Annotated in this window: 48 protein-coding genes and 1 pseudogene (1 of these 49 only partly in view); 21 read left to right on the top strand and 28 right to left on the bottom strand. The window is 74.9% G+C overall.

The window, feature by feature from the left end:
* The 3 genes in view from ngcE to ACVMYR_RS31115 are tightly spaced (at most 25 nt apart) and all read right to left on the bottom strand, a layout consistent with a single transcriptional unit that may run on beyond the window.
* A protein-coding gene (gene ngcE, locus ACVMYR_RS31125; protein WP_457123497.1) for an N-acetylglucosamine/diacetylchitobiose ABC transporter substrate-binding protein crosses the window boundary here: on the bottom strand, nt 1-169 show its 5' end (the start). 1,244 nt of this gene lie to the left of the window's left edge; the window shows 169 of its 1,413 coding nt (coding positions 1-169); it begins with the start codon at nt 167-169; its stop codon lies off the left edge, out of view.
* A gap of 25 nt (nt 170-194) precedes the next feature.
* On the bottom strand, nt 195-944 hold the full coding sequence (locus tag ACVMYR_RS31120) for a sugar isomerase domain-containing protein (RefSeq protein WP_077939249.1): 750 nt from the start codon (nt 942-944) through the stop codon (nt 195-197).
* Complete coding sequence (locus ACVMYR_RS31115; protein ID WP_077939248.1) at nt 941-1,897, bottom strand: MurR/RpiR family transcriptional regulator; 957 nt, start codon at nt 1,895-1,897, stop codon at nt 941-943. Before ACVMYR_RS31115 ends, ACVMYR_RS31120 begins: the two co-directional genes overlap by 4 nt.
* 198 nt (nt 1,898-2,095) lie before the next feature.
* Here ACVMYR_RS31115 and ACVMYR_RS31110 point away from each other — a divergent pair, with 198 nt between their 5' ends.
* Nucleotides 2,096-3,085, top strand: coding sequence for an N-acetylglucosamine kinase (locus ACVMYR_RS31110; protein ID WP_457123496.1), 990 nt, complete (start codon nt 2,096-2,098; stop codon nt 3,083-3,085).
* Between the two features lie 31 nt (nt 3,086-3,116).
* On the opposite strand, the gene ACVMYR_RS31105 is transcribed toward ACVMYR_RS31110, so the two are convergent.
* From ACVMYR_RS31105 to ACVMYR_RS31095, 3 genes are all read right to left on the bottom strand, one after another.
* Nucleotides 3,117-4,109, bottom strand: coding sequence for a hypothetical protein (locus ACVMYR_RS31105; protein ID WP_457123495.1), 993 nt, complete (start codon nt 4,107-4,109; stop codon nt 3,117-3,119).
* A gap of 192 nt (nt 4,110-4,301) precedes the next feature.
* Entirely contained in the window at nt 4,302-4,670 is a 369-nt protein-coding gene (locus tag ACVMYR_RS31100) for a hypothetical protein (RefSeq protein WP_457123494.1), read from the bottom strand.
* A 40-nt stretch (nt 4,671-4,710) separates the two neighbouring features.
* Nucleotides 4,711-5,127, bottom strand: a complete 417-nt coding sequence (locus tag ACVMYR_RS31095) for a hypothetical protein (protein ID WP_457123493.1) — start codon at nt 5,125-5,127, stop codon at nt 4,711-4,713.
* 198 nt (nt 5,128-5,325) lie between these two features.
* On the opposite strand from ACVMYR_RS31095, the gene ACVMYR_RS31090 reads away from it, so the two are divergent.
* Nucleotides 5,326-7,746 (top strand): tetratricopeptide repeat protein, encoded by a 2,421-nt coding sequence (locus ACVMYR_RS31090; RefSeq protein ID WP_457123492.1) that lies wholly within the window; start codon nt 5,326-5,328, stop codon nt 7,744-7,746.
* Nucleotides 7,747-7,789: 43 nt separating this feature from the next.
* Entirely contained in the window at nt 7,790-9,172 is a 1,383-nt protein-coding gene (locus ACVMYR_RS31085; protein WP_457123491.1) for an acyltransferase family protein, read from the top strand.
* On the opposite strand, the gene ACVMYR_RS31080 is transcribed toward ACVMYR_RS31085, so the two are convergent.
* Together ACVMYR_RS31080 and ACVMYR_RS31075 are read right to left on the bottom strand one after the other, a co-directional pair.
* Complete coding sequence (locus ACVMYR_RS31080) at nt 9,144-10,634, bottom strand: CoA-acylating methylmalonate-semialdehyde dehydrogenase (protein ID WP_457123513.1); 1,491 nt, start codon at nt 10,632-10,634, stop codon at nt 9,144-9,146. The genes ACVMYR_RS31085 and ACVMYR_RS31080 overlap by 29 nt on opposite strands.
* 17 nt (nt 10,635-10,651) lie before the next feature.
* Nucleotides 10,652-11,956, bottom strand: a complete 1,305-nt coding sequence (locus ACVMYR_RS31075; protein WP_077939241.1) for an aspartate aminotransferase family protein — start codon at nt 11,954-11,956, stop codon at nt 10,652-10,654.
* Between the two features lie 220 nt (nt 11,957-12,176).
* On the opposite strand from ACVMYR_RS31075, the gene ACVMYR_RS31070 reads away from it, so the two are divergent.
* A complete protein-coding gene (locus tag ACVMYR_RS31070; protein WP_457123512.1) occupies nt 12,177-13,208 on the top strand; it encodes a hypothetical protein in 1,032 nt (343 codons plus the stop codon).
* A 79-nt stretch (nt 13,209-13,287) separates the two neighbouring features.
* Here ACVMYR_RS31070 and ACVMYR_RS31065 read toward each other — a convergent pair whose 3' ends face one another.
* The gene (locus ACVMYR_RS31065) at nt 13,288-13,959 is read right to left on the bottom strand and encodes a Tat pathway signal sequence domain protein (RefSeq protein ID WP_457123490.1); all 672 of its coding nucleotides are present in this window, start codon (nt 13,957-13,959) and stop codon (nt 13,288-13,290) included.
* A gap of 476 nt (nt 13,960-14,435) precedes the next feature.
* On the opposite strand from ACVMYR_RS31065, the gene ACVMYR_RS31060 reads away from it, so the two are divergent.
* From ACVMYR_RS31060 to ACVMYR_RS31050, 3 genes are all read left to right on the top strand, one after another.
* Nucleotides 14,436-15,248 carry a TetR/AcrR family transcriptional regulator gene (locus tag ACVMYR_RS31060; protein WP_457123489.1) on the top strand — a complete coding sequence of 271 codons (813 nt, stop codon included), beginning with the start codon at nt 14,436-14,438 and terminating at the stop codon, nt 15,246-15,248.
* A 234-nt stretch (nt 15,249-15,482) separates the two neighbouring features.
* Nucleotides 15,483-16,112, top strand: a complete 630-nt coding sequence (locus ACVMYR_RS31055) for a DUF6230 family protein (RefSeq protein WP_043967660.1) — start codon at nt 15,483-15,485, stop codon at nt 16,110-16,112.
* Between the two features lies 1 nt (nt 16,113).
* Nucleotides 16,114-16,566: a DUF6114 domain-containing protein gene (locus ACVMYR_RS31050; RefSeq protein ID WP_457123488.1), complete on the top strand. Its 453-nt coding sequence runs from the start codon at nt 16,114-16,116 to the stop codon at nt 16,564-16,566.
* Here ACVMYR_RS31050 and murD read toward each other — a convergent pair.
* Nucleotides 16,563-17,921, bottom strand: a complete 1,359-nt coding sequence (gene murD / locus ACVMYR_RS31045) for a UDP-N-acetylmuramoyl-L-alanine--D-glutamate ligase (protein WP_396787961.1) — start codon at nt 17,919-17,921, stop codon at nt 16,563-16,565. The genes ACVMYR_RS31050 and murD overlap by 4 nt on opposite strands.
* A gap of 87 nt (nt 17,922-18,008) precedes the next feature.
* Between murD and ACVMYR_RS31040 the strand changes: the two genes are divergently transcribed.
* Entirely contained in the window at nt 18,009-19,355 is a 1,347-nt protein-coding gene (locus ACVMYR_RS31040; protein ID WP_077939239.1) for a hypothetical protein, read from the top strand.
* Here ACVMYR_RS31040 and ACVMYR_RS31035 read toward each other — a convergent pair whose 3' ends face one another.
* The 3 genes from ACVMYR_RS31035 to ACVMYR_RS31025 form a co-directional block, all read right to left on the bottom strand.
* Complete coding sequence (locus tag ACVMYR_RS31035; RefSeq protein ID WP_457123487.1) at nt 19,356-21,152, bottom strand: PucR family transcriptional regulator; 1,797 nt, start codon at nt 21,150-21,152, stop codon at nt 19,356-19,358.
* A gap of 99 nt (nt 21,153-21,251) precedes the next feature.
* Nucleotides 21,252-22,703 (bottom strand): argininosuccinate synthase, encoded by a 1,452-nt coding sequence (gene argG, locus ACVMYR_RS31030; RefSeq protein WP_077939237.1) that lies wholly within the window; start codon nt 22,701-22,703, stop codon nt 21,252-21,254.
* A gap of 78 nt (nt 22,704-22,781) precedes the next feature.
* On the bottom strand, nt 22,782-23,600 hold the full coding sequence (locus tag ACVMYR_RS31025) for a TrmH family RNA methyltransferase (protein ID WP_457123486.1): 819 nt from the start codon (nt 23,598-23,600) through the stop codon (nt 22,782-22,784).
* A 120-nt stretch (nt 23,601-23,720) separates the two neighbouring features.
* Between ACVMYR_RS31025 and ACVMYR_RS31020 the strand changes: the two genes are divergently transcribed.
* Nucleotides 23,721-25,568 (top strand): thiamine pyrophosphate-requiring protein, encoded by a 1,848-nt coding sequence (locus tag ACVMYR_RS31020; RefSeq protein WP_457123485.1) that lies wholly within the window; start codon nt 23,721-23,723, stop codon nt 25,566-25,568.
* 156 nt (nt 25,569-25,724) lie between these two features.
* Nucleotides 25,725-26,375 (top strand): dTMP kinase, encoded by a 651-nt coding sequence (locus tag ACVMYR_RS31015; RefSeq protein ID WP_457123484.1) that lies wholly within the window; start codon nt 25,725-25,727, stop codon nt 26,373-26,375.
* 52 nt (nt 26,376-26,427) lie between these two features.
* Here the strand turns inward: ACVMYR_RS31015 and ACVMYR_RS31010 are convergent, their stop codons facing one another.
* Nucleotides 26,428-28,617 carry a transglycosylase domain-containing protein gene (locus tag ACVMYR_RS31010; RefSeq protein WP_457123483.1) on the bottom strand — a complete coding sequence of 730 codons (2,190 nt, stop codon included), beginning with the start codon at nt 28,615-28,617 and terminating at the stop codon, nt 26,428-26,430.
* A 232-nt stretch (nt 28,618-28,849) separates the two neighbouring features.
* Between ACVMYR_RS31010 and ACVMYR_RS31005 the strand changes: the two genes are divergently transcribed.
* Nucleotides 28,850-30,634: a glycoside hydrolase family 27 protein gene (locus ACVMYR_RS31005; protein ID WP_457123482.1), complete on the top strand. Its 1,785-nt coding sequence runs from the start codon at nt 28,850-28,852 to the stop codon at nt 30,632-30,634.
* A gap of 23 nt (nt 30,635-30,657) precedes the next feature.
* Here the strand turns inward: ACVMYR_RS31005 and ACVMYR_RS31000 are convergent, their stop codons facing one another.
* The 3 genes from ACVMYR_RS31000 to ACVMYR_RS30990 form a co-directional block, all read right to left on the bottom strand.
* Nucleotides 30,658-31,494: a hypothetical protein gene (locus tag ACVMYR_RS31000; protein WP_077939232.1), complete on the bottom strand. Its 837-nt coding sequence runs from the start codon at nt 31,492-31,494 to the stop codon at nt 30,658-30,660.
* 163 nt (nt 31,495-31,657) lie between these two features.
* Nucleotides 31,658-32,764 carry an SPFH domain-containing protein gene (locus ACVMYR_RS30995; protein WP_396787954.1) on the bottom strand — a complete coding sequence of 369 codons (1,107 nt, stop codon included), beginning with the start codon at nt 32,762-32,764 and terminating at the stop codon, nt 31,658-31,660.
* A 5-nt stretch (nt 32,765-32,769) separates the two neighbouring features.
* Complete coding sequence (locus tag ACVMYR_RS30990) at nt 32,770-33,240, bottom strand: NfeD family protein (RefSeq protein WP_077939230.1); 471 nt, start codon at nt 33,238-33,240, stop codon at nt 32,770-32,772.
* Between the two features lie 111 nt (nt 33,241-33,351).
* On the opposite strand from ACVMYR_RS30990, the gene ACVMYR_RS30985 reads away from it, so the two are divergent.
* Nucleotides 33,352-34,671 (top strand): serine hydrolase domain-containing protein, encoded by a 1,320-nt coding sequence (locus tag ACVMYR_RS30985; protein ID WP_457123481.1) that lies wholly within the window; start codon nt 33,352-33,354, stop codon nt 34,669-34,671.
* Nucleotides 34,672-34,770: 99 nt separating this feature from the next.
* On the opposite strand, the gene ACVMYR_RS30980 is transcribed toward ACVMYR_RS30985, so the two are convergent.
* Nucleotides 34,771-35,586 carry a DUF3097 domain-containing protein gene (locus ACVMYR_RS30980; protein ID WP_077939228.1) on the bottom strand — a complete coding sequence of 272 codons (816 nt, stop codon included), beginning with the start codon at nt 35,584-35,586 and terminating at the stop codon, nt 34,771-34,773.
* Nucleotides 35,587-35,796: 210 nt separating this feature from the next.
* Here ACVMYR_RS30980 and ACVMYR_RS30975 point away from each other — a divergent pair, with 210 nt between their 5' ends.
* Complete coding sequence (locus ACVMYR_RS30975) at nt 35,797-36,591, top strand: hypothetical protein (protein WP_077939227.1); 795 nt, start codon at nt 35,797-35,799, stop codon at nt 36,589-36,591.
* 30 nt (nt 36,592-36,621) lie between these two features.
* Here the strand turns inward: ACVMYR_RS30975 and ACVMYR_RS30970 are convergent, their stop codons facing one another.
* The 7 genes from ACVMYR_RS30970 to ACVMYR_RS30940 all read right to left on the bottom strand — a co-directional run bounded on the left by ACVMYR_RS30970 (nt 36,622) and on the right by ACVMYR_RS30940 (nt 44,067).
* Nucleotides 36,622-37,401, bottom strand: coding sequence for an HAD-IIA family hydrolase (locus ACVMYR_RS30970; RefSeq protein ID WP_043967624.1), 780 nt, complete (start codon nt 37,399-37,401; stop codon nt 36,622-36,624).
* A gap of 52 nt (nt 37,402-37,453) precedes the next feature.
* Nucleotides 37,454-38,482, bottom strand: a complete 1,029-nt coding sequence (locus ACVMYR_RS30965) for a ferrochelatase (RefSeq protein WP_077939226.1) — start codon at nt 38,480-38,482, stop codon at nt 37,454-37,456.
* A gap of 134 nt (nt 38,483-38,616) precedes the next feature.
* Nucleotides 38,617-39,387 carry an enoyl-ACP reductase FabI gene (gene fabI / locus ACVMYR_RS30960; protein WP_457123480.1) on the bottom strand — a complete coding sequence of 257 codons (771 nt, stop codon included), beginning with the start codon at nt 39,385-39,387 and terminating at the stop codon, nt 38,617-38,619.
* 69 nt (nt 39,388-39,456) lie between these two features.
* Complete coding sequence (gene fabG / locus ACVMYR_RS30955; protein ID WP_043967618.1) at nt 39,457-40,161, bottom strand: beta-ketoacyl-ACP reductase; 705 nt, start codon at nt 40,159-40,161, stop codon at nt 39,457-39,459.
* A gap of 836 nt (nt 40,162-40,997) precedes the next feature.
* Nucleotides 40,998-41,948: a VWA domain-containing protein gene (locus ACVMYR_RS30950; RefSeq protein WP_043967613.1), complete on the bottom strand. Its 951-nt coding sequence runs from the start codon at nt 41,946-41,948 to the stop codon at nt 40,998-41,000.
* Nucleotides 41,945-42,970 (bottom strand): DUF58 domain-containing protein, encoded by a 1,026-nt coding sequence (locus ACVMYR_RS30945; protein WP_457123479.1) that lies wholly within the window; start codon nt 42,968-42,970, stop codon nt 41,945-41,947. Before ACVMYR_RS30945 ends, ACVMYR_RS30950 begins: the two co-directional genes overlap by 4 nt.
* Nucleotides 42,949-44,067: an AAA family ATPase gene (locus tag ACVMYR_RS30940; protein WP_077939223.1), complete on the bottom strand. Its 1,119-nt coding sequence runs from the start codon at nt 44,065-44,067 to the stop codon at nt 42,949-42,951. Before ACVMYR_RS30940 ends, ACVMYR_RS30945 begins: the two co-directional genes overlap by 22 nt.
* 247 nt (nt 44,068-44,314) lie before the next feature.
* Between ACVMYR_RS30940 and ACVMYR_RS30935 the strand changes: the two genes are divergently transcribed.
* From ACVMYR_RS30935 to ACVMYR_RS30925, 3 genes are all read left to right on the top strand, one after another.
* A complete protein-coding gene (locus ACVMYR_RS30935) occupies nt 44,315-44,545 on the top strand; it encodes a hypothetical protein (protein ID WP_091278608.1) in 231 nt (76 codons plus the stop codon).
* Between the two features lie 118 nt (nt 44,546-44,663).
* Entirely contained in the window at nt 44,664-45,194 is a 531-nt protein-coding gene (locus ACVMYR_RS30930) for a PH domain-containing protein (RefSeq protein WP_077939221.1), read from the top strand.
* Nucleotides 45,191-46,645: a PH domain-containing protein gene (locus tag ACVMYR_RS30925; RefSeq protein ID WP_457123478.1), complete on the top strand. Its 1,455-nt coding sequence runs from the start codon at nt 45,191-45,193 to the stop codon at nt 46,643-46,645. Before ACVMYR_RS30930 ends, ACVMYR_RS30925 begins: the two co-directional genes overlap by 4 nt.
* A gap of 36 nt (nt 46,646-46,681) precedes the next feature.
* On the opposite strand, the gene ACVMYR_RS30920 is transcribed toward ACVMYR_RS30925, so the two are convergent.
* Nucleotides 46,682-47,728, bottom strand: coding sequence for a phosphatase PAP2 family protein (locus ACVMYR_RS30920; RefSeq protein ID WP_091278605.1), 1,047 nt, complete (start codon nt 47,726-47,728; stop codon nt 46,682-46,684).
* 165 nt (nt 47,729-47,893) lie between these two features.
* On the opposite strand from ACVMYR_RS30920, the gene ACVMYR_RS30915 reads away from it, so the two are divergent.
* Both ACVMYR_RS30915 and ACVMYR_RS30910 read left to right on the top strand, forming a co-directional pair.
* The gene (locus ACVMYR_RS30915; protein WP_077939217.1) at nt 47,894-48,319 is read left to right on the top strand and encodes a thioesterase family protein; all 426 of its coding nucleotides are present in this window, start codon (nt 47,894-47,896) and stop codon (nt 48,317-48,319) included.
* Entirely contained in the window at nt 48,316-49,146 is an 831-nt protein-coding gene (locus ACVMYR_RS30910) for an MBL fold metallo-hydrolase (protein WP_396787949.1), read from the top strand. Before ACVMYR_RS30915 ends, ACVMYR_RS30910 begins: the two co-directional genes overlap by 4 nt.
* A gap of 36 nt (nt 49,147-49,182) precedes the next feature.
* On the opposite strand, the gene ACVMYR_RS30905 is transcribed toward ACVMYR_RS30910, so the two are convergent.
* Entirely contained in the window at nt 49,183-50,118 is a 936-nt protein-coding gene (locus tag ACVMYR_RS30905; protein ID WP_457123477.1) for a carbohydrate kinase family protein, read from the bottom strand.
* A gap of 361 nt (nt 50,119-50,479) precedes the next feature.
* Here ACVMYR_RS30905 and ACVMYR_RS30900 point away from each other — a divergent pair, with 361 nt between their 5' ends.
* Nucleotides 50,480-51,595 (top strand): lytic polysaccharide monooxygenase, encoded by a 1,116-nt coding sequence (locus tag ACVMYR_RS30900; protein WP_077939214.1) that lies wholly within the window; start codon nt 50,480-50,482, stop codon nt 51,593-51,595.
* 89 nt (nt 51,596-51,684) lie between these two features.
* Here ACVMYR_RS30900 and asnB read toward each other — a convergent pair whose 3' ends face one another.
* The gene (asnB, locus tag ACVMYR_RS30895; protein ID WP_077939220.1) at nt 51,685-53,646 is read right to left on the bottom strand and encodes an asparagine synthase (glutamine-hydrolyzing); all 1,962 of its coding nucleotides are present in this window, start codon (nt 53,644-53,646) and stop codon (nt 51,685-51,687) included.
* Nucleotides 53,647-53,758: 112 nt separating this feature from the next.
* Between asnB and ACVMYR_RS30890 the strand changes: the two genes are divergently transcribed.
* Together ACVMYR_RS30890 and ACVMYR_RS30885 are read left to right on the top strand one after the other, a co-directional pair.
* Nucleotides 53,759-55,240, top strand: coding sequence for an aminopeptidase P family protein (locus ACVMYR_RS30890; RefSeq protein ID WP_077939213.1), 1,482 nt, complete (start codon nt 53,759-53,761; stop codon nt 55,238-55,240).
* A 272-nt stretch (nt 55,241-55,512) separates the two neighbouring features.
* Nucleotides 55,513-55,920, top strand: a pseudogene (locus tag ACVMYR_RS30885) (hypothetical protein); the annotation flags it as partial.

Genomic DNA, 55,920 nt, shown 5'->3' with positions numbered 1-55,920 from the left:
GGTTGTCCTTGCTCTTGGCGGCGCCGGTGTCGTCGGACTTGCTCGGCTCGCTGCCGGCGCAGGCGCTGAGCAGGCCCGCGGCGGGGGTGACGAGCAGGCCCGCCGCGGCGGCACGGCGCAGCAGGGTCCGGCGGCCCAGATCGGCCGGGTTCTCGGGGGTAACCGACATCGTTGTCTCTCCTTGAGGTGTCGAATCAGGCGGTGCGCCGGAGACGCCCGGCGTACCGCGACTCGAGGGCGAGGTTGTGCTCGTCCCCACCGGGGACGTTGGCGGAGAGGTAGATAGGGGGTACCTCCCCGGCCTGGTGGAACCGTCGTACGACCTCCGCGGTCACCAACTGCGCCAGCAGCGCGGCGGTGACCGAGGAGACCGCACAGACCGCGCCGCCGCCGGAGAGCGGCAGCAGTGCGTCACCGTACGGCGCGCCGTTGTCCAGCACGACGTCGGCGAGGTCGACGAGCCGGTGCCCCGACGGGTGCCGGGGGGCGACCCGCGAGGTGTGCTCGACCGAGGTGACCGCGATCAGCGGGTGGCCGTGCCCGGTGACCAGCGTCGCCAGCTCGACCACCGAGCCGTTGATGCCGGACTGGGACGCGATCAGGAAGACGTCGCCCGGCTGCGGGGCGGCGAGGGCGTAGAGCTGGTGGGCGACGGCCGGGTCGCGTTCCAGCTTGGGGTCGGCGAGCACGTCGCGGGGCGCGTCGCCGTGCAGCACGAGGTCGTGCAGGGAGATCCGGTTGGTGGGGACCAGCCCGCCGGCCCGGGCGACCAGTTCGGCGGCGAACGCCTCGGAGTGGCCGGCGCCGAACGCCTGGAGCACCCCGCCGGCGCGCAGGCCGGCGGCGATCAGGTCGGCGGCCCGGCCGACCGCCCCGGCCTGCGAGTCGACGACCCGGTCGAGGACGGGCCGGACGGCCTCGGCGTATCCCTGTGCGCTGATCATGCGGTGGCCCCCTTCGCGGCCTTGTGCCCGTCGACGGCCTGGGCGGTGCGCCGGAAGGCCGCGTGGGCGCGGTCGTGGGTGCGCTGGGCGACGGCGATGTAGAGCAGGTCGAGCACGACGAGCTGCGGGTGCCGGGCCGACAGCGCGTCGGGGCGGAACGTGGTGGCCTGGCTGGCGGTGAGCAGCACCAGGTCGGCCAGCTCGGCCAGCGGCGAGCGGGGGAAGCCGGTGAGCGCGACGGTGGTCGCGCCCCGGCTGCCGGCCTCGGCGAGCAGCTCGATGGTCTCCCGGGTCTGCCCGGTGTGCGAGATGCCGAGCGCCACGTCGCCGGGGCCGAGCAGCGCGGCGCTGGCCAGCCCCTCGTGCACGTCGCTCCAGGCCCAGGCGGCCACTCCGATGCGGTGCAGGCTGAACTGCATCTCCTCGCCGACCAGGGCGCTGCCGGACGCGCCGAAGATGTTGACCCGGCTGGCCCCGGCGATGGCCACGGCCGCCCGTTCCACCTGGGCGAGGTCGAGCAGCGCGGCGGTGTCGTGCATGGCCCGGGTGTCGGCGGCCATGATCTGGCCGAGCACCCGCTCCAGGGGGTCGCCGGGCTGGATCTCCCGGCCGATGTCGACGGTCCAGCCGGCGGAGCGGGCCCGCCCGGTCTCGGCGGCGATGCCGAGGCGCAGGTCGGCGTACCCCTCGAAGCCCATCGCGCGGCAGAACCGGGTGATGGTGGCCGGGGAGGTGCCGCTGCGCTCGGCCAGCTCGACGATGGTGGCCCGCGCGGCGGCCTCCGGGTCGCTGAGCACGTGCTCGGCGACGCGGCGCAGCGCGCCGGTGAGCTCCGCCGCGCCGGCCCGGACGCGGGCGAGCACGCCGTCGGTGGGCAGCGCGGCCCGCCGGTCGGCCTGGTCGGCGTCGACCACGGCGGCGCCCCGGGGGGTGTCGACCTCGTGATCCACCATGCGACGCCTTTCGGAAAAGAGTGTTAACTGTTAGTGGTAAAAGTTCTTACTGAAGGGCCCTCCGTGTCAAGACCGTGGTCGAAGTTTTCAAACTGTTACCTGACGCGCGGCCCCCCGCCCGGCCGGGGATCTTGCCCCGCACGGCCGGGTCGACCAGCATGAATCCGCCCGCACCGCCGACCCGGGGAGGCCCACCGGATGTCCGACACCGTCGTGGTCGGCCTCGACGTCGGGGGTACGTCCACCCGGGCGCTCGCCGTGACGCTGGCCGGGGAGCGCCTCGGCACCGGCCGGGCCGGCGGCGGCAACCCGACCAGCCATGGCGCCGAGCGGGCCGCCGCAGAGCTCCGGGCGGCCCTGCGCGCCGCGCTGTCCGGCGTGGACCCGGCCCGGGTGCGGGCCGGCACGATCGGGCTGGCCGGGGCGGGACGGCTGCTCGCCGACCCCGCCGGGCGGGCCGCGTTCGACGGGGCGTGGCGCGACGCGGGCCTGCGCTGCCCGTACGCGGTGCACGGCGACGCCCTCGTGGCGTACGCCTCCGGCACGCCCAGCGCGCACGGCACGGTGCTGATCGCCGGCACCGGCGCGATCGCCGCGCAGGTCCGCGACCTGCGGCTGGACCGGGTCGCCGACGGCCACGGCTGGCTGCTCGGCGACGCCGGCTCCGGGTTCTGGCTGGGCCGGGAGGCGGTCCGTCGGCTCCTGGCCGACCTGGACGCGGGGCACGCCCCGGGGCCGCTGGGCCGCCGGGTGCTCGCCGAACTGCTCGGCGTCGACCGGGTCGCCGACCGGCCCCGCGACACCGTGGACGCCGTGGTGCAGGCCGTCACCCGCCGGCCGCCGGTCGAGCTGTCCCGGCTCGCGCCGCTGGTGGTCGCCGCCGCCGTCGAGGCCGAACCGGTCGCGGCGGGGCTGATCGGGGCGGCCGCCGGCCACCTCGCCGACAGCGCCGCGCGGATCCGCCCGGCCGGCGCGGTGGACCCGGTGGTCCTCGGCGGCGGGCTGCTCACCGGCGACACCCCGCTGGCCGCCGCCGTCCGGGCGGAGCTGGCCCGGCGGTGGCCGGCCGCGCCGCTGACCACGGCCGGCGACGGGGCGGCCGGGGCGGCGTGGCTCGCCGCCCGCGACCTGCCCGGGGTCGCCGACCCGGCCGCCCTGCACCCGCTGCTGGTGCCGGCGACGCCCTGACCCGCGCACCCTCGCCGAACGCGGCGGCTCGCTACCGCTCCGCGCCGGGCTCACCCAGAATCGCCGCCGCCGACGCCAACTGGAGGTCGAGCAGCCGTCGCACCTGCTTCAGGCGCGCATCGTCGTGGCGGATCAGCTCGCCCTGGTAGTCAGCGAGCAGGGCGAACGCAAGCGCCTTCAGGCCGACCTCGGTCCGGCACCGGTCGTCGGCCACAGCCGTCGCGATCTCCTGCGCCGACACGGATCGCTCCGGCTCCTCGTCGGTGACCGACACCGACGTGGCCCATCGACCGTCCCCCTCGGCGGCCGTGGTGTCGGCGTACCGGTGGCCCGCCCGTCGCATGCACCGGCTCCAGTCGGCCTGGGCCCGCCGGAACCGGTCGTCGGACTCGACCCTCGCCGTGGCGGCCTGTTCCAGCTCGGCGAAGGCCGTCCACGGCACCACACGCTCGTCCCGGATCGACGCCCGCAACGCGACGCCGGCTGGGGTGTCGAGCAGCCCTCGGACCTCACCCTCGCAGCCGCCGGACGGCACGGGCACACCGCGGAACGTGTCGACGGAGCCGTCGAACGCCCCGATGAAGGGTTCGGGCACCACCAACGCCTTCGTCAATCCGCGGACCATTGCGGTGAAGACATCGTCCTGGTAGCCCTCCGGACCCCGGTACCCGAAGCGTGCCGGGTCCCGGTCGCCGAGCGCGTGCACCGCCCCCGTCGCACCCGGATGACGCACCGGCCGGACGGGTGGCATCGGAAGATCGATCCCCAGCCTCGCCATGCATCGGCGGGTCGCCAGCAGGCGCGCGCGCTGGATCCGCTGGTACTGGTCGAGGGTGGGCTCCCAGTCGGCGATCGGCAACGTTGCTCCCGGCAGCGGGCCGACGGACACCGAAGCGGCCGGCGGGCGTCCCTTCCGCGCCTCGGCGACCAGCCGCCCAGGCAGGCCGGTGGCCACCCCGACCGAGCCGAGCAGCACCGCCCCCAGCAGCACCGTCAGGAGCAGGCTCCGCGCTGGACGTCCCATGGTTCGTTCCCTTTCGCTGGCGGCAGGGCCGGCGGCCCGGGCACTGCTGACGGCATCGGCGGACGCCCTCCCCCGGATGGACGTCCGCCGATACCTGCTCACCCGGCCGGTTCGCCGAGGATCAGAGGGACACCTTCACGGTGTCGAACTTGAAGCCGGTGACCGCCAGCTTGCCGCGGGCGAAGGCCCAGTTCACCTGGCTGAAGGGCACCGCCGCCGTGAAGGCGGAGTTCTTGCCGTCCGGAACGGTGGACCACAACGGCCACGAGCCGCCGTACCCCCGCACCAGTAGGACACGTCGTTGCCCGAGTAGTTCCAGCCCATGCTCACGGCGTCACCGGACGCGCCGCCGTAGATCACCGCGAAGACGTGGCTGTTGTAGGTGCGAAGGGCCAGCGTGCGGCCCTCCGCCTTCGCGCTGGTCTTGGTGGTGCCGGTCACCTTGTAGTCCCGCGCGGTCCCGCACCAGGTGTCGGCGGCGTAGGCCGGCGAGGCGGGAGCCAGCAACGCCGCGGACGCCATCAGACCCGCGGTGGCCAGCGTCAGGAACTTTCGTTTCATCGGTTTCCTCTCCCGATTCTTCCGGAACGTGAGTCGATGCTCAGTACTTCGGGCAGAGCGTCATCGCGCCCTTGGGGTTGAGGTACTCGTCGTACACCCAGCCGATGCTGGCGCCGCGGGGGTCGCGCACCCACGTCCACGTGTTGCCGTAGTCGTTGATCGTGTAGCAGTCGAAGGTGACCTGCGTGCCGGTCGGCAGGTACGCCGTGATCGCGCAGTCGCCGTACGGGCCGGTGTGGACGGCCGCCTGCCTGGTCGTCTTGCCCGAGCCGGTGTCCCAGTTCTCGTGCGGCCAGGCCGCGTTTCCACAGGTCACAGCCGTCGCACCGAGCCCGGGGGCGGCGGCGCTCCCCACCTGCCGCTCCGCCGCCCCCGCCGGGCCGGACAGCCCGGTGAACACCAGCGCGGCAGCCCCCGTGACGGCCGCGATCCTGCCGAACATGCCGGGATTCGTCATCCGAGCACTCCCCTCCTTCTCGGCCACCACCGGGTCGGCGGAGGCGCTTGCGGTGCTGAATCTGCCAGCCGACGAGGGACGAATCCGCGAACCTGGACGTCCATGGACGATGTCGGACGCCGATGGAAGGATGCGACCGTGACCAATGGCTCCGCTGATCCGTCCGCACACGATCCACCCGGGACGGAGGGCGAGCTGTTGGCGGAGCTCAATCGGCTGCGGGTCCGCGCCGCCCGTTCCCGGGGCAAGGCCCGGCTCTCCCTCCAGGACCTGGCGACGGCCACCGGCGTGCCCCGGAGCAGCCTGGCCAACTACCTCAACGGGCGCAGCGCGATGCCGATGGACGCGCTCGACCGGCTCCTGCTCGCCCTCGGCGTGACGCCGGCCGAGGCGGGTGTGTGGGCCACCCGGTGGGAACGGGCCGTCGGCGAGCGCCTCGCGCCGGGCGGCGCCCCACGCGCGGCCACCAGCCCCGCCGCGCCGGGGCCGGAGCCTCCGGCGGCCGACCCGACGCCCGGCGACGGGCCGCAGGCGCAGTCGGCCGCCGACCGCCCGGGGCCGGCGCTGCCGGTGCCCGCGCAGCTGCCGCCCACCCTTGGCGCCTTCTCCGGGCGGCAGGACGTGCTGGTGCAACTCGACGGGCTGCTCGTCGATGCGGACGCCGACCCCGCCGCCCCGGTCATCGCCGTCGTCACCGGCGCCGCCGGAGTCGGCAAGACCACGCTGGCGACGTACTGGGCGCAGCGGGTCCGCGACCGTTTCCCCGACGGGCAGCTGCACGTCGACCTGCGCGGCTTCGACCCCCGCAAGCCGCCGGTCCCGCCCGCCGAGGCGGTCCGGGGTTTCCTGGACGCCTTCGAGGTGCCCCGGCACCGCGTGCCGACCGGCCCGGACGCGCAGGCCGCCCTCCTGCGCAGCCTGCTGACGGGCCGGCGCGTGCTCATGGTGCTGGACAACGCCCGGGACGCCGACCAGATCCGCCCGTTGCTGCCCGGTGCGTCCGGCTGCCTGGTGCTGGTGACCAGCCGCGGCCAGCTGCCCGGCCTGGTCGCGGTGGAGGGTGCCCGGCCGGTGCCGGTGGAACTGCTCGACCCGGCCGAGTCCCGGGCGCTGCTCGCCGCCCGGCTGGGCTCCGGGCGGGTGGACGCCGAGCCGGGCGCGGTCGACGAGATCGTCGGGCGGTGCGCGGGCCTGCCGCTGGCGCTCGCCGTCGTCGCCGCCCGCGCCGCCGCCCACCCATGCTTCCCGCTGGCCACGATCGCCGCCGAGCTGCGGGAGGCCCCACGCCGCCTCGACCCGCTCGCCGGCACCGACCCGGGCATCGACGTGCGGGCCGTGCTGTCCTGGTCGTACGCGCTCCTCGGCACGCCGGCCGCCCGGCTGTTCCGGCTGCTCGGGCTGTCCCCCGGGCCGGACGTCGGCACGGCCGCCGTGGCCAGCCTCGCCGGGACGTCCGTCGCCGAGGTCCGGCCGCCGCTGGCCGAGCTGGTCGGGGCGCACCTGGTCACCGAGCACCGGCCCGGCCGGTTCACCTGCCACGACCTGCTGCGCGCGTACGCCCGGGAACTGGCCGACGCGGACCCGGCGGCCGGCCGGGCGGCCGCGACCCGCCGGCTGCTCGACCACTACCTGCACACCGCGCACGCCGCCGAGCAGGTCCTGGTCCCGCCCCGGGGCCCGATCACCCTGGCCGACCCCGCGCCCGGGGTGGCCCCGGAGCGCGTCGACGGCCGGGCCGCCGCGCTGGCCTGGTTCGCGGCGGAGCACCGCTGCCTCGTCGCCGCCGTCGAGCACGCCGCCGGCACCGGCCACGACACGCACGCCTGGCAGCTCGCCGCCGCCTGCGTCAGCTTCTTCGACCTGCGCGGGCACTGGGCCGACTGGACGGCGACGCAGCAGATCGCGCTGCGCGCCGCCCGCCGGCTGGGCGACCGGAGCGCCGAGGCCCACGCGCACCGCTTCCTCGGCGGCGCGGCCACCCGGCTCGGCCGGATCCTCGACGCCCGCGCCCACCAGTCGCGGGCACTGGTGCTGTTCGAGTCGCTGGACGACCGGATCAACCAGGCGTTCACGCACCGGAGCCTGGGCTGGATCGCCGAGCGCTCGGGCGACCACCGCACCGCGCTGGGTCACGACCTGCGGGCCCTGGAGCTGTTCCGGCACGCCGGCCACCGGGGCGGCGAGGCGGCGTCGCTCAATTCGGTCGGCTGGTGCCACGCCCAGCTCGGCGACCACCGGCGGGCGATCGCGGACTGCGAGCAGGCCCTGGCCCTGCTCGACGAGCTGGGCGACCTGGACGGGGTCGCCATGACGCTCGACAGCCTCGGCTACGTCCACCGGCTGCTCGGCGAGCACGCGCGCGCCGCCGAGCTGTACCAACGGGCCCGGGGGCTCTTTGCGGCGCTCGGTGACCGGCACGGTGAGGCCGAGGCCGGGGCGAACCTGGGTGACACCCTGTGCGAGGCCGGCGACCCCGAGGGGGCCGCCGCCGCGTGGCGGCAGGCGCTGGCCATCCTCGACGACCTCGGCGACCCGAAGGCCGACCGCGTCCGGGCCAGCCTCGACGCGGTGATCTGCGCCGAGCTGGACCCGGACGGCCCGGGAACGCCCCGGCGCTGACGATCCGGCCACCGGGCGGCCCGGCCTGGCCTAGCCTGGGCTGATGCGCCGCCTGCGGCAGCTCGCCGAGCGCACCCCGGCCGGGCGGGAACGCTACGTCGACCTGCTGCGGGCCGTCGCCATCTGCATGGTCGTCGCCGGGCACTGGGGCGTCACCGTCATCGGCCGCGACGCCGCCGGCCGGCCCACCGGCCACTCCGCGCTCGGCGACCTGCCGTGGGCGTACCCGCTGACCTGGGTGGGGCAGGTGCTGCCGGTGTTCTTCCTCGTCGGCGGGTTCGCCAACGCCGCGTCGCTGACCGCGAACCGGGCCCGGGGCGGCGACGCCACCGGCTGGTTGCTGGCGCGCAGCGCCCGGCTGGTGCCGCCGACCACGGTCCTGCTGCTGGTGCTGGCGGCCGGCGCGGGCGGGTCGTCCCTGTGGGGCGCCGGGGAGGCGCGGATCCGCACGGTGGTCTGGTTCGCCACCATCCCGCTGTGGTTCCTCGTGCCCTACCTGGCCGCCGTCGCGCTCACCCCGCCGATGCACGCGCTGCACCGCCGCTTCGGGCTCGCCGTGCCGGTGGCCCTGGTCGGCGTGGTCGCCCTCGGCGACGTGGGGCGGCTGGCCGGGCCCGCGCCGCTGGCGTACGGCAGCTACCTGGCCGGCTGGCTCGCCGTGCACCAGGCCGGCTTCGCCTGGTACCACGCCCACGCCGCAGCCGGCGGTCCCCGGGGCGGCGGCGCGGCCGACGGCGCCCGGCACCCGCTGCCGACGTCCCGCCCGGCGGCGGTGGCGCTGCTCGCCGGCGGCCTCGGCGCGCTGCTGCTGCTCACCGCAGTCGGGCCGTACCCGGTGGCGATGCTGCACGTGCCCGGCGAGCGGCTGGACAACGCGAGCCCGCCGAGCCTGGCGCTGCTCGCCCTGGCCACCGCCCAGCTCGGGCTGGTCCTGCTGCTGCGCGACCCCGCCGAGCGGTGGCTGCGCCGGCCCGGCCCGTGGCAGGCGGTCATCGCGGTCAACTCGGTGGTGCTGACCGTCTTCCTCTGGCACCTCACGGCGGCCCTGCTGCTGGTCGGCGCGCTGGACGCGCTCGGCCTGCTGCCCACCCCCGCGGCGGGGACCGCCGCGTGGCTGGCCTGGCGGGTGCCCTGGCTGTTGCTGCTCGCCGTGGTGCTGGCCGGGCTCGTGGCCGTCTTCGGGCCGGTCGAGGCGCGGGCCGGCCGGCGGCGGCGCGCCGGGGAGGGTGCGCGTCGCCGCCGGCCGGCCCACACCGGCCTGGTGGTCGCCGGGTACGCCGCCGTGATCGCGGGGCTGCTGGTCAACACCGTCACCCCGAAGGCCGCGCCCGAGCCGCTGGGGCTGCCCGCCCCGGCGCTGGTGGCGTACCTGGCCGGGGCGGGGCTGCTGCGATGGCTCAGGTCTGGGTGGGGAAGCCGAGGTTGACCCCGCCGTGGCGCGGGTCCAGCCACCGGCTGGTCACCACCTTGCCCCGGGTGAAGAACGCCACCCCGTCGGCGCCGTGGGCGTGCAGGTCGCCGAAGAGGGACGCCTTCCAGCCACCGAACGAGTAGTACGCCATCGGCACGGGGATCGGCACGTTGATGCCGACCATGCCCGCCTCCACCTCGTGCTGGTAGCGCCGGGCCGCGCCGCCGTCGTTGGTGAAGATCGCCGTGCCGTTGCCGTACGGGTTGGCGTTCACGAGGTCCACCGCCTCGTCGTACGAGCCGACCCGCAGCACGCCGAGCACCGGCCCGAAGATCTCGTCCGTGTAGATCGACATGTCCGGGGTGACCCGGTCGAACAGGGTCGGGCCCAGCCAGAAGCCGGCCGGGTCCCCGTCCGGGGCGACGTCGCGCCCGTCGACGACGGGCACGGCCCCGGCGGCCACCCCGGCGTCGACGTACGCGCGGACCTTCGCGGCGTGCGCGGCGGTGACCAGGGGGCCCATGTCGCAGCCGCGCCGGCCGTCGCCGGTGCGCAGCCGGCCCATCCGCTCGGCGATCCGGGCGACCAGGGCGTCGGCGACCGGCTCCACCGCGACCAGCGCGGAGATCGCCATGCACCGCTCCCCCGCCGAGCCGAAGCCGGCGTTGACCGCCGCGTCGGCGGCCAGGTCCAGGTCGGCGTCGGGGAGCACCACCATGTGGTTCTTCGCCCCGCCGAGGGCCTGCACCCGCTTGCCGGCGGCGGTGCCGCGCTGGTGCACGTGCCGGGCGACGGGGGTGGAGCCGACGAACGACACCGCCTTCACCCCCGGGTGGTCGAGCAGCGCGTCGACCGCCTCGGCGTCGCCGTTGACCACGTTGAGCACCCCGTCGGGCAGGCCGGCCTCGGCGAACCACTCGGCCAGCAGCAGCGCCGCGCTCGGGTCCTTCTCGCTGGGCTTGAGCACCACCGCGTTGCCGCAGGCCACGGCGACCGGGACGAACCACAGGGGCACCATCACCGGGAAGTTGAACGGGGAGATCACCGCGACCACCCCGAGCGGCTGGCGCAGGCTGTACGAGTCGACCTCGGTGGAGACGTTCTCGCTGAACCCGCCGCGCAGGGCCGAGGGGATGCCGCAGGCGTACTCGATGACCTCCAGGCCGCGCTGCACCTCCCCGGCGGCGTCGGCGAGCACCTTGCCGTGCTCGGCGGTGATCACCTCGGCGAGCCGGTCGCGGCGGGCGTGCACCAGCTCGCGGAACGCGAACAGCACGGCCGTGCGCTTCGCCAGGGAGGCGTCGCGCCAGGTCCGGGCGGCGCGGCCGGCGGCGGCGACCGCGTCCGCCACGTCCGCGGCGGAGGCCAGCGCCACCTGGCCGGTACGCCGTCCCGTGGCCGGGTCGAACACGTCACCGCGCCGGCCGGAGGTGCCGTCGATCCGCCTGCCGTCGACGAAGTGCCCGATGAGGTGCACGGCGTTCGCTTCGGACGTCACGCCGCCACCTCGCCGTCGGCGCAGGAGCGGACGGCGTCGACCAGGATGGCCAGCCCCTCGCGGGCCTCGTCCTCGGTGAGGGTCAGCGGCGGGCCCATGCGCAGCACGTTGCCGTAGAGGCCGCCCTTGCCGACGAGCAGGCCGCCGGCCCGGCACGCCTCGAAGACCCGGGCGGTCAGGGCCGGGTCGGGCTCGACGGTGCCCGGGTGGACGAACTCGACGCCGAGCATCAGCCCCCTGCCGCGTACCTCGGCGACGCAGTCGAGGCCGCCCACGGCGGCCCGCAGCCCGTCGGCGAGGATCGCGCCGACGCGGGCCGCGTTGGCCTGGAGGTCGTGGTCGAGCAGGTAGTCCAGCACGGCGTTGCCGGCGGCCGTGGCGAGCGGGTTGCCGCCGAAGGTGGAGAAGCTGATCGCCGGCACCGACTCCATGATCTCGGCCCGGCCGACGACCCCGGCGAGGGCGAAGCCGTTGCCGATGCCCTTGGCGAAGGTGAGCAGGTCCGGGGTGACGCCGTGCGCCTGGTAGCCCCAGAAGTGCTCGCCGGTGCGCCCCCAGCCGGTCTGCACCTCGTCGGAGATCAGCAGGATGCCGTGCTCGTCGAGCACCTTCCGCCACGCCGCGAGCAGGCCGTCGGGGCCGTGCACGAAGCCGCCGACGCCCTGGATCGGCTCGGCGATCAGGCAGGCGACGTCGCCGGCGGTCTGGGTGGCGAGGACCTCGCGCAGGTCCTCGACCGCCGCGTCGAGGCGGTCGGCGGGGTCGAGGCGGGACAGCAGGCCGCGCAGCCGCTCGCCGGAGTGCAGCCAGGCCACCTGGAGCGGGTTGAGGGCGCTGGCCGACCAGCCCCGGTTGCCGGTGACGCCCATCGTCGCGTACGTGCGGCCGTGGTAGCTGTTGCGCACGGCGAGGATCTGGTGGGAGCGGCGGTGGTTGGTGGCGGCCAGCAGGGCGGCCTCGTTGGCCTCGGTGCCGGAGTTGGTGAAGAAGACCCGGGCGTCGGGGATGCCGGAGTGCCGGGCGATCTTCTCGGCCAGCTCGACCTGCTGGCGGATCAGGTAGAGCGTCGAGGTGTGCACGAGGCCCGTGGCGAGTTGCCGCTGCACGGCCTCGCGGATCTCGGGGATGTCGTAGCCGATCATGTTGGTCAGCACGCCGCCGAAGAAGTCCAGGTAGGTGCGGCCCTGCGCGTCGGTGACCCGGCGACCGGAGCCGGAGACCAGCTCGATCGGCTCGGCGTAGTAGAGCGGCATCCAGGACGGCAGCACGGCCCGGTGCCGGGCCAGCAGGTCGTCGGTCATTCGTCGCACCCTCCAGCGCGTTGGCGGTCACCGCACGCTCCCACCCACCGGCGGCGGGGACAACTGCCACTGTGTAGCGGACCGGCGGCCTTCGGCTGACAGCACGTCAACCGATCGGCTGCGGTTTCCGGGGCGTCCGGCGCGGCCGACGCGCGTTTCCCGTCGTCCCGGGCTCCGGAGGCGACGCGATCCGCACGGTACGATCCGGGGCGTGCGGATCATGCGGGACGTGCCGCTGCCCGACGGGGCGGCGGGCGCTCCCCCGGCACGGATCGTCGACGGGGTGCGCGCGTGGGTGACCTCGCCGCCGCTGCGGGACCTCGTCGCGCGGTTCGGCGGCGACGGCCCCCCGGGCGATCCGCCCTCCGGCGACCCGCTCCCCCGCGACCCGCTCTCCGGCGACCCGTTCTCCGGCGACCTGGCGGCGGCGCTGGCCTGGCTGGACGACTTCTCCGCCCGGCACTGGGACTTCCGGGGCGGCCGGGAACGCCCCGAGGCCGCCGAGCCGGCGTTCGATCCCCGCACGGCGGGACTGGTGCTCGCCGCGGCGTCCGCGCTGGGCCTGGCCCGCCCGGTCCCGCCGGCCCGCCGGGCGTACGCGCACCTGGTCGTCCTCGGCGGGCTCGCGCACGCCTGCCTGCGCCGGGTGGCGTACGCGGCGCACCTGGTGCGCTCGGGCACGGCGGTGGCCGGCGAGGTGGCCGTGCTGGGCAGTTTCCGGCCGCTGTCGGTGGTGGAGCGGCAGACACTGGCCGACGCGGGCGTCGTGGCCGGCGACACCGAGGTGGACGCCCTCGACGCGGCGGTCCGGCTCGCCTTCGGGGTGGCCGGGCCGGCCGAGGCGGACGGCGTGGATGGCGGCCACCCGCACCGCTCCTGGTCCTCGCGTACGTGGCGGCCGGCGGGATCGCCCCCGGTGCGGGTGCTCGCCGCCCCGTCGAGCGAGCCCGGGCGGCGGCGCGCGCACACCGCCGACACGCAGCGGTTCTGGGCGGAGCACGTCCGGCTCGCGCCGGGCGACCCGGTGCTGATGGTCACCGCGCCGGTCTACGTGCCGTTCCAGCACTGCGACGCGCTGCGCACGCTGGCCGTGCCGTACGGGTGCGGGATCGAGACCGTCGGCGTCGACCCGGCCCTGCCCGGCCTGGTGCGGCTGTCCGAGCCGGCCCTGACGCCGGGGCGCTACCTCCAGGAGATCCGCTCGGCGATCCGGTCGATGCGCGCCCTGCACGCCGCCGTCGCGGACGGCTGAGCGGCCGGGACCGGGAGACCCGGGGCGGCCCGGCCGGCGTCCGACGGGGAGATCGGACGCAGGCCGGGCCGGCGCGGGGTCAGTTCACGTAGACCGTCGCGCCGCCCTGGGTGGTGTCCCGGACCGGGGCGTACGTCGCGCTGAAGTACGCCGAGGAGAAGCAGGTGCCCGGCCCGGCGGACTTGGTGAACGGCTGCTTGACGAAGGCGATGGAGGTGGTGGCGTTGGACGCCGTCCCCCGCACGACGCCGCCGTTGGCCTTGTAGACGCAGGTGACGTTGCCCAGCAGGGTGCGCAGCGAGACGGTGCTCTGGATCGACCCGGTGAGGGTGACCGCGCCGGCGCTGGTGACGGAGACGGCGTAGGGCAGGTTGTCGACCGTCACGCTGTTGACCCCGAGGGTGCCGACCACGTTGCTGGTGCAGCTGGTGAAGGTCTGCCCGGTGAGGCTCTCGGTGGCGGTGCCCGGGGCGACCGGGTTGGTGACCGCCTTGGCGGTGAAGGTGGACGCGGCGCACTTGACGCCGGTCGTGCCGGTGGCCGACGAGTAGAAGTTGGCGGTGGTCCCGGTCTGGAGGCTGGCCTGGAGGGTGTCGCCGACGGCGACGGCGGTCCCGCCGGCGCTGCCGGTGGTGAGCACCGTGTTGGCGAGGGCGGCCGGGCCGGCGGCGGAGGCGGGGGCCGCCGCGACGAGGGAGCCGAGCAGCGCGACGGCGGCGAGGCCGACGGCGGCGCGTCCGTACCTGGGCATGGTGGGTCCTTTCGACGGGTGGTGGTGCGACGGCGGCGGCCGGACCGGCGGGTCACCGCGCCCGGCGGGCCGGGCGCGGCCGGGCGGCCGCGGGGGTGGCCACGGAGGGACGCCGTGGCCGTGGGCCCGCCACCGGTGGACGGTCGGCGGCGGGGACGGACGCCGCCGGGCGGCGGCGGGGCGGGGTGTGCGGGTCGGTCACCGGTGACCCGGCGGAGCGGCCCTCGGGGTCCGGCCGGTCAGCGGCCGGTGCCGGGTGGGGCACTGCGGCGCAGCCGCGTCACCCGCACCTTTCCGGCCTTGGGGGCACCCGCGTGGTCGGCGATAATGGCGACCATCGAGCCCCCCTTCGGCGCTGCTCGGTGCGGCCATCCGGCGCAGATGACCATCAGTGATCCGACCGGAACCCAACGTGGTGAAGTTATAAACCCCGGAGGGTCGCAAAGTCAATCGTCGATTCAGGGAGGTCGATGTCGATGTCGCTGGCACCCCACCCGGAGACCGGATCCGCACCCCCGCCGCCGGAGCCCCGGCCCGACTCCACTCCCCTGCCGGGGGCCCGACCGGGGCGCGACCCCGAGCGAGCGATCAAGCGGGGCCCACGCCGTCAGTCGGCCGAGGCGGTCGCGGCGACCCAACGCGACCGGCTCTTCGACGGGCTCGTGCACGAGGTGGCGGCCAGGGGCTACGACAACGCCCGGGTCACCGACATCTGCGGCGCGGCCGGCGTGACCCGCCCCGCCTTCTACGCCCTCTTCGCCGGCAAGGAGGACGCCTTCCTGGCCACCTACCGGCACGGCACGGCCGTCCTGCTGCGCCTGATGGACGACGCCTACGCCGCGGCGGGGCCGGACTGGACCACCGCCGCCCGGGCCGCCCTGCGGACCCTGCTGGAGGTGCTGGCGAGCGTGCCCGCGTTCGCCCGGATGGCGCTCGTGGAGATCGACGCGGCCGGCCCGGCGGCCCGCGACGAGCGCGACCTGCTGCTGTCGCGGTTCCACCGGTTCTTCCACCCCGACCGGCCCCGGTCACCCCTGTCGCCCGACGAGGACGACCTGCTGGTGACGACGGTGGTCGCCGGCATCTACGGCACCCTGCGCCTGCGGGTGAGCCAGGGCCGCACGGCCGAACTGCCCCGGCTGCTGCCGGTCCTGACGTACGCGATGACCGCGCCGTTCCTCGGCCCCGGGGCCGGCGACCGGGCGGCGCGGGCGGCCGACGCGGGCGGCCCGGGTGTCACCGCCCCCTGCGCGGTCGACCCGGCGCGCCCGGCCCGGGGGGACGGCTGAGCGGGCCGCCGGGCCGCAGCGCGATCAGAAACCGTCGCGGTTTCTCACTATCGGCAATTTTTCGCAGATCGACCGGCTCCACTGGGCATCAATCTTGACCCACCCTTTACTCAGCGGTAACTTCGCCCTGCGACGGGCTCGACACGCCGTACGCGAACCAATTCAGATCATCGCCCCGCTCCGCGCAGCGCCCCCGCATTGTCGCGGACGAATCGATCTCGAAGAGGAGCCGTCATGTCGGACGACACCGTATCCACCGAGCCGGTCCCGCCCTCCGGCGGCGTGCGCTGGCGGCGGTTCGCGGTCAGCCTGGCCGCCGCCGGGGTGGGCGCCGCCGGAATGGTGCTGCTCACCGCGCAGGGGGTGCTCGGCGCGCAGTTCGCGATCTCCGGAATGCCCTTCGTCGTCACCGCCGACAAGCTCGACGGGACCGGGTTCGAGCAGTTCGCCACGCTCGACCAGATGATCGAGGACAGCCCCAACCAGGGCGACACCGGCGGCCAGGTCGTCGTGCTCGTCTCGGCGATCGACAAGGCCGAGCTGACCAACCTGTGCCAGAGCATCAACCTCGGCGGCATGTACATGAAGCTCACCGCCGGCACCGGCGGGAAGCCGGTGACCGCCCGCACGATGGTCGTCGACTCCGACGAGATCTCCGGCAACGCGTCGTTCCAGTCGATCGACATCGGCCAGGACGCCAGCACGCTGGACAAGGTGCCCGGGGTGCGCGGCAACCCGGGCGTCTTCGGCCAGCAGGCCGACAAGGTGACCATCACCGGGCTGCGGCAGAACAACTACGCCACCACCGCCGCGGTGTTCACCCTGCCGAACCTGCGGATGAGCTTCTCCTCCGAAGGCTGCTGAGATGGCCGGCGGTGACGCGACGCCCATGGCCGGCGGTGACGCGACGCCACGGGCCGCCGGGGGGTCGGCCGCCGGCTGGGCCGGCCGGTGGCGGGCCTGGCGGCGCAGCCGTCCCTTCTGGGGCGGCCTGCTCGTCGCCCTCGGCGGCGCCGAGATCCTCGTGACGCTGCGCGCGCCGCTGCCGGTGATCCTGCACGTCGGGCCGCAGGGGCTGGCCGGCTACCTGGTGCCGGTCATCCTGCTGCTGTGCGGCGTGCTGCTGCTGGCCCACCCGCCGCAGCGGCTGTTCTACGCGCTGGTCTCCCTGGTGCTCGCCCTGGTCTCCTGGCTGACGTCCAACCTGGGCGGCTTCTTCGTCGGGATGCTGCTCGCGCTGGTCGGCGGCTGCCTCGCGTTCGCCTGGACGCCGGTCAAGGCGCACCGCCGCCCCGCCGGGGCCGCCCGCAGCGGTTAGCGGGCGGGGTGGGTCGCGGTGTCCCGGACCGCCTCGGCGAACACCTCGGACCGGTGCTCGAAGTTGCGGAACCGGCCGTAGCTGGGCGCGGCCGGCGAGAGCAGCACCACCCCGCCGGCCGGGGTCACCTCCCGGGCCCGACCCACGGCGGCCACCAGGTCGTCCACCACCTCGGCCCGCACCTTCGGCAGCCCGGCGAGGGCGGCCACGATCCGTTCCCCGCTGTCGGGGATGCCGAGCACGGTGATCTCCCGCTCGGCCAGGTGCTCGCGCAGCGGGGCGTAGTCCAGCCCCCGGTCGGTGCCGCCGACGATCACCGTCAACGGCCGCCCCTCGTACGCGTCGATGGCGTGCATCGCCGCGTACGGGCTCGTGGCCAGGGTGTCGTCGACGAAGGTGAGCCCGGACGGGTCGGCGATCTCGGTGAGCCGGTGGGCCAGGCCCTGGAACCCGGCCACCGCGACCGCGAGGGTGTCGGCGCGGGCCGCCACGTCCACGCCCAGCGCGTCGAGCACGGCGAGGGCGACGCAGAGGTTGCCCTCGTTGTGCCGGCCCACCAGGGGCAGCACCGCGCGCGCGAACAGCGGCCGGTCGCCGAGGTGGAACCAGGGCGTGCCGTCCGGGCCCGGAGCCACGTGCGTGGTGTCCGGGGAGCCGACGCGCACGGCCGGCCGGTCGCCCAGCTCGGCGGCGAGCCTCGGGTCGGCCCCGTTGACCACGATCGTCTGCGGCCCGTGCGCCAGCAGGTTGAGCTTGTCCCGGTAATACTCCCGCTCGCCGCCGTGCGCGTCCAGGTGCTCGGGGAAGAGCGCGGTGACCACCGCCACGCGCGGCGAGTCGGTCAGGTCGGCGCACTGGTAGCTGGACAGCTCCAGCACGTACAGGTCGGCGTCGGGCAGGTCGAGCAGCGGCACCCCGATGTTGCCGCCGAAGACGTTCGGCCGGTCGACCGCCGTGAGCAGGTGACTGATCAGGCTGGACGTGGTGGACTTGCCCTTGCTGCCGGTCACCCCGACGGTCCGCCGGGCGTGGTCGGCCATCCACAGCGCGCTGCCCTGGGTGACGGTGACCCCCCGGCGGCGCAGCTCCACCAGCCACGGGTGGGTGTTCGGCACCCCGGGCGAGCGGACCACCACCTCGGCGGCGGCCAGCCGGGCGAAGCCCTCCTCGCCGGTGACGAGCGGGGCCGCCTCGGCCAGCGGCCCCTCCCAGGGCAGGGCAAGGAAGTTGGCGCTGTCGTCGACCGCGACCAGGCCCGCCGGGCCGTGCGCGGCGATCGCGATCACCGCCGCCCGGCCCTCCCGGCCGGTGCCCCAGACGGCGACGGTACGTCCGCGCAGGTCAGACAGGCGCACGGGGGATCTCCTCCACGGTCGGGCACGTCGGCGGGCCGGTCCGACGCAGCCGGGCACGGCCGGACGAACCAGGGCCTAGTATGGCGTGTGCCCAACGAGCAGCTCCGGCGGATGGACGCCTTCACCTTCCCGTCCTACTCGATCGACCTCGCCACCGGCGAGGCGTTGTTCGACTACGCCCTCACCGGCCCCGGCGGCGAGCAGCGGTTCACCGAGGCGATCACCCTCCCCCTGCCGGCCGAGCCGCCGTCCGACGCGACGGTCGCCACCCTCGGCCGGGTCCTGGAGCTGCTGCACGTCGTCGCCGGCGTCAGCTACTACAAGGCCGCCGCGCCCCGCCGGCTGGTGCTGCCGGCGCCGCTGGGCGGGGCCGCCGCCGCGCTGGTCACGGCCGTCTACACCAAGGGCCTCGCCGAGTACGCCTACCGCAACCAGCTCCCGCACGTGCTGGAGCTGACCCCGGAGATCCCCGCGGGCTCGGTGTCGCCCGCGCGGGCATACGACAACTCCGACCTGCGCCCCCTGTCGGCCGTCGGCGGGGGCAAGGACTCCATCGTCAGCCTGGAGGCGCTGCGCCGCGCCGGCCTCGACCCGGTGCCGTTCTCGGTCAACCCGAACCACGTCATCGTCGCGGTCAACGAGGCGTCCGGGCTGACCGCCCTCGCGGCGCGGCGGCGCATCGACCCGGTGCTGTTCGACCTCAACGCCGCCGGGGCCCGCAACGGGCACATCCCGGTCACCGCGATCAACTCGCTGATCGCGGTCGCCACGGCCGTGCTCAACGGGCTCGGCCCGGTGGTGATGTCCAACGAACGGTCCGCGTCCGACCCCAACCTGGTCTGGAACGGCCACGAGATCAACCACCAGTGGTCCAAGGGGGTGGAGGCCGAGGGGCTGCTGCGGGCGGCGCTGGCCGAGCACGCCGGGCTCACCGAGCCCTACTTCTCGCTGCTGCGCTCGCTGTCCGAGCTGCACATCGCCCGGCTCTTCGCCGAGATCGACCGGTACGACGACGTGGTGACCAGCTGCAACGCCGCGTTCAAGCTGCGCGACGCGAGCGAGCGCTGGTGCCGTGACTGCCCGAAGTGCCGGTTCGTGTTCCTGGCCATGGCCCCGTTCATGCCGCGCGAGCGGGTCGTGCGGATCTTCGGCGGCGACCTGCTGGCCGACGAGTCCCAGCTCCCCGGCTACCGGGAGCTGCTCGGCGTGGACGGGCACAAGCCGTTCGAGTGCGTCGGCGAGGTCGAGGAGTCGGTGGTGGCGCTGGGCCTCCTCGCCGAGCAGGAGCAGTGGCGCGCCGCCCCGGTCGTGCGGGCCCTGGTCGACGCGGTGCCGGAGACGGCCTGGTCGGCGGCGGCCACCTCGGACGTCTTCACCCCCGGCGGCCCCCACTTCGTCCCCTCCGCCTACGCGAAGGCCCTCCTGCCCGGCTGATCAGGGGGCGCGGACGGCGTCCAGGGCCAGCAGGGCCACGTGCAGGGACAGGCACACCTCCACCGAGTCGAGGTCGGCGTCGAGGATCCGGGCGATGCGGGCCAGCCGCTCGTAGAACGCCGGCCGGGACAGGTGCGCGGCGGCGGCCGCCGCCGACTTGTTGCGCCCCTGCTCCAGGTACGCCCGCAGGGTGCCGAGCAGCTGCTCGCGGGGGTGCCGGGCGTCGTACGCCAGCAGGGCACCCAGCTCGCGCTCGACGAACGTCTGCAGGCGCGGCTCGTCGCGCAGCAGGTGCAGCAGGCCGGCCAGCCCGACGTGCGGCAGCCGGAAGATCGGCAGGTCCCGGCGGTCCCGGCGGGCCGCGTCGGCGACCTGCCGCGCCTCCACCAGCGAGCGGCGCGCCTCCCGCAGGCTGCCCACCCCGGAGCCGGCGGCGACGATCACCGCGCCCGCGCCGCTCCCCCGGGCGGGCTCGGGCGTCCGGGCCGGTGCGGGCTCGGCGGCCCTCGGCCCGGCGGCGTCGACCCGGTTGCGACGCAGCGCGGCGGCGAACCCGGCCAGCGCCCGTTCCTCCGCCGCCGGGTCGGGCAGGGCGAGCAGCACGCCCACCGACTGGTCGTCGACGGCGCTGCTCAGCCCGGTCAGCTTCGCCTCCCGCAGGGCCTGCCCGACCGCCTCCGACAGGTCCCGCAGCCGGGCCGGCCCCGCCTCCGGGTCCACCGGTGCGGGCCCCTCCGGCGGGGTCCCGTCGGCGGCCGGCTCGTCGCCGCGGTAGCGCACCACCACGCCGACCAGGTGCCGGCGCTCCAGCACCACCCCCAGCGCCCGCGCGCGCAGGGCCACCTCGTCGACCGGGCGGGAGTGGTCCAGCAGGGCGGTGAGCAGCGTCCGGTGGATCTGCCGCTCCAGCCCCTCGGCGTCGCGCCGGATCAGCCGGCCCAGCGCGAGCGCGGAGGCGGCCCGCTCGACGAGGATCGTCAGCCGGGTCGGCGGGGCCTGCGGCGGCGGGGCGACGTCGGCGGGGCCCGGCTCCGGCGCCCCGTCGGGCACCGGCGCGCCGGTGGTCAGCTCCCCGCCGCCCGGCCAGCGCAGCAGCAGCCGCCCCCAGTCCTGCCCGCGGGCCCCGACGGTGGTCACCAGCCAGCCCCGGTCCACGTCGTACGCGGTCCGCCCGGGCGGGCTGATCCGCCGGGAGTGCTGCTCCCAGCCGTCCAGCAGCAGCTCGGCGCTCTGCCCCGCCGGGTCGTACGCGAGCACCTGCCGCGACAGGTTCTCCAGCACCACCGGGCAGCCGGACAGCTCGGCGGCCTGCCGGACCACCTCGGCCGGGCCGGCGCCCTCGACCGACAGCTCGGTGAACCGCTGGTGGATCTCCTCGGTCGCCCGCAGCTCGGTGAGCTGGGCGTCGACGATCAGCGCGTGCACGGCCTCGGTGACCCGCACGAACGGGGTGGCCCGGCGCAGCTCGACCAGGGGCAGCCCGCGCCGGGCCGCGGCGGCGGCCATCACCCGGGGCACGCCGCTGACATACCGGCGGCCCAGCTCGACGACGAGGCCGGAGACCCCGACGTCGGCCAGCTCGCCGATGAACGCGCGCAACCCGGCGTCCTCGCCGGGCAACCCGATGCCGGTGGTGAGCACCAGCTCACCACCGCGCAGCAGGGACGCGATGTCGGGCACCTCCGCCACGTGTACCCAGCGCACCGGCCGGTCCAGGCCGGCCTCCCCGGCCACCAGGCGGGGCGCGCCGTGGCGGATCGGGTCGAGCGCGAGGATCTCACGGACGGTAGGGAACACGGGCGACACGCTACCGTCCGTGACTCCGATCCTGAACAGGCCGCGACGGGGTACGGGCCGCCGATGCCGGGCGACCCGCCGGCCCCGCCGCGACGGGGCTCAGTCGACGCCGAGCTCCATCGCGGCGCGGTCGAGTGCCGCGTCGTCGGCGGAGGAGACGCCCCGGGAGGCGATGGCCTCCGCGCCGCCCTGCGGCATCGCGCCGATCAGCCCCGTGGAGGCCGCCTGCGCCGCGCCGATCATCCGCTGGGGTGCCGCGCCGCCGACCAGGCCGAGGGAGGCGTACTGCTCCAGCTTCGCCCGCGAGTCGGCGATGTCGAGGTTGCGCATGGTGAGCTGGCCGATGCGGTCCGAGGGGCCGAACGCCGAGTCCTCGGTGCGCTCCATCGACAGCTTGTCGGGGTGGTAGCTGAACGCCGGGCCGGTCGTGTCGAGGATCGAGTAGTCCTCGCCCCGGCGCAGCCGCAGGGTCACCTCGCCGGAGACCGCCGCGCCGACCCAGCGCTGCAACGACTCGCGCAGCATCAGCGCCTGCGGGTCCAGCCAGCGCCCCTCGTACATGAGCCGGCCGAGGCGGCGGCCCTCGTTGTGGTAGTTGGCCAGGGTGTCCTCGTTGTGGATGGCGTTGACCAGCCGCTCGTACGCGGCGTGCAGCAGCGCCATGCCGGGCGCCTCGTAGATGCCCCGGCTCTTGGCCTCGATGATCCGGTTCTCGATCTGGTCGGACATGCCCAGGCCGTGCCGGCCGCCGATGGCGTTGGCCTCCAGCACCAGGTCGACGGGGCTGCCGAACTCCTTGCCGTTGATGGTCACCGGGCGGCCCTGGTCGAAGCCGATCGTGACGTCCTCGGTGGGGATCTCCACGGCCGGGTCCCAGAACTTGACGCCCATGATCGGCTCGACGGTCTCGATGCCGGTGTCCAGGTGTTCGAGCGTCTTGGCCTCGTGCGTGGCGCCCCAGATGTTGGCGTCGGTGGAGTATGCCTTCTCGGTGCTGTCCCGGTAGGGCAGGCCGCGCTCCAGCAGCCACTCCGACATCTCCTTGCGCCCGCCCAGCTCGGTGACGAAGTCGGTGTCGAGCCACGGCTTGTAGATGCGCAGCTGCGGGTTGGCCAGCAGGCCGTAGCGGTAGAACCGCTCGATGTCGTTGCCCTTGAACGTCGAGCCGTCGCCCCAGATCTGCACGTCGTCGGAGATCATCGCCCGCACCAGCAGGGTCCCCGTCACGGCCCGGCCCAGCGGCGTGGTGTTGAAGTAGGCCCGCCCGCCCGAGCGGATGTGGAAGGCGCCGCAGGTCAGCGCGGCCAGGCCCTCCTCGACGAGGGCGGCGCGGCAGTCGACCAGCCGGGCGACCTCGGCGCCGTAGCTGAGCGCGCGGCCGGGCACCGAGGCGATGTCGGGCTCGTCGTACTGGCCGATGTCGGCCGTGTAGGCGCAGGGGACGGCGCCCTTGTCGCGCATCCACGCGACCGCGACCGAGGTGTCGAGGCCGCCGGAGAAGGCGATGCCGACACGTTCGCCGATGGGCAGGGAGGTGAGAACCTTGGACACGGGGAAGATTATTCATCACGCCGCATGGTCATGCAAGCGGACGCGCCCGACGCGACGGGCATCACTCCCCGCCCGCGGCTACCCGCCGAACGGCGGGTCGTCGCGGCCCAGCTCCCAGAACGCCACCGCCGCGGCGGCGGCCACGTTCAACGAGTCCACCCCGCGCCGCATCGGGACGACCACCCGCACGTCGCTGGCGGCCTGGGCCGCCGCCGTGAGGCCGGGCCCCTCCGCCCCCAGCAGCAGCGCCGCCCGGGCGCGCTGCGCCGGGGTCAACCGCTGGATCGGCACCGCGTCCACCGCCGGCGTCATGGCCAGCACCGTGAACCCCGCCTGGCGCACCTGGTCCAGGCCGTCCGGCCAGCGCTCGAACTTGGCGTACGGCACCGCGAAGACCTCGCCCATGCTGACCCGCACGCTGCGCCGGTAGAGCGGGTCGGCGCAGGTGGGCGACAGCAGCACCGCGTCGATGCCGAGCGCGGCGGCCCCCCGGAAGATCGCGCCGAGGTTGGTGTGGTTGTTGACGTCCTCCAGGATCGCCACCCGCCGCGCGTCGGCGAGCACCCCGGCGACGTCCAGCAGCGGCCTGCGCCGGAACGAGGCGAGCACGCCCCGGTGCACGTGGAAGCCGGTCGCCTTCTCCAGCACGTCCGGGGTGGCCGCGTACACGGGGGCGTCGCCGGTGTCGAGGTCGGCGAGCTGGTCGACCCGCTTCGCGTCCACCAGGAACGACCGCGCCGGATAGCCGGCCCGCAGCGCCCGGCGCAGCACCAGCTCCCCCTCGGCGATGAACAGGCCGTGCGGCGGCTCCCACCGGGTGCGCAGCTCCACGTCGGTCAGCGCGCGGTAGTCGGCGATCCGGTCGTCGTCGGGGTCGGTGATCTGCTGCACGGGCATCCGGCGATTCTGCCGGACCGCGCCGCCGGCCCCGAGCGCCGGTCGCCGGTCGGCGTTTTCCCGGCGTACGACGGGGAACGGTGATCCGGGACAGCGGACGCGACCGGAGGGACCCTGCGGGTGAACGCGAACCAGGCCGGCGAGCCGGCACCGGACGGGCACGGCGGGCTGCCCAGGGACGCCACCGTCGCCGACCACATCGTGGCCCGGCTGGCCCAGTGGGGCGTACGCCGCTACTTCGGCTACCCCGGCGACGGCATCAACGGGATGACCTCGGCGCTGCAACGCGCCGGCGACCGGGCGGAATTCGTCCAGGTGCGCCACGAGGAGACCGCCGGCTTCGCCGCGTCGGCGCACGTCAAGTACGGCGGCGGGCCGCTCGGCTGCGCCCTGGCCACCAGCGGGCCGGGCGCGATCCACCTGCTCAACGGCCTGTACGACGCGAAGCTCGACCACCAGCCGGTGGTGGCCCTGGTGGGGCACACCGCGCTGACCGCCGAGGGGGGCGGCTACTACCAGGAGGTCGACCTGCTCGCCCTCTACAAGGACGTCGCCTCGGCGTTCCTGGCCCAGCTCGACGACCCGTCCCAGGTGCGGCACCTGGTGGACCGGGCCTGCCGGACGGCGCTGGCCCGGCGCACGGTCACCGCGCTGGTCCTCCCCTCCGACGTGCAGGACGAGCCGGCCGTGCCGGACCCGCCGCACGCGCACGGCTACTACCACACCTCCGCCGTGCCGAGCAGCGCCACGACCGTGCCGCCGGAGGCGGACGTCCGCCGGGCGGCGGAGGTGCTGCGCGGCGGCGAGCGGGTGGCGATGCTGGTCGGCCAGGGCGCCCTGGGCGCGGAGGCCGAGGTGCGGCAGGTCGCGGACCGGCTCGGTGCGGGCGTGGCCACCGCCCTGCTCGGCTTCACCGCCGTGGACCACCGCGAGCCGTGGGTCACCGGCGCGATCGGGCTGCTCGGCACCCGGCCGAGCTGGCAGCTCATGCGCGACTGCGACCGGCTGCTGATCGTCGGCAGCAACATGCCGTACTCGGAGTTCTACCCGCCGCAGGGGCAGGCCCGGGGCGTACAGATCGACGTGGACGGCTCCCGGCTGGGGCTGCGCTACCCCACCGAGGTCAACCTCACCGGCGACGCCGGCCCCACCCTGCGGGCGCTGCTGCGCGAGCTGGGCCCCGGCACCGCCCCGACCGCCTGGCGGCAGCGCATCGCCGACGCCACCGCCGGCTGGCACCGCGCCCAGCGGGAGATCGCCGGCCAGTCCGCCGACCCGGTGAACCCGCAGGCGCTGTTCGCGGCGCTGGACGACCAGCTCCCCGGTGACGTCATGCTCGCGGTGGACTGCGGCACCTGCACCGCCTGGTACGCCCGGCACCTGCGGCTGCGCCCCGGGATGCTGGCCAGCCTCTCGGGCACCCTGCTGTCGATGGGTGGGGCCATGCCGTACGGGATCGCCGCGAAGCTCGCCCACCCGGACCGGCCGCTGGTCGCCCTGCTCGGCGACGGGGCGATGCAGATGAACGGCGTCAACGAGCTGATCACCGTGGCGAAGCACTGGCGGAGCTGGCCGGACCCCCGGTTCGTGGTGCTGGTGCTCAACAACCGGGACCTGGCGTTCGTCAGCTGGGAGCAGCGCTCCGGCGAGGGCACGCCGATGTTCCCGGCCAGCCAGGACCTGCCCGACGTGGCGTACCACCGGTGGGCGGAGGTGCTCGGCCTGCACGGCATCCTGGTCGACTCCCCCGACCAGGTGCCGGACGCCTGGCGGCGCGCCCTGGCCGCCGACCGCCCGACGGTGATCAACGCGATGGTGGACCCGGCCGAGCTGATGCTGCCGCCGCACTTCACCGCCGCGCAGGCGCGCAAGACGGCGGCGGCGGTGCTGCGCGACCCCGACCGGGCGGGCATCGTCCGCCGCGGCCTGCCCGCCGCCGTGTCCACCTGGCGCCCCCGCCTGCGGTGAAAGGAAGGGCCCCTTCTTAACGCATCCGGTAGAGAAGGGTTCCCTTCTCACACCCGCGCACCGCGCGACGGCCGGCCCGTCGCGCGGTGCGCGGGGCGTCGCGCGGGGCGGGTGAGGCGGGGGCCAGGTCGCGGGCGGTGGGTAGGGTGGCGGGGCATGAGACGTCCCGTGCTGATCGCGCTCGTCGGCGTCGACGGCTCCGGCAAGACCACCCAGGCGCGGGCGCTGGCGCGGCGGCTGACCGCGCGGGGCGTACCGGCCACGTACTTCGAGAACGCCGGCGGTCGGCCGCTGTGGAACAGGCTGGCCCGGGCGGTCGGACGGCCGGACGGGGTGGCGCTGTTCGGGCGTACCTGCTATCCGGTCGTCGAGGCGACGGTGCGCGCGGCGGCGATGGCCCGCACCCTGCTCTGGTCGTGGGCGACCGGGCGCACGGCGGTGCTGGACCGGTGGACCTACTGCCAGTACGTGATCATGCGGGCCCGGGGCGACCGGGGCGGGCGGGCGGTGCGCGCGGCGTACCGGATCTTCCCCGCGCCGACGGTGGTCTGCTTCCTGGCCGTCGCGCCGGAGGTCGCGCAGCGGCGGGTGCTGGCCCGCGGCATCGACACCGAGGAGCTGACGCACCTGCGCGCGCTGGACGCCGCCTACCGGGCGCTGCCGGAGTTCGGCGGATTCGTCGTGCTGCCCGGCGGCGGCGACCCGGGCGAGGTGGCCGCCGCGCTGGACGGGGTGGTCGCGCCGCTGGTCGACGGGCAGGGCGCGGCGGCGGGCTCCTCCGGCCCGGATGCTGCGGCGGCTGGTTAAGAAGGGGCCCCTGCTCTACAGAAAGCGTTAACAGGGGGCCCTTCCTTGCACCTCAGCCGCGGGCGCGGTTGAGCCAGCGCAGCACGTCCGGCGGGAGGGTCTCCTGCGGGCTCGGGGTGGGCGTCGGCTGCGGGGCGGGGCGGTGCACCTCGCCGGCCAGTTCCCGGCTGGGCGGGGTGAAGTCGCGCACCGGCTGGCCGTCCACGGCGGCGCGGATCGTCCGGGCCACCGCGGCGATGACCTTCGCCTGCACGGCCGAGCCGACCGCGTCGCCCGGGTCGTCGGGGTTGGCGGCGATGCCGGCGACGGCGACCTGCGGGGTGAAGCCGACGAACGTCTCCGTGGCGGCCCCCTCCGAGCTGCCGGTCTTGCCGGCGACCGGTCGCCCGACGATCGTGTCCACGGCGGTGGCGGTGCCGCCGTCGCACTGGCCGTAGGTGGTCTGCTGGCCGACCGGGCAGCGGGCCGCGTCGGTGGCCGCCCGGGCCACGTCGGCGTCGAGCACCCGACGGCAGGACGGCTCGCCGACGTCGACCTTGTCGCCGTCGGCGGCGGTCACCGACACCACGGGCAACGGCGTGCAGTACGTCCCCTCGGCGGCCACGGTGGCGTAGGCGTTGGCGAGGTCGAGGGGGGTGGTGGCCGCCACCCCGAGGGTGAACGATCCCCAGTTGGCGGCGTTGTCGCGGGCGAAGGCGGCGTCGGCCTCGGCGCGGAAGGTGATGCCGAGGCGCTGGGCCATCTCCACCACCTTCGCCGGGCCGACCTGCTCCGACAGCCACACGAAGTACGTGTTCACGGAGCGGCCGAAGCCGTCCCACATGGTGCGGTAGCCGTCCATCCACTGCGGGTTGGCGTTGGCGGGGCACCACTTGCCGCCGCAGCTGGCCTCCCCCTCGGCGGCGTACCGGGTGGGCAGCCGGCTGGGCGCGTCGAAGCCGGTCGCGAGCTGCTTGCCGTTCTCGAGCGCGGCGAGCATGGTGAACAGCTTGAACGTCGACCCCGCCTGGTATCCGTCGACGCCACCGCCGCCGGAGATCAGCGGGTTGACGGTGTTGGGGTGGTTGGCCTGCCCGTCGGGGTTGGCGTCGAGGCTGTAGTGCCGGTTGACCGCCATGGCGAGCACCCGACCGGTGCCGGGCTGCACGGCCGCGATGGGCAGGGCACGCTTGTCGTCGTACCCGTAGACGGCCGTGGCCTGCTGCTGCGCGGTCTGCTGGAGCTTCGGGTCCAGGGAGGTGACGACGGTGTAGCCGCCCCGGCGCAGCGCCTGCTCCCGCTCGGCGACGGTCTCGCCGAACGCGGGCTGGGTGAGCCACCACTGGCGCAGGTAGTCGCAGAAGAAGCCCCAGTCGTCGTGGCCGTCGGCGACGGCGGTGCAGCCGTTGGGCTGCTGGGTGGGGCGCAGGGTCACCTTCTCGGCCTGCGCGGCGGTCGCCTGCTCGGCGGTGATCTTGCCGGTGGCGGCCATCGCGTCGAGCACGTATGCCCGCCGGGCCAGGGCCGCGTCGGCGTCCCCGTCGATCGGGCTGTACGCGTCGGGCGACTGCACCAGGCCGGCGAGCAGCGCCGCCTCGGGCAGGGTCAGCTCGGCCGGGGACTTGGCGAAGTAGCGCTGACTGGCCGCCGCGATGCCGTACGCGCCGGAGCCGAAGTACGCGATGTTGAGGTAGCGGTTGAGGATCTCGTCCTTGCTGAGCCGCTGCTCCAGCGCCGTGGCGTACCGGATCTCCTGGAGCTTGCGCCCGACGGTCTGCTCGGTGGCCGCGGCCCGCTCCTCGGCGGTGCGGTTCGGGTCGGTCTTGAGCACGTTGCGCACGTACTGCATGGTCAGCGTGGAGCCGCCCTGCTCGGTGCCGCCGCCGGTGACGTTGGCGACCAGGGCGCGGGCGATGCCGCGCAGGTCGGTGCCGCCGTGGGAGTAGAAGCGCCGGTCCTCGGCGGCCACGATGGCCTCGCGCATCACCGGGGCGATCTCGGTCAGCGGCACGTCGGTGCGGTTGACGTCGTAGAACGTGGTGATCAGCGTCTTGCCGTCGTTGGCGTACAGGTACGACCGCTGTGGGGTGGTCGGGGTGCGCAGCGCCTCGGGCAGTGCCGCGTAGGACCCGACGGCCGACTTGGCGGCGTAGCCGAGCAGCAGGTTGGCCGGCAGCGCGGCGGCGGCCAGCGCGAGGCCGGCGAGCAGTCCGGCGAGCAGCACGGTGAACAGCCGCGACAGCGGCGACCGGGGTGGCGGCATGCAGTCAAGGGTTGCCACGAAAGCCGCGATCCGACCACCTCCGGCGGCGGGTTGTCGGCTATTTCACCGGCGGCCGGCGGCGTTCTGGGTGCGGATCGTCCCTGCTCGGCGGCCCTGTCCGGCTTCACGATCCGGAACAGGACATTGACTTGCAACAATGTTAGCGCTAACAATGAACCGGGTTGCCGGCAGGTGAGCGCAGCAACCTCCCCGAAACGGAAGGGAAGGCCAGATGAGAGCAGCTCCAGGGCCGGCCGGCACGCCAGCGGTCAGGCGCGGCGCGGCGGCCGTTGCCCTCGCGTTGGTCGCGGCGCTCGCGGGCGCGGCCGGTGCGGGCGCGCCCGCCGCCGCGGCACCGGCGGAGGTCGCGGCGTCGGCGGCGGGCACGGCGTCGGCGGCGGGCACGGCGTCGGCGGCGGGCACGGCGTCGGCGGAGGCCGCGGACGAGGCGCCGACGGCGGCCGCCCCGAACCAGGTGGTCACCAGGCCGCCGATGGGTTGGGCGTCGTGGAACACCTTCGCCGCGAAGATCGACTACAACGTGATCAAGGCGCAGGTCGACAGCCTCGTCTCCAGCGGCCTCAAGGACGCCGGCTACGAGTACGTCAACATCGACGAGGGCTGGTGGCAGGGCACCCGGGACGCCACCGGCAACATCACCGTCGACACCACCGAGTGGCCCGGCGGGATGAGGGCCATCGCCGACTACATCCACAGCAAGGGCCTGAAGGCGGGCATCTACACCGACGCCGGCCGCGACGGCTGCGGCTACTACTACCCGACCGGCCGACCGGCCGCCCCCGGCTCCGGCAGCGAGGGGCACTACGACCAGGACTTCCTCGCGTTCTCCCAGTGGGGCTTCGACTTCGTCAAGGTCGACTGGTGCGGCGGCTCCGCCGAGGGGCTCAACCCCCGGACCACCTACCAGGCCATCAGCGACTCCATCGCCCGCGCCACCGCGCAGACCGGCCGGCCGATGGTGCTGTCGGTCTGCAACTGGGGCGTGCAGAGCCCCTGGGACTGGGCGCCCGGCATGTCCACCATGTGGCGCACCAGCGGGGACATCATCTACTACGGTCAGCAGGCGTCCATGGACCGCGTGCTGGCCAACTTCGACTCCGCCCAGCACCCCGCCGCCCAGAGCGTCGGCCACTACAACGACCCGGACATGCTGATCGCCGGGATGCCGGGGTTCAACGCGGCCCAGAACCGCACCCACCTCGGCCTGTGGGCGATCTCCGGCGCCCCGCTGCTCGCCGGCAACAACCTGGCCACCATGTCCGCCGAGACCCGGGCCATCCTCGGCAACCGCGAGGTCATCGCCATCGACCAGGACCCGCTGAGCCGGCAGGGCGTCAAGGTCGCCGAGGACTCCGCCGGGCTCCAGGTGTACAGCAAGGTGCTCGCCACCAGCGGCCAGCGGGCGGTCCTGCTGCTCAACCGCACCGGGTCGGCCGCCACCGTCACGGCCCGCTTCGCCGACCTCGGGCTGGGCGGCACCGCGAGCGTACGCAACGTGTGGACCGCCACCGACCTGGGCGCCCGCACGAACAGCTACGCCACGAGCGTCCCCGCCCGCGAGGCCGTGCTGCTCGTTGTCAGCGGCAGCGAGGACACCGGCGGCGGCACCCGCACCGGGGGGCTGGTCGGCAGGCAGTCCGGCCGCTGCCTGGACGTCAACAACTTCGCCACCACCAACGGCACCCAGGCCCAGCTGTGGGACTGCACCGGCGCGAGCAACCAGACCTGGACGTACACCTCCGCCAGGCAGCTCAGGGTCTACGGCAACAAGTGCCTGGACGCGTACAACGCGGGCACCGCCAACGGCACGCGGGTGGTGATCTGGGACTGCAACGGCCAGGCCAACCAGCAGTGGACCGTCAACGCCGACGGGACGATCCGGGGTGCGCAGTCCGGCCTGTGCGTCGACGCGTCGGGAGCCGCCACGGCGAACGGCACCAAGATCGTCCTCTGGACGTGCGGCTCCGCCGACAACCAGCGGTGGAGCTGGCGCTAGCTGGCTGGCAGCCGACGACCGGGTCAGCCGGCGGCGAGCGGGCCGCCGGCCGACCCGGTGCCGGAGGCCGGGCCGCCCGCCGGCCCCAGCCCAGGGCCGGTCGCCGTCGCGACGCTGGCGCTGGCGGCGTCCCGGGCGATGGCGGCGGGCACGAGCCGGCCGGACCGGTAGCCGATGCCGATCCCCGCGACCAGCACGAAGATCGCCCCGAAGGTCTGCACCGAGCCGACCAGCGCGCCACCGATGCCGAGCAGCGGGGCGGCGATCATCATCATCGTGCCGTCGCCGAGGCTGAACATGCCGGAGCGGGCCACCGCCCAGCCGGTGAGGAACCAGCCGGCCGTGTAGCAGGTGGCACCGACCAGGACGAGCGTGCGGGCGGTGGTGCCGAAGACGGGGGCCTGCTCGGCCAGCCCGGCGAAGGGCAGCATGAGCACGGTGCCGGCGATGCTGGCCAGCAGGCCCGCGGCGGCCACCCGGCGGCTGCGGGTGGCGGCGAGCAGCCCGGTCAGGGCCAGCAGGGCCAGCAGGCCGAGCCAGACGGCGGCGACCCAGCCGACGAGGTAGAGCTGACCGCCGTCGGCCGGGTACGGGTCGTTGCCGACGCCGCCGTCGCTGGCCATCGCGACGGCGCCGTAGAGCAGCGCGTACGCCGGCAGGAGCCAGACCGACGCGCGGCCGAAGCGGCGCAGCGACCAGGCCCAGGTGGCGTTGGTGGCGGGGGCGGCCGGGCCCGGCTCGGTGACGAACGGCAGCACCCCGAACCCGCCGCCGGTGCGGCGGGTGCCGAGCGGACCGGCCGGGTCGTGCGCGCCGGGCACCGGCGGCCGGGAAAGGAACTTGTCCAGCGGATCCTTCATGCGACACCTCGCTGCGCTCGTCGGCGGGGCGGGACGCGCCGCGGCGCCCCGGTCCTGGTCACGACCCGTCCTGTCGGACCGATCGTGTCAGGCACCGGAGCGCCGCATGAGGATTATTCGCATTCCCGCCCGGCCGGCGGGCGGGCGACGCGAGCGCCGGGCGTCAGCCCCGTTCGCGCTGGTCGGCCGGGTCGGTCAGCAGGCTCGCCGGGGAGACCGGCTCCGGGGCCGGCAGGCTCTGCGGGGCGGTGCCACCGGTGGCCTGTGCCTCGGCGACGCGTACCTCGTCGTGGATCTGCTGGGCCGCGGCCGCCGCCGCCTGCGCGGCCTCGGCGGCCTCGCGCTCGACGGCGCTCGCCCCGTCGGCGGCCTCCGGCGACGGCGCGTCGCCGACCATCTGGCTCAGCCCGCCCAGCGCGCCGCCCATCCCCTCCAGGGCCTTGGTCAGCTCCGCCGGGACGATCCAGACCTTGTTCGCCGTGCCGTTGGCGATCTGCGGGAGGGCCTGGAGGTATTGGTAGGCGAGCACCTTCTGGCTCGGGTTGGCCTGGTGGATCGCGTCGAAGACCGTGCGGATCGCCTTCGCCTGGCCCTCCGCCTGCAGGATGCGGGCCTGCCGGTCACCGTCGGCGCGCAGCACCGCCGCCTGCTTCTCACCCTCGGCGGTGAGGATCTGCGACTGCTTGTGCCCCTCGGCGTTCAGGATCGCGGCGCGGCGGTCCCGCTCGGCGCGCATCTGCTTCTCCATCGAGTCGCGGATGCTCGGCGGCGGCTCGATCGCCTTGATCTCCACCCGGGTCACCTTGATGCCCCACCGGCCGGTCGTCTCGTCCAGCACGCCCGACAGGTGCCGGTTGATCTCCTCCCGGCTGGTCAGCGCCCGCTCCAGGTCCAGCGAGCCGATCACGTTACGCAGCGTCGTGACGGTGAGCTGCTCGATGGCCTGGAGGAAGTTCGAGATCTCGTACGTGGCCCGGACCGAGTCGACGACCTTGAAGTAGAGCACCGTGTCGATCGAGACCACCAGGTTGTCGGAGGTGATCACCGGCTGGGGCGGGAAGCTGACCACCTGCTCCCGCATGTCGACCTTGGTGCGCACCGCGTCGATGAACGGCACCAGCAGGTTCAGGCCCGGGTTGAGGGTGCGCTTGTACCGGCCGAGCCGCTCCACCACGTCCTGGCGCTGCTGCGGCACGATCCGCACCGCCTTGATCAGGGTCACCATGGCGATCAACGCCACGGCGATCAACAGCACCGACACAAACTCCATACCCTTCACCCTCTCGCTTCGGGCAGCTCGCCCGAGGTGGAAACGTCGTCATCCCACACCAGGGCCGTCGCGCCCTGGACCTTGATCACCCGTACCCGCCGGCCGGGGTCGAAGCTCTGCGTCGCGTCGTACGACCGGGCGCTCCACAGCTCGCCGTCGATCTTGACGAGGCCCTGCTCGGCGTCGACCCGTTCCAGCACCAGCGCGGTGGAGCCCTCGATCGCCGCCAGGCCGATCGGCTCGGCGCCGTCGGACGTGGAGCGGGCGTGCCGGCGGATCGCCGGCCGCGCCACCGCCACCGTGAGCGCGGAGACCACCGCGAAGACCACGGCCTGCACGGCGGTCGGGGCGCCCAGGGCCGCCGCGCCCGCGGCGGCGAACGCGCCGACCGCGAACATGATCAGGAACAGCGTCGTCGTGAAGATCTCGGCGACCGCCAACACCACACCCAGTACGACCCAGAACACCGCGTCCACCCCCCAAGGGTGACACGTCAAAGCACGCGCGGCTCGTCGGCAAGATCAGTAGGCTCGGCGGGACCGCCCCCGCGAAGCCCGGCGGAACCGCCCCGAGAGCTGGAGGAACCCGTGTCGCTGCCGCCCGAGACCGCCCGCCACATCGATGCCCGGGTCGCCCGCGCCCAGTCCGAGGGGCGCGCCCCCTCGCTCGTGCTCGGCGTGGTGCGCGACGGTGAGCTGACCCACGTCGCCGCCGCCGGGGAGCGCCCCCGCCCCGACGCCGACCGGCAGTACCGGCTCGGCTCGATCACCAAGACCATGACCGCCGTGCTGATCATGCAGCAGCGCGACGCCGGCGCGCTCGCCCTCGACGACCCCCTGGAGCGGCACCTGCCGGGCACCGGCGTCGGGCGGCTCACCCTGCGCCAGCTCCTCGGCCACGCCAGCGGCCTGCAACGCGAGCCCGACGGGCCGTGGTGGGAACGGGCCGGCGTCGGCGACCTGGCGTCCGTGCTGGCCGGGGTGGACGGGCGCAAGATCGCGTACCCACCGCACCGGGTCTACCACTACTCCAACCTGGCGTACGGGCTGCTCGGCGGCGCGCTGGAGGCCGTCACCGGCACGCCCTGGCGCGATCTGCTGCGGGCGCGACTGCTGGAGCCGCTGGGCATGACCCGCACCACCTACGACCCCGTCGAGCCGTTCGCCCGGGGGTACGTGGTGCACCCGTGGCACGACACGCTGCGCGAGGAGCCACGCACCGACACCGGGGCGATGGCACCGGCCGGGCAGCTCTGGTCCACCGTCACCGACCTCGGCCGCTGGGCCGCGTTCCTGGCCGACCCCGACCCGGCGCTGCTGCACCCGGACACGCTCACCGAGATGTGCGCGACGGTGACGATGAGCGACCCGCAGGGCTGGACCAGCGGACACGGCCTCGGGCTGGAGCTGTACCGGGTGGGCGAACGGGTGCACGTCGGGCACGGGGGCTCCATGCCCGGGTACGTCGCCGCGCTGGCCGTGCACCGGCCCGCCCGCACCGCCGTCGTCGGCTTCGCCAACTCGTACGGGCTGCGCGTCGGCCACCTCGGCGCGCTCGCCCGGGAGGTGCTCACCACCGTGCTGGACGCGCTGCCCGAGCCCGTCGCCCCCTGGCTGCCGGCCGCCGCCCCGCCCCCGGCCGACGTTGCCGAGCTGACCGGCCGCTGGTGGTGGATGGGCGGGGAGTTCGAGTTCCGCGCCGACCCGGCCACCGGCGACCTGTGGGCCAGCCCGCCGGCCGGCGAGCCGGTGCTGCGGTTCACCCCGCAGGACCCGGACCGCTGGCGGGGCCGCTCGGGCGAGCAGGACGGCGAGATCCTCGCCGTGGTCCGCGACGACGCGGGGCGGCCGGTCGCCCTCGACATGGGCACGTTCCTGCTGACCCGCACCCCCGACGAGGAGCCCTGACCCGACGCACCGGCCCGGGCCCGCCCGACCGGCGGGCGGGCGGGCTCAGGCCAAGGGAGCGGTGACCCGGCCTCAGGCCGAGGGGCCGGTGACCCGGACTCAGGCCGACGGTTCGGTAACGAAGTCGATCAGCCGTTCCATCGCGTTGATCAGCGGGGTCTCCACGTCGGCGAAGCTGTCCACCCGGGACAGGATGTGCCGCCACATGTCGGCGGGCGCGGCCACCCCGAGGGCGGCGCAGACCCCCTCCTTCCACGGCCGTCCCCGTGGCACCACCGGCCACGCCGCGATGCCCAGCGCGGCCGGCTTCACCGCCTGCCACACGTCGACGTACGGGTGCCCGGTGACCAGCACGTGCGCGGACGTCACCCCGGCCACGATCCGGCTCTCCTTCGAGCCGGGCACCAGGTGGTCGACGAGCACCCCGAGCCGCCGGGTCGGCCCCGGCCCGAAGTCGCGGACCCGCGCGCCGAGGTCGTCGATGCCGTCCAGCGGCTCCACCACCACGCCCTCGATCCGCAGGTCGTCGCCCCAGATCCGCTCCACCAGGGCGGCGTCGTGCACGCCCTCGACCCAGATCCGGCTGGCCTTGGCCACCTGCGCCCGCACGCCGGCCACGGCGGTCGAACCCGACGCGGTGCGCCGCCGGGCGGCCGGCACCGGCGACCGGGCCGGGCGGCGCAGCGTCACCGGCTTCCCGTCGAGCAGGAACGCCGCCGGCAGCAGCGGGAAGTTGCGCCGCCGGCCGTGCCGGTCCTCCAGCACCACCGCGCCGGACTCGAAGCCGACCACCGCCCCGCAGAACCCGGAGTCGGCGTCCTCGACCACGAGGTCGGCCTCCGCGTCCACCTCGGGCACGACCCGACGCCGCCGCCAGTCGCCCGCCAACACGTCCTCGCCGTAGCGCCCCACCATGCCCGCCACGCTAACCCCCGCCGCGCCCGGCGGCGCGGCAGCCGCGCCGATCATGGCAACGGGGCGCGCCGGTCACCGGAGTGGGCAGGGAAAACGGACGGACGCGCCGGCGGCGGTACGCGCCGGGCGGTAGGGGGTAGGCGGGGGCAGGGGGCGCCGGGCAAGCCGCAGTCGAGACACGGACGGCGCGCACCACGTACCCTCTCTTGCATGTCCTCCCCCGCCACGGGCGCGGTCAAGGTTGCGCCGCGCCGGTCGAGCCGGTTCGTTGCCTGGGTACGCGCGTGGCGCGCCGGGCTCGTGCCGTACGACGAGGTCGCCGAGGAGATCGCCGGCGACGAGGAGCACCTCGTCGCCGACGCCCCCGGCACCTGGACCGACGTCCCGCTGCGCGACGCGCTGCCCGCCCTGGCGAAGCTCTCGCCGGACGAGATCCGGCTGGTGCTGCCCGTGCCCGGCGACCCCCGGGGGCTGCCCGGCCCGGGCGACTTCACCGGCGCGGCGCTGCTCACCGGCGAGGCGGTCGTCGCCGGGGGGATCGGGGTGATCCCGGAGGTCCGCACGCACACCTCCGGCTCGGGCATGACCTGGGAGACGGTGCTGTGGCGGTGCTACCCGCTGCCCGCCGACGCCCCCGCCGCGTCGCTCGGCTCGCCCGGCGCCGCCGAGGCGGAGGCGGAGCTGGCCACCGCGCTCGCCGAGACCACCGCCGCGCTGACCCGGCTCGACGTCGCCCAGTGGCGGCCCGAGCTGGCCGGGGCGCTGGAGGCGCTGCGCCGCCCCGACGGCACCACCGACCTGCCGCCGGGCTTCGACCCGCGGGCGCGCCGGCTGTTCGCCCGCGCCGCCGTGCTGGACCGGGTGCTGGCGTTGGCCGGGCACAGCGCGCCCGGCGGGGCGGTCAACAACCACGAGGCCCAGCAGCGCGACGCGGCGCTGCGCCCGCTCACCACGGCCTGCCGGCAGGCCCTCGTCGCCGCCTGCAACGCCCCGCTGCGCCCCTGACCGGTCCCGCCCTCGTCGGGCGGGCTCGGGTCAGATCTCGTCCATCAGGTCCGCCACCGAGCCGACGATCCGCGACGGCCGGTACGGGTACCGCTCCGCCTCCGTGCGGGTGCTGATCCCGGTCAGCACGAGGATCGTCTCCAGCCCGGCCTCCAGGCCGCACAGGACGTCGGTGTCCATCCGGTCGCCGATCATCGCGGTCGACTCGGAGTGCGCGTTGATCGTGTTGAGCGCCGACCGCATCATCATCGGGTTCGGCTTGCCGACGAAGTACGGCTCGACCCCGGTCGCCTTCGAGATCATCGCCGCGACCGAGCCGGCCGCCGGCAACGCCCCCTCCACCGACGGGCCGGTCACGTCCGGGTTGGTGCAGATGAACCGGGCCCCGTCGTTGATCAGGCGGACCGCCTTGGTGATCGCCTCGAAGCTGTACGTGCGGGTCTCCCCCAGCACCACGTAGTCCGGGGCGAAGTCGGTCAGCACGTACCCGACGGCGTGCAGGGCCGTGGTCAGCCCGGCCTCCCCGATCACGTACGCGGTGCCGCCCGGCCGCTGGTCGGCGAGGAACTGGGCGGTGGCCAGCGCCGCCGTCCACAGCGCGTGCTCGGGCACCTCGAAGCCCATCCGGGTCAGCCGCGCCTGCAGGTCGCGCGGCGTGTAGATCGAGTTGTTGGTGAGGATCAGGAACGGCTTGCCGGAGGAGCGCAGCTTGTTGATGAACTCCGGCGCGCCGGGCACCGGCTGGCCCTCGTGCACCAGCACGCCGTCCATGTCTGTCAGCCAGCTCTGCACCGGCTTGCGTTCGTACATTCGTCGTCCCAGGGGGTGTCGGGTGGCGGGGCAGGACCGGGGGGACCCGGGGTCAGGGGCGGCGGGCCGGCACGCAGCACACCGTGGGGCAGGTGTCCCACAGCGGCAGCTCGCCGAGGCGGCGGCGCAGCCGCTCGCCGCCGGGCTCCGTGCGCTCGGCGACCAGCTCGCGCACCATCGCCACGAAGCGCGGGTCGGTGCCCGGGGTGCCGGCCCGGGCGAACTCCAGGCCGAGCCGCTTGGCGGTTTCCAGCGCCTCGGTGTCGAGGTCCCAGACCACTTCCAGGTGGTCGGAGACGAACCCGATCGGGCTCACCACCACGCCCGTGGTCCCGGCCTCGGCGAGGGCGGCGAGGTGGTCGTTGACGTCCGGCTCCAGCCACGGTACGTGCGGCGGGCCCGACCGGCTCTGCCACACCAGGTCGTACGGCAGGTCGGGCGCGGCGGACGCGTGCACCAGGCGGGCGGTCTCGGCGAGCTGCGCCTCGTACCGGCCGCCGTGCGGGCCGGCGTTCGCGGCCGCCGAGGTGGGGATCGAGTGGGCGGTGAACACCAGCCGGGTGGTGGCCCGCTTCGCCGGGTCGAGCTGACCCAACGCCGCGCGCACCGCGTCGGCGTGCGGCTCGACGAAGCCGGGATGATCCCAGAACTGACGCAGCTTCTCGATCACGGGGGCGTCGGGGCCGACGGCGGCCCGGGCGGCGGCGATGTCCTCCTGGTATTGCCGGCAGGACGAGTAGCCGCCGTACGCGCTGGTCACGAATGCCAGGGCCCGGGTGACACCGTCGTCGCGCATCCGCGCCACGGTGTCGGCGAGCATCGGGTCCCAGTTGCGGTTGCCCCAGTAGACGGGCAGGTCGACGCCGTGGGCGGCGAAGTCCGCCCGGATCGCCGCGAGCAGCTCCCGGCACTGCTGGTTGATCGGGGAGACCCCGCCGAAGTGCAGGTAGTGCTCGGCGACCTCCGCCAGCCGCTCCGGGGGCACGCCGCGCCCCCGCGTCACGTTCTGCAGGAAGGGCAGCACGTCCTCGGGCCGCTCGGGTCCGCCGAAGGAGACCAGCACCAACGCGTCGTACACCATGGGCCCATTCTTCCCCGCGCCCGGCGACGGCCCTGCGACGCCCCCTGGTCCCGGCGGTAAGGTCCCCCGGTCTCCGGCGTTAAGAAGGGGCCCCTGCTATACCGAATGCGTTAACAGGGGGCCCTTCCTTCGGCTCAGGCGGCGCCGAGGGCGTGGTAGCCGCCGTCGACGTGGACGATCTCGCCGGTGGTCGCCGGGAACCAGTTCGACAGCAGCGCCAGGCAGGCGCGCGCCGCCGGCGCCTGGTCGGTGAGGTCCCAGCCCAGCGGCGCCCGCGCGGACCAGGCGTCCTCGAACTGGACGAAGCCGGGAATCGACTTCGCGGCCATGGTGCGCAGCGGCCCGGCGGCGACCAGGTTGCTGCGGATGCCCTGCTTGCCCAGGTGCAGCGCCAGGTAGCGCGACGCCGACTCCAGCCCGGCCTTGGCCACGCCCATCCAGTCGTAGACCGGCCACGCCTTGGTGGCGTCGAAGGTGAGCCCGACCACCGCGCCGCCCGGCGACATCAGCGGCAGCGCCGCCATGGCCAGCGACTTGTAGGAGTACGTCGAGACGTGCAGGGCGGTGGCCACGTCCTCCCACGGCGCGTCGAGGAAGCCGCCGCCGAGGCAGCTCTGCGGCGCGAACCCGATCGAGTGCACCACCCCGTCGAGGCCGTCGACGTGCTCCCGGACCTTGTCGGCCAGGCCGGCGAGGTGCTCGGGGTTGGTCACGTCCAGCTCGATCACCGGGGCCGGCTCGGGCAGCCGCCGGGCGATCCGCTCGACCAGGGAGAGCCGGCCGAAGCCGGTGAGCACGACCTGCGCGCCGTTCTCCTGGGCGATCTTCGCCACGGAGAAGGCGATCGAGGCGTCGGTGATGACGCCGGTGACCAGCAGCCGCTTACCGGCCAGCAGTCCGGACATGTGCGAGTTCCTCCGTTGGGATTCGTGCGGTGGGCACGGTGGCGGCGTCGACGACCCGGGCGGGGCCGGTCAGTGGCCCATGCCGAGGCCGCCGTCGACCGGGATCACGGCGCCGGTGACGTAGCCGGCGGCGTCGGAGGCCAGCCAGGTGACCACTGCGGCCACCTCCTCGGGCGCGGCGAGCCGGCCGGCCGGGATGGCCTTCACGTACTCCGCCCGCCGCTCCTCGGGCAGGGCGGCCGTCATGTCGGTGTCGATGAAGCCGGGCGCGACGACGTTGGCGGTGATGTTGCGCCCGCCCAGCTCCCGGGTGATCGAGCGGGCCACGCCGACCAGGCCGGCCTTGCTCGCCGCGTAGTTGACCTGCCCGGGGCCGCCGTAGAGGCCGACGACCGAGGAGATGAAGATCATGCGACCCCACCGGGCGCGGAGCATCTTCTTGGACGCCCGGCTGGCGCAGCGGAACGCGCCGGTGAGGTTGGTGTCCAGCACCCGGGTGAACTGCTCCTCCGACATGCGCATGATCAGCGTGTCGTCGGTGATGCCGGCGTTGGCGACCAGCACCTCCACCGGGCCCAGCTCGGCCTCGACGGCGGTGAAGGCGGCGTCGACGGAGGCGGAGTCGGTCACGTCGCAGACGACGCCGAACAGCCCCTCGGGCGCGTCGCCGCTACGGTGCGTGATCGCCACCCGGTCACCCTGCTTGGCGAACGCCTGCGCGATGGCCAGGCCGATCCCCCGGTTGCCGCCGGTCACCAGCACGGTACGGGCCACGGGTCCCCCTCTTGCTCAGCTGATCCACGTCGGTCCGGAGCCTAGGCGTTACCGGCAGGTAAGCGCTAACGCACCCCCGCGCCACGCGGACCTGGTGCAAGGAAGGGCCCCCTGTTAACGCTTTCCGAGGTAAAAGGTGCCCCGCTTAACAGCGGCGGATCGGCGGACGGCCGCAGCCCTTGCGGGGGAACGGTTTCCGGGATCCGCCGGCCGTCCGGCCGAGTGCGGGCCGTGCCGTGAGCGGATGTACGATGATCCGCGTTCCGGGCCAGGCCGACCGCAGGAGGTGATCGCTGTGCGAGATAGCGATCCTCCCAGTCGTGGCCGGGCCGAACGTCAGCCCCGCTGAGCCACGACTCAGCAGGTGAGCTGACCCAGCTCCGCTCCTTCCGCACCGCCCGCCCCTCAGCCGAGAGCCGAGGGTGGTGCCTTCGGCCCTCGGCCGAAGGTGGCGACCGGGCAGCGCCGTCCGACCAGGACGGGGAGGGGGCACCCCGGTCACGACTTCGTGTGCGCGCCCCGTCTTCCCTCGCGGTCCACCACGCAGCGTGGACCGTCCAGTCGCCACCGGAGCCTTCCCATGAGCCGTTACGTCGCACCGCTGGGCTTCACCCTCGCCGCCGTCTGGGTGGCCGTCGTCTTCGTGCTGGCCAGCGCCGGCCACTGACCGCGCCGCCACGGAAACCCCGCCGCCACGGAAACCCCGCCCGGCGGCGGTGGCCGCGCACCAGGCCACCGCGCTCAGGGCCACGCACCAGCCACCGGCCACCGGGCCGGCAGCCCCGGCACGGCGGTCGCGCCGGGGCCGTCCCGGGCGGGCTGCGGCCCGCCCGGCCTCAGATCAGCCGGGACGTCCAGAGCAGGCTGGTGGCGCCCGCGCACAGCGCCAGCAACAGGGCCAGACCGGCGTACCACTGGGTGATCTCGCGCGGCTCGGTGCGGAACCCGATCGAGCTGCCCATGTCCTGGTAGACCTGCTTCAGCTCGCTCACCGAGGCGGCCTCGTAGAAGTAGCCCTCGGTCGTCTCGGCCAGCTCGGCCAGCGCCATCCGGTCCACCGGCACCCGCTGCAACTGACCGCCGATGTCGACCTGCCCGTCGTCGGTGCCGAACGCGATGGTGGAGACCGGCACGTTGGCCGCCTGCGCGGCCGCCGCCGCCTCCTCCACCGAGCGCCCCGAGGTGCGGAACCCGTCGGAGAGCAGCACGATCCGGGCCGGCGGGATGCCCGCCGCGCCGTCGGCCGGCACCGACCGGATCGCCTCCAGGCAGGTGAAGACCGCCTCGCCGGTCGCGGTCGCCTCGGCCAGCACCAGCCCGTCGATCGCGGCCGTCACCGCGTCGCGGTCCTTCGTCGGCGGGACCAGCACGTTCGCCGCCTTCGCGAACGAGACGAGACCGAGGTTGTAGGTCTGCGGCAGCTCGCCGACGAACTGCTTGGCCGCCTCCTGGGCAGCCTCCAGCCGGTTCGGCGCGACGTCGTCGGCCTGCATCGACAGCGACACGTCGATCGCCAGCATGACGGTAGCCCGCTCCAGCGGCTCCCGGGTGTCGATCGCCGGCCGGGCCAGCGCCGTGGCCAGCACCAGCAGGCAGAGCAGGAACGCCACCGCCGGCACGTGCCGCCGCCAGCCCAGCCCCTTCGGCGCGAGGGTGCGCAGCAGGTCCACGTTGGTGAACCGCATCGCGTACGCCCGGCGGCGGCGCTGCCGCCACACGTACAGCGCGGCGAGGGCGAGTGCCGGCAGCACGGCCAGCAGCCACCACGGTTGCAGAAAACGGATCATCGTGTCGTCCCCCGGGTGCGGGCGTGCCGCTGCGCGGCGACGAAGCGCACCATGTCGAGCAGCCAGTCGGTGTCGGTGCGAAGTCGCAGGTGGGCCGCGCCGGCCCCGCGCAGCTGCGCGGCGATCTCCGCCCGCTGGGCGGCGGCGGCGTCGGCGTACCGGCGGCGCAGCCGGGGGTCGGCGGTCTGCACCTCGTGCAGCTCACCGGTCTCCGGGTCGACCACCGGCAGCACGCCCACGTCGGGCAGCTCCAGCTCGCGCGGGTCGACCACCTCGATCGCCAGCACGTCGTGCCGGACCCGCAGCTTGCGCAGGGGCCGCGCCCACTGCTGCGGCGGCGCGAGGAAGTCGGAGATCACCACCGCGACGCCGCGGCGGCGGGGCGGCCGGTTCAGCGCGTCGACCAGCGCGCCCAGGTCGCTGCGCCCGGGCCGGATCTCGGTGCCGGCGATCGCCCGCAGCAGGCCCTGCGTCTCCCGGCGCCCGCCCCGGGCGGGCAGCCGCACCAGCCGCCCCGGGCCGGGCGGGAGCGCCGCGCCACGGCGGCCGGTCGGGGCCTGCGGGTCCGCGCCGCTGCCGACCACCGCCCCGATCCGGTTGCCGCCGCGCACGGTCAGGTGGGCCAGCGCGGCGGCGGCGGCCACCACGACGTCCCGCTTGAGCCACCGGCCGGTGCCGAAGTCGAGGCTCGCCGACAGGTCCACCGCGAGCCACGTCTCCAGCTCCCGGTCGGCCACCGTGCGGCGCACGTGCGGCATCGTCGTGCGGGCGGTCACCGGCCAGTCCATCCGGCGTACGTCGTCGCCGGGGCGGTACTCGCGCGACTCCCCCGCCTCGCTGCCGGGGCCGGGCAGCAGGCCGGCGTAGTCGCCCTGGAGCAGGCCGTCGAGCTTGCGGGTGACCAGCAACTGGAGTCGGGACAGCACCGCCTCGCTGCGCGGCGCGGCGGCGGGCGAGATCGGGGTTCGCGTACCCGATGAGGGGTGGGGGTCGGCTGGGGTCACGGCCGCTGCCCGGGCCACCCGGCGGCGGCCGGCGGCGCGCCGCCCGGGGTGGCCTGCTGGCGCGGGGCCACCGACGGCAGCGGGATCGTCGACATCACCCGGTGCACGACGTGGTCGGCCGGCACGTCGTCGGCGAGCGCGTCGTAGCTGAGCACCAGCCGGTGGCGCAGGATGTCCGGTGCGATGTCCTGCACGTCCTGCGGCAGGGCGTAGTCGCGGCCGCGCAGCAGCGCCAGCGCCCGGGTCGCCCGCACCAGGCCGAGCGAGGCGCGGGGGCTGGCGCCGTACTGGATCAGTTGCGCGACGTCGGGCATGCCGTGCTCCGCGGGGGTACGCGTGGCCAGCACCAGCCGCACCGCGTAGTCGACCAGCGCGTTGTGCACGAAGACCTGGTCGGCCTTGCGTTGCAGGGCGATCAGGTCGGCGGTGTCGAAGACCCGCGCCGGCTCCGGCGGGGCCACGCCCATCCGGTAGACGATCTCCCGCTCCTCGGCGTCGGTCGGGTACCCGACGACGATCTTCATGAGGAAGCGGTCCCGCTGCGCCTCGGGCAGCGGGTAGACGCCCTCCTGCTCGATCGGGTTCTGCGTGGCCATCACGAGGAACGGGTCGGGCACCCGGTGGGTCTGCCCGCCGATGGACACCTGCCGCTCGCTCATCACCTCCAGCAGGGCGGACTGCACCTTCGCCGGGGCACGGTTGATCTCGTCCGCGAGCAGGAAGTTGACGAACACCGGGCCCAGCTCGACGTCGAACTTCTCGCTGGACTGCCGGTAGATCCGGGTGCCCATGATGTCGGCGGGCACCAGGTCCGGGGTGAACTGCACCCGGGCGAACGACCCGCCGACCACCCGGGCGAGGGTCTCCACGGCCAGGGTCTTCGCCACCCCGGGGACGCCCTCCAGCAGGCAGTGGCCCCGGGCGAGCAGCGCCACGAACATCCGCTCGACCATCCGGTCCTGCCCGACGATCACCCGCTTGATCTCGAACAGCGCCTTCTCCAGCAGCGTCGCGTCCTGCGCGGGTGTGCTCGTCGGCGGCGCGGCGGCGGACGGGGGCGGGGGCGGCGCGCTGCCGTTCGGCGTCGGGGCGTCGGGCGTGGTCGGCTGGGCCACCGGTCCTCCACAGCATTGGTCGATCGTCGCGGCGTGGTGCGTGGTGCGTATCAAGACTCGCATGCCCGGCTGAGTGCCGAGGCGGGGAGAAGCCGTTTTTCGCCACGCCGTCCTGGGGTTGGAGAATCGCCGGTCACGGGTTTACAGCAGGGGGTCCGGCGTGTGTACCATTCACCCCGTCGCCGGGCGGCTCCCCCCGTGGCCGCCCGGCGCTCAATCTCCGCCCCGCGCCCCTAGACTGGCCCGGATGAGCATCCCCCGTCCCCCCGGTGACGCGCCGATCTGTTCGGCACGGGGCTGCCGCGCCCCGGCGCAGTGGGCGTTGCGCTGGAACAATCCCCGCCTGCACACCGCCGACCGGCGCAAGACCTGGCTCGCCTGCGCCGACCACCGTGCCTCGCTCGGCGACTTCCTCGACGCACGGGGCTTCCTCCGGGAAGTCGCGCCACTGGCTGGATCGCCTACGCTCGACGGGTGAGCGCGCGCAGCGGACGTCCCCGGTGACCGGCGAGCCCCCCGGCGGCCCCCCACCGCACCCGGTCGGGCCGCACCCGGTCGGGCCACCCCCCACCGCGCCCCCGCCGGGCCCGCCCGCCGTGGCGGGTCACCCGGCGTCCGGGCCGCTGGCGGCGTACCCGCCCGGGCCCCTGGAGCCGTGGCCGGCGACCGTGCGCTGGCAGTCGGTCTCCACCGACCTGATCTGGGTCGAGCTGCTGCGCCTGGCGGCGCTGGTCGGGGTGGTGCTGCTGGGGCTGGCGGTCGGCTGGGCGGTGAGCGGGCACTGGCTGTTCGGGGCAGCCCTCGGTGCGGTCGTGCTGGCCGGGGCGTGGCGGGTCGTCACGACCGTCCGGGCGGTGCACGTCTGGGGGTACGCCGAGCGCGAGAACGACCTGCTCGTCCGGCACGGGCTGCTGGTCCGCCGGCTGTCCATCGTGCCGTACTCGCGGATGCAGTTCGTCGACGTCAGCGCCGGCCCCCTGGAGCGGGCGTTCGACCTGGCGACGGTGCAGTTGCACACGGCCGCGGCGGCCAGCGACGCCCGCGTGCCGGGCCTGCGCCCGGCGGAGGCGGCGCGGCTGCGCGACCGGCTCACCGCCCTCGGCGAGGACCGCGCGGAGGGCCTGTGACCCACCCCGGCCCCGAGCTGCCCCGCCCGGTCACCGACGCGCCGCCGGCACCCCAGGACGACCACGCGCCACCCGCACCGCACGACGGCCCACCCTCTGACGCGCCACCCGCACCGCACGACCACCCGGTCGGCGGCGTGGAACCCCGGCGGCGGCTGCACCCGTTGAGCCCGGCCCTGCACGGGGCCAAGTCGCTGGTCGTGGTCGTCGCGGGCCTGTCCTGGTCGACGCTGTCGCGGGTCGGCTTCGGCTGGTTCGCGGCGATGGCGACCGTGCTCGCCCTCGGCGCGACGGTGCTCGCGGTGGTGAGCTGGTACAACACCGGCTACCACGTGGTCGGCCGGGAGCTGCGCGTGTACGAGGGGCTGCTGTGGCGGCGCACCCGGGCCATCCCGCTGGAGCGCCTCCAGGCCGTCGAGGTGGTCCGCCCGCTGCTCGCCCAGCTCACCGGCCTGGCCGAGCTGCGGCTGGAGGTGGTCGGCGGCGGCAAGACCGAGGCGCCGCTGGCGTACCTGGGGGTGGCCGAGGCCGCCGCCCTGCGACAGCGGCTGCTCGCGCTCGCCGGCCCCGCGCCGCACCCGGGGACGGCCGCGCCGCAGCCGTCCGCCTCGGCCGGGCCGACGGTCGCGCCCGTGCCGCCCGGGCGGGCCCTGCACGCCGTGGCGAACCGGGACCTGCTGGTCAGCCAGCTGCTCACCCCGCAGGCGTTCCTGCTCCCCTTCGGCGTGGCCTTCGTCGTGGCGCAGTTCCTCTCCGAGGGCTCGTGGTCGTTCATCGCGGTGGCGAGCACGATCACCGCGATGGCCGGCGTGCTGCTGCAACCGATCCGCCGGGTGCTCGACGACTGGAACTTCCGGCTGGCCCGCGACGAGGGCACCCTGCGGGTCCGCAACGGGCTGTTGGAGACCCGGGCGCAGACGGTGCCGCTGAACCGGGTGCAGACCGTCGGGGTGACCTGGCCGCTGCTCTGGCGGGCCAAGGGCTGGCTGCGGCTGCGCCTGGAGGTCGCCGGCTACTCCGGCGGCGAGGCCGACGACCGGAACCGGCCGGACCGGCTGCTGCCGGTGGGCGACCAGGAGACCGGCGAGCGGATCGTCGCCGAGGTGCTGCCAGGGGTGCGGCTGAGCGGGCTGGCGACCGGCCTCCCGCCGGCCCGGGCCCGGTGGCTGCGCCCGCTGGGCTGGCGCGCGGTCGGTGCCGGGCTCGACGAGCGGGTCTTCGCCGCCCGGTCCGGCCTGCTCACCCGGCAGCTCACCGTCGTGCCGTACGCCCGGATCCAGAGCGTGCGGGTGACCCAGGGCCCGGCGCAGCGGCGGTTGCGGCTGGCCACCGTGCACGCGGACACGGCAGGCGGCGCGGGCGCCGCCGCCCTCGACCGCGACCTCGACGAGGCGTGGTGGCTGGCGGCGGAGCTGACGGCCTGGGCACACGCCGCCCACCGCGCCCGCTGAGCCGCAACGCGGCCGGATCGGATGCGGGGGCGCGGCTCAGCGGGTCGCCGGCACCGCCGGCGGTCCGGCGACCGGGTCGGCCGGCTCCGCGCCGCGCGGCCCGCCGTCGGCCGGCTCCGAGCCGGGGGTACGGCGGGCCCGGCGCGCCGCCCACCAGCGCTCGCCCAGGCCGACGACCAGGAAGGTCAGCCCCACGTACGCCCAGCCGACCAGCACGTCGATGACGTAGTGCTCGCCGGAGTAGACCAGGGTGAACGTCATCGCCAGCGGGTACGCCAGCAGCAGCGGCCACCAGCGGCGGCGGGTCGAGCGGAGGAAGAACACCACCACGAACAGGGCGAACGCGGTGTGCAGCGACGGCATCGCGGCCACCGGGTTGGACGCGATCTGCCCGGCGTTAAGCAGGTTGCCGGCGCCGTGCATGCCGAATGCCTTCCAGCCCCGGGTGGAGATCCGCGCCACCTCGGTGAGCAGGCCGTTCTGCGCCGCCCACCAGGGCGGGGCCGCCGGGTAGAGGAAGTAGGTGACCAGCCCCGACGCGCACAGGAACCCCCAGCGGCGCATGAACGCCGCCCAGCGGTGCCGGTCGCGCAGCCAGAGCACGGCGGCGGCGGCGAGCGCCACCACGAAGTGCGAGAAGTACACCCAGCTCGCCGCCACGTCCCACCAGCGCACCTCAGGGCGGTAGAGGTGCTCCTGCAACCAGACGGTCGGCACCTGGCCGCCGGTGGCCCAGCCGAACATGAACCGGTCGGCGACGATCAGCTCCATCGCGTGCGGGGTGGCCCCGTTGTCGGCGAACCCCCGGGACAGGTTGTAGACGGCGAGCAGCAGCACCACGGGCACCCAGTCGCGGGCGAAGCGCAGGTGGCTGCGCCACGGGCGGCGGGAGTTCCAGGCGATGGTGGCCGCCCAGATCCACAGGAACGCGTAGGCCGGGTCGGTGGGCAGGCCGATGACGAACCAACCGGCCACGAAGGCGACCGCCCAGGCCGCCATGGCGACCACACGGCGACGACCGCCGTCGGAGGGCTCCGGTGGTCCGGTGGGGGCGGGGGGCTGGGGGTCAGTCACGACGGCCATCGCCGTCCAGGTTAGCGGCGGCGCCCTCCCCGCCGACGGCGGCCTCGCCGGTCGACGACGGCCTCGCCGAATGCGCGACGGCGGCCCCCTCGGGTCGTGGCGGCGGCCTCGCCGGATGCGCGGCGGCGGCCGGAACGGCGGACGTCGACCACCTAGGCTGTGCCCATGCAGGAGCAGTCGGAGCATTCCCTCGCGCCGGGCCGGGCCGCCCGCGTCGAGCTGACCGTGACCGACGCCGACACGGCGCTGGCCGTCGGCTCCGGCGACGTCGCGGTGCTCGGCACCCCCCGGGTGGTCGCGCTGGCCGAGGCGGCCACGGTGGCGGCGACCGCCGGGGCGCTGCCGCCCGACGGCACGACGGTCGGGACCCGGGTCGAGCTGGACCACCTCGCCCCCACGCCGGTCGGGCGGACGGTGGTCGCGCAGGCCCGGCTCACCGACGTCGACGGGCGGCGGCTGGGCTTCGAGGTGACGGTCACCGACGACGCCGGCCAGAGCGTGGCGCGGGGACGGGTGGAGCGGGTGCTGGTCGACCGGCGGCGTTTCGCCGCGCGGGCCACCGGCGCGCCGGCCGGGGCGGGCACGCCGTGACGCCGCGGTTCGTCGAGGTCGCCGACCGGGTGTACGTGCTGCGCGAGCCGCTGCTCGACGTCAACGTCACGCTGGTCGTCGGCGACGGCGCGGCGCTGGTGGTGGACACGCTCTCCACCGCCGGGCAGGCCGCCGAACTGGTCGCCGCCGCCCGCGCGGTCACCCCGCACCCGTGGACGGTGGTGAACACCCACCACCACTTCGACCACTGCTTCGGCAACGCCGTCGTCGCCGGTGACCCGGCCGCCCCCGTCTACGCGCACGAGGTCGCCGCCGTGGCGCTGCGGGACCGCCCCGACGAGGTGCGCCGGGCCGCGTACGAGGAGATGCGCGCCGCCCGGCCGGAGCTGGCCGCCGAGCTGGCCAGCACCCGGCTGCTGGCCCCGACCCACGTCGTACGCGGGGAGACGGTGCTGGACGTGGGCGGCCGGCGGGTGGTGCTGCGCCACCCGGGCCACGGGCACACCGACGCCGACCTGGTGGTGCACGTGCCGGACGCGGACGTGCTGGTCGCCGGGGACCTGGTGGAGCAGAGCGGTCCGCCGGCGTTCGAGGAGTCGTACCCGTTGCAGTGGCCGGACGCGCTCGCCGAGGTGCTCCGGCTCACCACCCCGGGCACGGTGGTCGTGCCGGGGCACGGCGACCTGGTCGACGCGGAGTTCGTCCGGGTCCAGCACGGGCAGCTGGCCGAGCTGTCCTGGCTGATCCGGGCCGGCCACACCGGCGGGGCCCCACCGGAGCGGGTGGCCGCCGAGGCGCCCTTCGGTGCCCGCGCCGCCCTCACCGCCGCCCGCCGCGGCTACGCCGAACTGGACGGCACCGGCTGACGTTCCGCCCGCCGGCACGGGCCGCCCCGCGCCGGGTCAGGCGGGGAAGCGGGTCAGGACCTCGGGGCGGGTGGGCATGGCGACCGCGCCGCCCGGCGACTCACAGACCAGGCCGGCCACCCGCAGCGCGAAGGCGACCCGGCGGTGCCAGTCGGCGGGATCGGTGGGCTCCCCGTCGACCAGCAGCTCGGCGACGAGCGCCCCCATCACCGAGTCGCCCGCACCCGTGGCGTCCACCGCGCGCACCTTCGGCGCGGGCACGCGTACCGGATCGGCGTTGGCGGCGGCGACGACCGCGCCCTCCGCGCCGAGGGTGACCACGACGGTGGCCGCCCCCAGCTCCCGCAGGTACGCCGCGACCCCCTCGACCGGCTCGCCGGGATAGAGCAGCTCCGCGTCGGCGGCGCTGAGCTTGACCAGGTGGGCGGAGGCGGCGAACTCCGCGACCGTCTGGCGCAGATCGGCCAGCGCGGCGGGGCCGTCGAGCAGCCGGGGTCGGACGTTCGGGTCGAACACGCGCAGCCCGCCCGCGAGGGACCAGGCCCGGCGCGCGGCGGCCAGGACGGTCGGCGACAGCAGCACGATCGAGCCGCAGTAGAGCACGTCGGCGCCCCCGACCAGGTCCGCGTCCAGGGCGTCGGCGGTGAGCAGCCCGTAGGACGGCGGTTCGCCGTAGAAGCGGAAGTCCGGTTCGGCGCCGGTGTGGGTGGCCACCGCCAGGGCGGTCGCCGCGGGCACGGTGACCGCCCCGGCCAGCCCGACGCCCGAGTCAGTCAAAAAGGCGCGGATCCGGTCGGCGAGCGCGTCGTCGCCGAGCGAGCCGACGAACTGCACCGACCCGCCGAGCCGGGCCACCCCGACGGCGACGTTGAGCGGGCCGCCGCCGATCGCCTGGCGGAAGACGGGCTGCCCGTCGCACTCCGCGTCGAGCAGGTCGATCAGTGCCTCGCCGAGCACCACCGCGTATCCCATCGTGGCCCTTCCGTCGCCTCCGCTGCCGTACCCCCGATCCTGTCCTACCTGGCGACGACGCCGGCACCGAACCCCCACCTGACGGGGCCACGGCCCGGGCGACACCCCGATATCATCGACAGTCAACTATTGCGGCGGTCGGCATCGGCGTGGTGAGATGACGCTGCCGGTCGATGCGAGGGGCTGTCGCGTCCGCCGGCATCGGGAGAGAGCCAGCGCGAGGGGCACACCGGTCCGCCGAGGCGGACCGTCGGTGACGCGCGCCGTCGGCCCACGGGCAGGGGCGCGGCACCGCGATCGTGACATCCGCTCGTCGCAGCGGAACGGCCGGTGCGGTCGTTCCGCGAGTCAGGAGAACCCCGTGACCCGTTCCCGCACGGCCGCGCTGCTCATCGCGGCCGCCACCCTCGCCGCGGGTGCCGCCACCATCGTGGCCAGCCCCGACCCGGCCGCCGCCCACGGCGCATCGATGACCCCCGGTGCCCGGACCTACCTGTGCTGGAAGGACGGCCTCACCCCCACGGGTGAGATCAAGCCGATCAACCCGGCCTGCTCGGCCGCGGTCGCCGAGAACGGGGCCAACTCGCTGTACAACTGGTTCAGCGTGCTGCGCTCGGACGCCGGCGGCCGCACCGTCGGCTTCATCCCCGACGGCAAGCTGTGCAGCGGTGGCAACCCCGGCTTCAGCGGCTACGACGCGCCCCGCACCGACTGGCCGCTGACCCACCTGACCGCCGGTGCCCGGTTCGACTTCAAGTACAGCAACTGGGCCCACCACCCGGGCACCTTCTACTTCTACGTGACGAAGGACAGCTGGAGCCCGACCCGGGCCCTGGCCTGGAGCGACCTGGAGGAGCAGCCCTTCCTCACGGTGACCAACCCGCCGCAGAACGGCCCGGTGGGCACCAACGAGGGGCACTACTACTTCAGCGGCAACATGCCGTCGGGCAAGAGCGGCCGGCACATCATCTACTCGCGCTGGGTCCGCTCGGACAGCCAGGAGAACTTCTTCGGCTGTTCGGACGTCACCTTCGACGGCGGCAACGGCCAGGTGACCGGCATCGGCGGCACCCCGAACCCGACCACCCCGGCGCCGACCCCGACCACCCCCGGGCCGACCCCGACCACGCCGGGGCCGAACCCGACCACGCCCGGGTCGACGACGCCGCCGCCGGCCGGCGGTGACTGCATGGCGACCTACAAGGTGGTCAGCTCCTGGTCCGGCGGGTTCCAGGGCGAGGTGGCCATCATGAACCACGGCTCGACGCCGTTCACCGGCTGGAAGGCGACCCTGACCTGGTCGACCGGCCAGACCATCAACAGCCTGTGGAACGGCACCTACACCACGTCCGGGTCGACGGTGACGGTCACCAACAGCCCCTACAACGGGACGGTCGCGCCGGAGGGGACCACCGCCTTCGGCTTCGTCGCCAGCGGCACAAGCTCGCTGCCGACGGTGAGCTGCACCCGCGCGTGACCTGACCGCGCGTCGGCGGAGCCGGCGCGCGGTGCACGAAAGGGCCCCCGCCGTCGGCGGGGGCCCTTTCCCGGTCTGCGCTGCCCGGCCTAGCGGACCATGGAGCCGACGACCGGCTTCGTCAGCAGCGCCGACTGGTTGCGCTGGATGCCCGGGTCGAGCGTCTTGGCCACGAAGATCGCGTGCCAGATGCAGAAGATCAGCACCGTCCACACCTTGCGGGAGTGGTCGGCCTCCTCCCGCTTGTGCTCCTCCAGGAGCCGCATCGCGTACGACAGGTCGATCAGCTCGCCCGCGCCGGAGTTGGACAGCACCCAGCGGGCCCACTCGTACATCTCGCCGCGCAGCCAGACCCGCGTCGGGGTGGGGAAGCCCAGCTTCCTGCGGTTGACGATGGCCGGCGGCACGACGCCCTGCAGCGCCTGGCGCATGGCGTACTTGGTGGCGTCGGAGCGCGGCGGGAGCTTCAGGTCCACCGGGATGGTGGCCGCCACGTCGAACACCTCCTTGTCGAGGAACGGCACCCGGACCTCCAGCGAGTGCGCCATCGAGATCCGGTCGGCCTTGACCAGGATGTCGCCGCGCAGCCAGGTGTAGAGGTCGACGTACTGCATCTTGGTGACGTCGTCGAGCTCGGTGCACTCGGCGTAGATCGGGGCGGTGACGTCGGTGTAGCGCACCGAGGGGTCGTAGCGGCGCAGCAGGTGCTGCTTCTCCTCCTCGGTGAACATCCGGGCGTTGCCGTAGTAGCGCTGCTCGATCGGGGTGGTGCCGCGCTCCAGGAAGCTCTTGCCCTTGACGCCCTGCGGGATGGCCTTGGAGACCGCGCGCAGCCCCTTCTGCACCCCGCCGGGCAGGCCGTTGACCGCGCCGAGGGACAGCGGCTCCCGGTAGATGGTGTAGCCGCCGAAGAACTCGTCGGCGCCCTCGCCGGAGAGGACCACGGTGACGTGCTCGGCGGCCTTCTTCGCCACGAAGTACAGCGGCACGAGCGCCGGGTCGGCCACCGGGTCGTCGAGGTGCCAGACGATCTTCGGCAGCGCGTCGATCATGTCCTGCGGCCCGATCTTGGTCGGGATCGTGGTCACGTCGAGGTGCCGGGCCGAGTCCTGGGCGACGTCGATCTCCGAGTAGCCGGGGACGTCGTAGCCGACGGTGAAGGTGAGGATGTGCGGGTTGAACTCGCGGGCCAGGGCCACCACGGCGGTGGAGTCGATGCCGCTGGACAGGAACGAGCCGACCGGCACGTCCGAGCGCATGTGCATCCGGACGCTCTCCCGCAGCGTCTCCCGGATGTGGTGGTAGAGCCGCTGTTCGTCGGCGACCGGGGTGGGCCGGAACACCGGGCGGTACCACCGGCGCACGTCGATCCGGCCGCCCGGGGTCCAGGTGAGGTATTCCCCCGACCCGATGCGGCTGATCCCCTGGTGCAGGGTGCCGGGCTCCGGGACGTACTGCAGGGTCAGGTAGTGGCTGAGGTTGGCCGTGTCGATGCCGGCGTCCCCGGCGTACGCCGACTGGGCGAACGGCAGCAGCGCCTTCTTCTCGGAGGCGAGGTAGAGCCCGTCGGCGGTCTCCAGGTAGTGCAGCGGCTTGATGCCGAAGTTGTCGCGCGCGCCGAACGCGCGGCGCTCCTGCCGGTCCCAGATCACGAAGGCGAACATGCCGCGCAGCCGGGTGAGCACCTGCTCGCCCCAGTAGTGGTAGCCGGCGACGATCACCTCGCCGTCGCCGGCGGTGGCGAACTGCGCGCCGAAGTTGCGGACCAGCTCGTCGCGCAGCTCGATGTAGTTGTAGATCTCGCCGTTGAAGGTCAGCAGGTAGCGCCCGCCCGCGTACGGCAGCGGCTCGTGGCTGGACGCCACGTCGATGATCGCCAGGCGCTTGTGCGCGAAGACCCCGTCGGCGTACTGGCCGCTCGCGTCGCCGACCACCTCGACCCCGGTCTCGTCCGGTCCGCGGTGGTGCAGGCATTCCAACGCCCCCGCGATGTGTTCGCGGTGGGCGGCGGCGTTGCCGTTAGCGCTGAAGAAGGCCAGAAGTCCGCACATGGTGGTCATCTTTCCACGCGGCGCGGGCGGCCGTCGCGGGCACCGCAGGGTCTCCGCCCGCGCCTGCGCCGGGGTACCGTCTGGACCAGCGACGAGGCGGAGGGAGCGGAGCATGAGCGAGGACCGGACGGACGGCCAGCCGGCGGACGGCACGGAGTCGCACGACCCGGATTTCCCGGAGGCGTTCCTGTCGTTCATGCGCCAGGGCTGGCGGGACACGACCCTGCCGGTCGGCCCCCGGGTGGAGGTGCCCAACCACGCCAAGCGGCGGGCCGCGCTCTCCGCGGCGTTCCCGGGCGAGACGCTGGTGATCCCCACGGGCGGGGAGAAGACGCGCGCCAACGACACCGAGTACCGGTTCCGGCCGGGCAGCGACTTCGCGTACCTGACCGGCGACCACGACCCGGACAGCGTGCTCGTGCTGCGCCCGAACGGCTCGGGGCACGACCCCGTGCTCTACATGCGGCCCCGCTCCTCGCGGGACAACGACGAGTTCTTCCGCAGCCGGCACGGCGAGCTGTGGGTGGGCCGGCGGCACACCCTCGCGGAGAAGTCGACGGAGCTGGGCCTGCCCACGGCCGACCTGGCCGGGCTGGACGCGGCGCTGGCCGACCTGGCCCCGGGGCGCACGCGGGTGCTGCGCGGCTTCGACGCCCGCGTCGACGCGGCCGTGCGCCCGTACGACGGGCCCCGGGAGGAGGGCCAGCCGGCCCGCGACCGGGAGCTGGCCATCGCGATCTCCGAGCTGAAGCTGGTCAAGGACGAGTGGGAGATCGCCCAGCTCCAGGACGCGATCGACGCCACCGTGCGCGGCTTCGAGGACGTGGCCCGGGTGCTGCCGGCCGACCGGGGCGTCTCGGAGCGGCTGCTGGAGGGCGTCTTCGCGCTGCGGGCCCGGCACGACGGCAACGACGTCGGCTACGGCTCGATCGTCGGGGCCGGCGAGCACGCCACGATCCTGCACTGGGTGCACAACCACGGCACCACCCGGCCGGGCGAGCTGCTGCTGATGGACATGGGCGTGGAGAACCGCAACCTCTACACCGCCGATGTCACCCGGGTGCTGCCGGTCGGCGGCCGGTTCACTCCGCTGCAACGCCAGGTCTACGACATCGTGTACGCCTCGCAGCAGGCCGGCATCGACTTCATCAAGCCGGGAGTGAAGTTCAAGGACGTCCATCTGACCTGCATGCGGGTGCTCGCGGAGGGGCTGCACGACCTGGGCCTGCTGCCGGTGAGCGTGGACGAGGCGATGGACGAGAAGTCGACGGTCTACCGCCGCTGGACGCTGCACGGCTTCGGGCACATGCTCGGCATCGACGTGCACGACTGCTCGAACGCCCGCAAGGAGGCGTACCGCGACGGCGCGCTCGGCGAGGGCTACGTGCTCACCGTGGAGCCGGGGCTCTACTTCCAGCCCGAGGACGACCTGGTCCCGGAGGAGCTGCGCGGCATCGGCATCCGGATCGAGGACGACGTGCTGGTCACGGCGACCGGCGCGGTCAACCTGTCGGCGGGGCTGCCGCGCCGGGCCGACGAGGTGGAGAGCTGGCTCGCCGAGCAGCGCGAGGTGGGTTTCCGCCTGCCCGGCTGACCTGTTTCGGCCACTGACGGGCCCCGTGGGGGGCGGGTGACGGTTCGACCGTCGCCGCGCCCCCGGCGGGGCCCGTCGCCGTATGGCAGTCCGCCCGTTCGGCATACTTGATGCCCCTTTCGGGGCCAATGCGGGCTTTACTCGGATATGACCTCCTCGCGAGGAAACTTCTCATACGGTGGGCATCAGAACGCTGCAACCGATTTGTAGCTGGTCGCGCCTCCTCGGGCGGTGCGGCCCCGTCTGGTAGCAGGAAAGGGCGGAAGGCTCTGATGTCCCACGACGAAACGATTCCCGACGGCGGGGTGCACACCGTCCCGCCGGCACCGGCGAAGAGGCGGCGGGCGCTCTGGGTCGCCACCGGCGTGGCCGGCCTCACCGGCGTCGTCGGCCTGGCGGCGCTCGGCGGATTGGCCGCCCGCGACGACCCGTCCGACGATGCACAGCGGCTGTCCGACCAGCACTCCGCGACGGCCCGGCAGAACGTCAGCGACGCCGGCGGGGCGCAGGACGACGGCAGGAACGCCGACGAGGACGCCGAACGACACGGCGGTCAGGACCCCGGCGAGCAGGACGAGTGGTCCGGGCAGGACGACTGGTCCGCCGGGGGCGGCCGGCCCGAGGGCAAGGGCGAGGACCGCAAGGCCGAGGACTGGGGTCGGGTGCAGGAGGTGCCGTGC

The sequence above is a fragment of the Micromonospora sp. PTRAS2 genome, from assembly GCF_054052245.1.
Note: the sequence above shows the minus strand (reverse complement) of the source record. Positions and strands in the feature narration are given on the sequence as shown.

Bases quoted from the DNA above. Each gene is read 5' to 3' on its own strand.
- ACVMYR_RS31120 (WP_077939249.1), bottom strand. From the start codon at position 944: ATGATCAGCGCACAGGGATACGCCGAGGCCGTCCGGCCCGTCCTCGAC.
- ACVMYR_RS31115 (WP_077939248.1), bottom strand. From the start codon at position 1,897: ATGGTGGATCACGAGGTCGACACCCCCCGGGGCGCCGCCGTGGTCGAC.
- ACVMYR_RS31110 (WP_457123496.1), top strand. From the start codon at position 2,096: ATGTCCGACACCGTCGTGGTCGGCCTCGACGTCGGGGGTACGTCCACC.
- ACVMYR_RS31105 (WP_457123495.1), bottom strand. From the start codon at position 4,109: ATGGGACGTCCAGCGCGGAGCCTGCTCCTGACGGTGCTGCTGGGGGCG.
- ACVMYR_RS31100 (WP_457123494.1), bottom strand. From the start codon at position 4,670: ATGAAACGAAAGTTCCTGACGCTGGCCACCGCGGGTCTGATGGCGTCC.
- ACVMYR_RS31095 (WP_457123493.1), bottom strand. From the start codon at position 5,127: ATGACGAATCCCGGCATGTTCGGCAGGATCGCGGCCGTCACGGGGGCT.
- ACVMYR_RS31085 (WP_457123491.1), top strand. From the start codon at position 7,790: ATGCGCCGCCTGCGGCAGCTCGCCGAGCGCACCCCGGCCGGGCGGGAA.
- ACVMYR_RS31075 (WP_077939241.1), bottom strand. From the start codon at position 11,956: ATGACCGACGACCTGCTGGCCCGGCACCGGGCCGTGCTGCCGTCCTGG.
- ACVMYR_RS31070 (WP_457123512.1), top strand. From the start codon at position 12,177: ATGCGGGACGTGCCGCTGCCCGACGGGGCGGCGGGCGCTCCCCCGGCA.
- ACVMYR_RS31065 (WP_457123490.1), bottom strand. From the start codon at position 13,959: ATGCCCAGGTACGGACGCGCCGCCGTCGGCCTCGCCGCCGTCGCGCTG.
- ACVMYR_RS31060 (WP_457123489.1), top strand. From the start codon at position 14,436: ATGTCGCTGGCACCCCACCCGGAGACCGGATCCGCACCCCCGCCGCCG.
- ACVMYR_RS31055 (WP_043967660.1), top strand. From the start codon at position 15,483: ATGTCGGACGACACCGTATCCACCGAGCCGGTCCCGCCCTCCGGCGGC.
- ACVMYR_RS31050 (WP_457123488.1), top strand. From the start codon at position 16,114: ATGGCCGGCGGTGACGCGACGCCCATGGCCGGCGGTGACGCGACGCCA.
- ACVMYR_RS31025 (WP_457123486.1), bottom strand. From the start codon at position 23,600: ATGCCCGTGCAGCAGATCACCGACCCCGACGACGACCGGATCGCCGAC.
- ACVMYR_RS31015 (WP_457123484.1), top strand. From the start codon at position 25,725: ATGAGACGTCCCGTGCTGATCGCGCTCGTCGGCGTCGACGGCTCCGGC.
- ACVMYR_RS31010 (WP_457123483.1), bottom strand. From the start codon at position 28,617: ATGCCGCCACCCCGGTCGCCGCTGTCGCGGCTGTTCACCGTGCTGCTC.
- ACVMYR_RS31005 (WP_457123482.1), top strand. From the start codon at position 28,850: ATGAGAGCAGCTCCAGGGCCGGCCGGCACGCCAGCGGTCAGGCGCGGC.
- ACVMYR_RS31000 (WP_077939232.1), bottom strand. From the start codon at position 31,494: ATGAAGGATCCGCTGGACAAGTTCCTTTCCCGGCCGCCGGTGCCCGGC.
- ACVMYR_RS30995 (WP_396787954.1), bottom strand. From the start codon at position 32,764: ATGGAGTTTGTGTCGGTGCTGTTGATCGCCGTGGCGTTGATCGCCATG.
- ACVMYR_RS30980 (WP_077939228.1), bottom strand. From the start codon at position 35,586: ATGGTGGGGCGCTACGGCGAGGACGTGTTGGCGGGCGACTGGCGGCGG.
- ACVMYR_RS30975 (WP_077939227.1), top strand. From the start codon at position 35,797: ATGTCCTCCCCCGCCACGGGCGCGGTCAAGGTTGCGCCGCGCCGGTCG.
- ACVMYR_RS30970 (WP_043967624.1), bottom strand. From the start codon at position 37,401: ATGTACGAACGCAAGCCGGTGCAGAGCTGGCTGACAGACATGGACGGC.
- ACVMYR_RS30965 (WP_077939226.1), bottom strand. From the start codon at position 38,482: ATGGTGTACGACGCGTTGGTGCTGGTCTCCTTCGGCGGACCCGAGCGG.
- fabI (WP_457123480.1), bottom strand. From the start codon at position 39,387: ATGTCCGGACTGCTGGCCGGTAAGCGGCTGCTGGTCACCGGCGTCATC.
- ACVMYR_RS30950 (WP_043967613.1), bottom strand. From the start codon at position 41,948: ATGATCCGTTTTCTGCAACCGTGGTGGCTGCTGGCCGTGCTGCCGGCA.
- ACVMYR_RS30935 (WP_091278608.1), top strand. From the start codon at position 44,315: ATGAGCATCCCCCGTCCCCCCGGTGACGCGCCGATCTGTTCGGCACGG.
- ACVMYR_RS30920 (WP_091278605.1), bottom strand. From the start codon at position 47,728: ATGGCCGTCGTGACTGACCCCCAGCCCCCCGCCCCCACCGGACCACCG.
- ACVMYR_RS30915 (WP_077939217.1), top strand. From the start codon at position 47,894: ATGCAGGAGCAGTCGGAGCATTCCCTCGCGCCGGGCCGGGCCGCCCGC.
- ACVMYR_RS30905 (WP_457123477.1), bottom strand. From the start codon at position 50,118: ATGGGATACGCGGTGGTGCTCGGCGAGGCACTGATCGACCTGCTCGAC.
- asnB (WP_077939220.1), bottom strand. From the start codon at position 53,646: ATGTGCGGACTTCTGGCCTTCTTCAGCGCTAACGGCAACGCCGCCGCC.
- ACVMYR_RS30890 (WP_077939213.1), top strand. From the start codon at position 53,759: ATGAGCGAGGACCGGACGGACGGCCAGCCGGCGGACGGCACGGAGTCG.